Origin of the sequence: Pseudomonas sp. StFLB209, assembly GCF_000829415.1 — a bacterium.
GTDB lineage: Bacteria > Pseudomonadota > Gammaproteobacteria > Pseudomonadales > Pseudomonadaceae > Aquipseudomonas.
Genome location: NZ_AP014637.1, coordinates 2,674,296 through 2,730,895 on the forward strand (window position 1 = coordinate 2,674,296; position 56,600 = coordinate 2,730,895).

At 61.4% G+C, this 56,600-nt stretch carries 50 protein-coding genes and 4 pseudogenes (2 of these 54 cut by a window edge); 27 read left to right on the forward strand and 27 right to left on the reverse strand.

Annotated features, from left to right (window positions below; genetic code table 11):
* Positions 1 to 1,498, forward strand: partial view of an AsmA family protein gene (locus PSCI_RS12100; protein WP_045486894.1) — the 3' portion only. Its footprint begins 569 nt before the window's first position; only the last 1,498 of its 2,067 coding nucleotides appear in the window; the start codon falls outside the window, past its left edge; its stop codon occupies positions 1,496 to 1,498.
* A gap of 463 nt (positions 1,499 to 1,961) precedes the next feature.
* Here PSCI_RS12100 and PSCI_RS12105 read toward each other — a convergent pair whose 3' ends face one another.
* Positions 1,962 to 2,504, reverse strand: coding sequence for a ferritin-like domain-containing protein (locus tag PSCI_RS12105; protein WP_045486897.1), 543 nt, complete (start codon positions 2,502 to 2,504; stop codon positions 1,962 to 1,964).
* 196 nt (positions 2,505 to 2,700) lie between these two features.
* On the opposite strand from PSCI_RS12105, the gene PSCI_RS30150 reads away from it, so the two are divergent.
* The 3 genes and pseudogenes from PSCI_RS30150 (at position 2,701) to PSCI_RS30160 (ending at position 4,970) form a co-directional block, all read left to right on the forward strand.
* The gene (locus PSCI_RS30150; RefSeq protein WP_442963079.1) at positions 2,701 to 2,787 is read left to right on the forward strand and encodes a hypothetical protein; all 87 of its coding nucleotides are present in this window, start codon (positions 2,701 to 2,703) and stop codon (positions 2,785 to 2,787) included.
* 416 nt (positions 2,788 to 3,203) lie between these two features.
* Positions 3,204 to 4,115: pseudogene (locus PSCI_RS30155) on the forward strand (methyl-accepting chemotaxis protein); the annotation flags it as partial.
* 141 nt (positions 4,116 to 4,256) lie between these two features.
* Positions 4,257 to 4,970, forward strand: a complete 714-nt coding sequence (locus PSCI_RS30160; RefSeq protein WP_442965470.1) for a methyl-accepting chemotaxis protein — start codon at positions 4,257 to 4,259, stop codon at positions 4,968 to 4,970.
* 81 nt (positions 4,971 to 5,051) lie between these two features.
* On the opposite strand, the gene osmE is transcribed toward PSCI_RS30160, so the two are convergent.
* Positions 5,052 to 5,390, reverse strand: coding sequence for an osmotically-inducible lipoprotein OsmE (gene osmE, locus PSCI_RS12115; protein WP_045486901.1), 339 nt, complete (start codon positions 5,388 to 5,390; stop codon positions 5,052 to 5,054).
* Positions 5,391 to 5,560: 170 nt separating this feature from the next.
* Here osmE and PSCI_RS12120 point away from each other — a divergent pair, with 170 nt between their 5' ends.
* Positions 5,561 to 6,451, forward strand: coding sequence for an esterase/lipase family protein (locus PSCI_RS12120; protein ID WP_045486903.1), 891 nt, complete (start codon positions 5,561 to 5,563; stop codon positions 6,449 to 6,451).
* A gap of 177 nt (positions 6,452 to 6,628) precedes the next feature.
* Positions 6,629 to 7,639, forward strand: a complete 1,011-nt coding sequence (locus tag PSCI_RS12125; RefSeq protein ID WP_045486905.1) for an AI-2E family transporter — start codon at positions 6,629 to 6,631, stop codon at positions 7,637 to 7,639.
* A 90-nt stretch (positions 7,640 to 7,729) separates the two neighbouring features.
* On the opposite strand, the gene PSCI_RS12130 is transcribed toward PSCI_RS12125, so the two are convergent.
* The gene (locus PSCI_RS12130; RefSeq protein ID WP_045486907.1) at positions 7,730 to 8,995 is read right to left on the reverse strand and encodes an Hsp70 family protein; all 1,266 of its coding nucleotides are present in this window, start codon (positions 8,993 to 8,995) and stop codon (positions 7,730 to 7,732) included.
* A 142-nt stretch (positions 8,996 to 9,137) separates the two neighbouring features.
* Between PSCI_RS12130 and PSCI_RS12135 the strand changes: the two genes are divergently transcribed.
* A complete protein-coding gene (locus PSCI_RS12135) occupies positions 9,138 to 10,802 on the forward strand; it encodes a DUF4153 domain-containing protein (protein WP_045486909.1) in 1,665 nt (554 codons plus the stop codon).
* 144 nt (positions 10,803 to 10,946) lie between these two features.
* A complete protein-coding gene (gene cbpA, locus PSCI_RS12140) occupies positions 10,947 to 11,897 on the forward strand; it encodes a curved DNA-binding protein (protein ID WP_045486912.1) in 951 nt (316 codons plus the stop codon).
* A gap of 14 nt (positions 11,898 to 11,911) precedes the next feature.
* Here the strand turns inward: cbpA and PSCI_RS12145 are convergent, their stop codons facing one another.
* The 9 genes and pseudogenes from PSCI_RS12145 to PSCI_RS12180 all read right to left on the reverse strand — a co-directional run bounded on the left by PSCI_RS12145 (position 11,912) and on the right by PSCI_RS12180 (position 20,054).
* Positions 11,912 to 12,451, reverse strand: coding sequence for a GNAT family N-acetyltransferase (locus PSCI_RS12145; RefSeq protein WP_045486915.1), 540 nt, complete (start codon positions 12,449 to 12,451; stop codon positions 11,912 to 11,914).
* A 339-nt stretch (positions 12,452 to 12,790) separates the two neighbouring features.
* On the reverse strand, positions 12,791 to 14,170 hold the full coding sequence (locus PSCI_RS12150) for a PepSY-associated TM helix domain-containing protein (RefSeq protein ID WP_045486918.1): 1,380 nt from the start codon (positions 14,168 to 14,170) through the stop codon (positions 12,791 to 12,793).
* Positions 14,171 to 14,324: 154 nt separating this feature from the next.
* Positions 14,325 to 14,771 carry a DUF2946 domain-containing protein gene (locus tag PSCI_RS12155; RefSeq protein WP_084709945.1) on the reverse strand — a complete coding sequence of 149 codons (447 nt, stop codon included), beginning with the start codon at positions 14,769 to 14,771 and terminating at the stop codon, positions 14,325 to 14,327.
* Between the two features lie 13 nt (positions 14,772 to 14,784).
* Positions 14,785 to 15,246 (reverse strand): copper chaperone PCu(A)C, encoded by a 462-nt coding sequence (locus PSCI_RS12160; RefSeq protein WP_045486921.1) that lies wholly within the window; start codon positions 15,244 to 15,246, stop codon positions 14,785 to 14,787.
* Between the two features lie 39 nt (positions 15,247 to 15,285).
* Positions 15,286 to 15,663: a DUF2946 domain-containing protein gene (locus PSCI_RS12165; protein ID WP_045486924.1), complete on the reverse strand. Its 378-nt coding sequence runs from the start codon at positions 15,661 to 15,663 to the stop codon at positions 15,286 to 15,288.
* A 387-nt stretch (positions 15,664 to 16,050) separates the two neighbouring features.
* Positions 16,051 to 16,230: pseudogene (locus PSCI_RS30165) on the reverse strand (IS630 family transposase); the annotation flags it as partial.
* An 808-nt stretch (positions 16,231 to 17,038) separates the two neighbouring features.
* The gene (locus PSCI_RS12170; RefSeq protein WP_045486926.1) at positions 17,039 to 17,755 is read right to left on the reverse strand and encodes a cobalt-precorrin-6A reductase; all 717 of its coding nucleotides are present in this window, start codon (positions 17,753 to 17,755) and stop codon (positions 17,039 to 17,041) included.
* 8 nt (positions 17,756 to 17,763) lie between these two features.
* Positions 17,764 to 18,852: a cobalt-precorrin-5B (C(1))-methyltransferase gene (locus PSCI_RS12175; protein WP_045486929.1), complete on the reverse strand. Its 1,089-nt coding sequence runs from the start codon at positions 18,850 to 18,852 to the stop codon at positions 17,764 to 17,766.
* Positions 18,852 to 20,054 carry a bifunctional cobalt-precorrin-7 (C(5))-methyltransferase/cobalt-precorrin-6B (C(15))-methyltransferase gene (locus PSCI_RS12180; RefSeq protein WP_045486932.1) on the reverse strand — a complete coding sequence of 401 codons (1,203 nt, stop codon included), beginning with the start codon at positions 20,052 to 20,054 and terminating at the stop codon, positions 18,852 to 18,854. The genes PSCI_RS12175 and PSCI_RS12180 overlap by 1 nt, the downstream gene beginning before the upstream one ends.
* A 224-nt stretch (positions 20,055 to 20,278) precedes the next feature.
* On the opposite strand from PSCI_RS12180, the gene cobG reads away from it, so the two are divergent.
* The 8 genes and pseudogenes from cobG (at position 20,279) to PSCI_RS12215 (ending at position 27,175) form a co-directional block, all read left to right on the forward strand.
* Positions 20,279 to 21,613, forward strand: a complete 1,335-nt coding sequence (cobG, locus tag PSCI_RS12185) for a precorrin-3B synthase (RefSeq protein WP_231906408.1) — start codon at positions 20,279 to 20,281, stop codon at positions 21,611 to 21,613.
* The gene (locus PSCI_RS12190; protein WP_045486939.1) at positions 21,606 to 22,232 is read left to right on the forward strand and encodes a precorrin-8X methylmutase; all 627 of its coding nucleotides are present in this window, start codon (positions 21,606 to 21,608) and stop codon (positions 22,230 to 22,232) included. The genes cobG and PSCI_RS12190 overlap by 8 nt, the downstream gene beginning before the upstream one ends.
* Positions 22,232 to 22,963 carry a precorrin-2 C(20)-methyltransferase gene (locus tag PSCI_RS12195; RefSeq protein WP_045486942.1) on the forward strand — a complete coding sequence of 244 codons (732 nt, stop codon included), beginning with the start codon at positions 22,232 to 22,234 and terminating at the stop codon, positions 22,961 to 22,963. Before PSCI_RS12190 ends, PSCI_RS12195 begins: the two co-directional genes overlap by 1 nt.
* Positions 22,963 to 23,761: pseudogene (locus PSCI_RS30170) on the forward strand (precorrin-3B C(17)-methyltransferase); the annotation flags it as partial. The gene PSCI_RS12195 and the pseudogene PSCI_RS30170, both read left to right, overlap by 1 nt.
* Before the next feature lie 95 nt (positions 23,762 to 23,856).
* Positions 23,857 to 24,666, forward strand: a pseudogene (gene cobJ / locus PSCI_RS30175) (precorrin-3B C(17)-methyltransferase); the annotation flags it as partial.
* Positions 24,667 to 24,964: 298 nt separating this feature from the next.
* A complete protein-coding gene (locus PSCI_RS12205) occupies positions 24,965 to 25,852 on the forward strand; it encodes a hypothetical protein (RefSeq protein WP_144403239.1) in 888 nt (295 codons plus the stop codon).
* A 25-nt stretch (positions 25,853 to 25,877) separates the two neighbouring features.
* Positions 25,878 to 26,543 (forward strand): hypothetical protein, encoded by a 666-nt coding sequence (locus PSCI_RS12210; protein ID WP_045486950.1) that lies wholly within the window; start codon positions 25,878 to 25,880, stop codon positions 26,541 to 26,543.
* Positions 26,540 to 27,175 carry a hypothetical protein gene (locus PSCI_RS12215; protein ID WP_045486953.1) on the forward strand — a complete coding sequence of 212 codons (636 nt, stop codon included), beginning with the start codon at positions 26,540 to 26,542 and terminating at the stop codon, positions 27,173 to 27,175. The genes PSCI_RS12210 and PSCI_RS12215 overlap by 4 nt, the downstream gene beginning before the upstream one ends.
* Here PSCI_RS12215 and PSCI_RS12220 read toward each other — a convergent pair.
* The 15 genes from PSCI_RS12220 to PSCI_RS12290 all read right to left on the reverse strand — a co-directional run bounded on the left by PSCI_RS12220 (position 27,172) and on the right by PSCI_RS12290 (position 45,865).
* Positions 27,172 to 27,771: a MarC family protein gene (locus tag PSCI_RS12220; protein WP_045486955.1), complete on the reverse strand. Its 600-nt coding sequence runs from the start codon at positions 27,769 to 27,771 to the stop codon at positions 27,172 to 27,174. The genes PSCI_RS12215 and PSCI_RS12220 overlap by 4 nt on opposite strands.
* Before the next feature lie 42 nt (positions 27,772 to 27,813).
* Positions 27,814 to 30,606: a hybrid sensor histidine kinase/response regulator gene (locus PSCI_RS12225; RefSeq protein WP_045486958.1), complete on the reverse strand. Its 2,793-nt coding sequence runs from the start codon at positions 30,604 to 30,606 to the stop codon at positions 27,814 to 27,816.
* A gap of 96 nt (positions 30,607 to 30,702) precedes the next feature.
* The gene (purD, locus tag PSCI_RS12230; RefSeq protein ID WP_045486961.1) at positions 30,703 to 31,998 is read right to left on the reverse strand and encodes a phosphoribosylamine--glycine ligase; all 1,296 of its coding nucleotides are present in this window, start codon (positions 31,996 to 31,998) and stop codon (positions 30,703 to 30,705) included.
* 184 nt (positions 31,999 to 32,182) lie between these two features.
* Positions 32,183 to 33,787: a bifunctional phosphoribosylaminoimidazolecarboxamide formyltransferase/IMP cyclohydrolase gene (gene purH, locus PSCI_RS12235; RefSeq protein WP_045486964.1), complete on the reverse strand. Its 1,605-nt coding sequence runs from the start codon at positions 33,785 to 33,787 to the stop codon at positions 32,183 to 32,185.
* Between the two features lie 78 nt (positions 33,788 to 33,865).
* Positions 33,866 to 34,186 (reverse strand): DNA-binding transcriptional regulator Fis, encoded by a 321-nt coding sequence (gene fis, locus PSCI_RS12240; RefSeq protein ID WP_045486967.1) that lies wholly within the window; start codon positions 34,184 to 34,186, stop codon positions 33,866 to 33,868.
* Complete coding sequence (gene dusB / locus PSCI_RS12245; RefSeq protein ID WP_045486970.1) at positions 34,183 to 35,196, reverse strand: tRNA dihydrouridine synthase DusB; 1,014 nt, start codon at positions 35,194 to 35,196, stop codon at positions 34,183 to 34,185. Before dusB ends, fis begins: the two co-directional genes overlap by 4 nt.
* A gap of 314 nt (positions 35,197 to 35,510) precedes the next feature.
* Entirely contained in the window at positions 35,511 to 36,902 is a 1,392-nt protein-coding gene (locus PSCI_RS12250; protein WP_045486973.1) for a DUF3426 domain-containing protein, read from the reverse strand.
* Positions 36,903 to 36,926: 24 nt separating this feature from the next.
* On the reverse strand, positions 36,927 to 37,805 hold the full coding sequence (gene prmA / locus PSCI_RS12255; RefSeq protein ID WP_045486976.1) for a 50S ribosomal protein L11 methyltransferase: 879 nt from the start codon (positions 37,803 to 37,805) through the stop codon (positions 36,927 to 36,929).
* Positions 37,806 to 37,990: 185 nt separating this feature from the next.
* Entirely contained in the window at positions 37,991 to 39,337 is a 1,347-nt protein-coding gene (accC, locus tag PSCI_RS12260; protein WP_045486979.1) for an acetyl-CoA carboxylase biotin carboxylase subunit, read from the reverse strand.
* A 17-nt stretch (positions 39,338 to 39,354) separates the two neighbouring features.
* Positions 39,355 to 39,822 (reverse strand): acetyl-CoA carboxylase biotin carboxyl carrier protein, encoded by a 468-nt coding sequence (accB, locus tag PSCI_RS12265; protein ID WP_045486982.1) that lies wholly within the window; start codon positions 39,820 to 39,822, stop codon positions 39,355 to 39,357.
* A 62-nt stretch (positions 39,823 to 39,884) separates the two neighbouring features.
* Positions 39,885 to 40,337 carry a type II 3-dehydroquinate dehydratase gene (aroQ, locus tag PSCI_RS12270; protein ID WP_045486985.1) on the reverse strand — a complete coding sequence of 151 codons (453 nt, stop codon included), beginning with the start codon at positions 40,335 to 40,337 and terminating at the stop codon, positions 39,885 to 39,887.
* A gap of 126 nt (positions 40,338 to 40,463) precedes the next feature.
* The gene (locus tag PSCI_RS12275; RefSeq protein ID WP_045486988.1) at positions 40,464 to 42,251 is read right to left on the reverse strand and encodes a protein-disulfide reductase DsbD; all 1,788 of its coding nucleotides are present in this window, start codon (positions 42,249 to 42,251) and stop codon (positions 40,464 to 40,466) included.
* Positions 42,252 to 42,333: 82 nt separating this feature from the next.
* Entirely contained in the window at positions 42,334 to 43,989 is a 1,656-nt protein-coding gene (locus tag PSCI_RS12280) for a diguanylate cyclase (protein WP_045486991.1), read from the reverse strand.
* A 232-nt stretch (positions 43,990 to 44,221) separates the two neighbouring features.
* Positions 44,222 to 44,518: a cupin domain-containing protein gene (locus PSCI_RS12285; RefSeq protein ID WP_045486994.1), complete on the reverse strand. Its 297-nt coding sequence runs from the start codon at positions 44,516 to 44,518 to the stop codon at positions 44,222 to 44,224.
* Complete coding sequence (locus PSCI_RS12290; protein WP_045486997.1) at positions 44,519 to 45,865, reverse strand: aspartate aminotransferase family protein; 1,347 nt, start codon at positions 45,863 to 45,865, stop codon at positions 44,519 to 44,521. It lies immediately after the preceding gene.
* Between the two features lie 125 nt (positions 45,866 to 45,990).
* Between PSCI_RS12290 and PSCI_RS12295 the strand changes: the two genes are divergently transcribed.
* The 11 genes from PSCI_RS12295 to PSCI_RS12345 all read left to right on the forward strand — a co-directional run.
* Positions 45,991 to 46,902 (forward strand): LysR family transcriptional regulator, encoded by a 912-nt coding sequence (locus PSCI_RS12295; protein ID WP_045487000.1) that lies wholly within the window; start codon positions 45,991 to 45,993, stop codon positions 46,900 to 46,902.
* A gap of 219 nt (positions 46,903 to 47,121) precedes the next feature.
* Positions 47,122 to 47,964, forward strand: a complete 843-nt coding sequence (locus tag PSCI_RS12300; RefSeq protein ID WP_045487003.1) for a substrate-binding periplasmic protein — start codon at positions 47,122 to 47,124, stop codon at positions 47,962 to 47,964.
* 52 nt (positions 47,965 to 48,016) lie between these two features.
* On the forward strand, positions 48,017 to 48,841 hold the full coding sequence (locus PSCI_RS12305) for an amino acid ABC transporter ATP-binding protein (protein ID WP_084709948.1): 825 nt from the start codon (positions 48,017 to 48,019) through the stop codon (positions 48,839 to 48,841).
* Between the two features lie 11 nt (positions 48,842 to 48,852).
* Positions 48,853 to 49,524 carry an amino acid ABC transporter permease gene (locus PSCI_RS12310; protein WP_045487006.1) on the forward strand — a complete coding sequence of 224 codons (672 nt, stop codon included), beginning with the start codon at positions 48,853 to 48,855 and terminating at the stop codon, positions 49,522 to 49,524.
* A 10-nt stretch (positions 49,525 to 49,534) separates the two neighbouring features.
* Positions 49,535 to 50,200 carry an amino acid ABC transporter permease gene (locus tag PSCI_RS12315; protein WP_045487014.1) on the forward strand — a complete coding sequence of 222 codons (666 nt, stop codon included), beginning with the start codon at positions 49,535 to 49,537 and terminating at the stop codon, positions 50,198 to 50,200.
* A gap of 41 nt (positions 50,201 to 50,241) precedes the next feature.
* Positions 50,242 to 51,123 carry a dihydrodipicolinate synthase family protein gene (locus PSCI_RS12320; protein WP_045487017.1) on the forward strand — a complete coding sequence of 294 codons (882 nt, stop codon included), beginning with the start codon at positions 50,242 to 50,244 and terminating at the stop codon, positions 51,121 to 51,123.
* A 65-nt stretch (positions 51,124 to 51,188) separates the two neighbouring features.
* Positions 51,189 to 52,226 (forward strand): 4-hydroxyproline epimerase, encoded by a 1,038-nt coding sequence (locus tag PSCI_RS12325; RefSeq protein WP_045487020.1) that lies wholly within the window; start codon positions 51,189 to 51,191, stop codon positions 52,224 to 52,226.
* 2 nt (positions 52,227 to 52,228) lie between these two features.
* Positions 52,229 to 53,515 (forward strand): NAD(P)/FAD-dependent oxidoreductase, encoded by a 1,287-nt coding sequence (locus PSCI_RS12330; RefSeq protein WP_045487023.1) that lies wholly within the window; start codon positions 52,229 to 52,231, stop codon positions 53,513 to 53,515.
* Positions 53,512 to 54,993, forward strand: coding sequence for an aldehyde dehydrogenase family protein (locus PSCI_RS12335; protein WP_045487026.1), 1,482 nt, complete (start codon positions 53,512 to 53,514; stop codon positions 54,991 to 54,993). Before PSCI_RS12330 ends, PSCI_RS12335 begins: the two co-directional genes overlap by 4 nt.
* A gap of 146 nt (positions 54,994 to 55,139) precedes the next feature.
* On the forward strand, positions 55,140 to 56,168 hold the full coding sequence (locus PSCI_RS12340) for a proline racemase family protein (RefSeq protein ID WP_045487029.1): 1,029 nt from the start codon (positions 55,140 to 55,142) through the stop codon (positions 56,166 to 56,168).
* 49 nt (positions 56,169 to 56,217) lie between these two features.
* Positions 56,218 to 56,600: the 5' portion of a GntR family transcriptional regulator gene (locus PSCI_RS12345; RefSeq protein WP_045487032.1), read on the forward strand. It continues 322 nt past the right edge of the window; the window shows 383 of its 705 coding nt (coding positions 1-383); it begins with the start codon at positions 56,218 to 56,220; the stop codon falls past the right edge of the window.

Genomic DNA, 56,600 nt, shown 5'->3' on the forward strand with positions numbered 1-56,600 from the left:
ACCGATTCCGTTCAGTGACATTGTCGGCGGCAAAGAAGCACAGAAGGTGGCCGAGAAGGGCGCCAGGCCCCAGGACTATGCCTTTGCCATCGCCACCAAGGGTCAATACCGTGGCCTGCCGGTTGGCGGCAATGGCAAGGTTGGCGGGTTGCTGGCCCTCAAGGATGCCAGCCAGCCATTTCCGGTGCAGGCCGATGTAAAAATTGCCGATACCCATATCGTGGTCGCCGGCACCCTGACCGATCCGCAGAACTTCGGCGCCCTGGACCTGCGCCTGAAACTCTCCGGCGCGAGCCTGAGCAACCTGTACCCGCTGACCGGCGTGACCCTGCCCGATTCAGGGGCATACGCCACCGACGGTCGATTGATTGCCCGGCTCAAGGACCCGCAAGGTGCGAACTTCCGTTATGAAGACTTCAACGGCAAGATCGGTAACAGTGACATCCACGGTGACCTGGGCTTTGTCGCCAGCCAGCCACGGCCGAAACTGACCGGTAAGCTGGTGTCCAACCAGTTGCTGTTCACCGATCTGGCGCCGCTGATCGGTGCCGATTCCAATACCGAGCAGAAAAAGCGCGGCGGCGAGAGCAAGCAGCCGTCGGGTAAAGTGTTGCCGGTCGAGACATTTGCCACCGACCGCTGGCGCGCCATGGATGCCGATGTGGAGTTCACCGGCAAGCGCATCGTCCAGGCGCCGGAACTACCGCTGAGCGACCTGTACACCCATGTGCTGCTCGATGATGGTCAGTTGAGCCTGCAACCGCTGCGCTTTGGCGTGGCCGGCGGCAAGCTTGATGCCGATATTCGCCTTAACGGTCGCGTCCAGCCGCTGCAGGGGCGCGCCAAACTGTCGGCCCGGGGCTTTAAGCTCAAGCAGTTGTTCCCCACGTTCGAACCGATGAAAACCAGCTTCGGTGAGCTCAATGGTGACGCTGATATCAGCGGCCAGGGCAACTCGGTCGCGACCTTGTTGGGGACCGCCAATGGCCAACTGCGCATGTTGATCAACGATGGTGCGATCAGTCGCGGGCTGATGGAAATCGCCGGGCTCAATGTTGGCAACTATCTGGTTGGAGAGTTGTTCGGTGACAAGGAGGTGAAGATCAATTGCGCGGTCAGCGACTTCGGGATCAAGGACGGCCTGGCCAGCAGCCGGTTGTTTGTGTTCGATACCGAGAACGCGATCATTTACATCAATGGCACCGCCAATCTCAAGAGCGAGCAACTGGACCTGAAGATCAACCCTGAGTCGAAAGGCTTGCGGGTGTTTTCCCTGCGTTCACCGCTGTACGTCAACGGCACCTTTGCCAAACCCAATGCCGGCGTACAGACCGGCCCGTTGTTGCTGCGCGGCGCCGGCATGCTGGCGCTGGGTGTCGCCGCCGGCCCTGCCGCGAGCCTGCTGGCGCTGGTTGCCACCGGCGACAGCACCCCGGACCAATGCACCCCGATGCTGGAACAGATCAGGGCCGGCAAGTTACCCAAGGCGACCCGATAATCAGGGGTAAGCCCAATACTGTTCGATTAAGCCTCAAAAATCTCTATGGGAGATCGCCCGCCGCCTCGGCGCCGCGCTGTCGCGTAGCCAACACGCAACCCCGTAGGAGCAGCTTTAGCTGCGAAAGGCTTCGCAGCTAAAGCTGCTCCTACGGGAGGGCCTTGTAAATCAGCGATTTGTAATTTGTTTGATGAGAGCGAACTCTGCTCGCGAAGAGGTCGGTAAAGTCACGGCAGATGCAGTGTTTTTACTGGCCTCTTAGCTACCAGGGGAGCTCCCACAGAGGTATATAGCGACTAAAAGAACAGTCCTGGAGTTAGGCCCATTACTGCTCCCTCCGAAGCATAAAGTGCCTGATTGACCTTTGGCAGGCCTGGTCCAGTGGCTGGCCTGTGCCGGGCAGTGGAGCAGAATCAATAGCGAGTGGCCGAGGCGTCATGGATAGCGCCCCAGCCATCCACCTTCACAAATCAGCGAGAATGTCCGCCATGTCGTCGGCGTGTTCTTCTTCCTGGGCCAGAATGTCTTCGAAGATGCGCCGGGTGGTCGGGTCAGCTTCGCCGATGTACTGGATGATCTCCCGATAGCTGTCCACTGCGATGCGCTCGGCCACCAGGTCTTCGTAGACCATTTCCTTGAGCGTTGTGCCGGCCACGTACTGGGCGTGGGAATTCTTCGACAGCAGGTCCGGGTTGAACTCCGGCTCGCCGCCCAGTTGCACGATGCGCTCGGCGAGTTTATCGGCGTGTTCGGCTTCCTGTTGGGCGTGTTCGAGGAACTCTGCCGCCGCAACGCTGGCTTTAAGCCCCGAAGCCATGAAGTAGTGACGTTTGTAGCGCAGCACGCACACCAGTTCGGTGGCCAGCGACTCATTGAGCAGGCGCAGGATGGTATCGCGGTCGGCGCTGTAGCCTTCGGTGACCGCGCCGTTCTCGACGTTCTGGCGGGCACGCTGGCGCAGGCTGCTGACGTCAGACAGGGTATGGGCTGGGTTCAGGCTGTTCATCAGGTATCTCCTGGGCTAGTACGGTTGTGACGCTTCGCTCTGTTGCAGCCGGTGCGGCGAAGTCGTTACAGGTTGTGAGTAACAAGCGACAGGAAAAGTTTTATCGGAATTCAATCATTCATCCGGGTGTAAAAAACACGAAACGACTGCTGCACGTGGGGGTCACAACGAGGAGACCTTTCTATGGAGAGACACCATGCTCAAGTTCCTTGGCGGCACTGTCGGCATCATTTTTCTGATTGGTTTGATCGTGGTCATCGCGCTGTTCAAGCTGGTTTTCTGAGGTTTGAATGATTCAAGGCTGCACGATTGCTGCTGGGCTGCCAGCCAACTGACGTGCAGCCTCGCTTCGCGCCGTCCCCCCCGGTCCTGTTCGAAGCTGCTGATGCGTCCTTATTTATGCGCATAAAGCAATAATCACTCTGATTTTTGCATTGGAGCGATTGAAACCGCCCTGTCATTCTGCCAGCCCGTTCTGTTACGCCAGCACCCCCTGCACTGCGCGTCCCAGGCTGTCTGTCGGATTGAATAGGAGTACCGGGTATGTATCGCTGGCTGGCCAATCTGACTGTCGCCAAGAAACTGATGACAGGTTTCGGGCTGCTGCTGTTGATGAGTGTTCTGATTTTTTGCGCCGGCTGGAGCTCCATCAGCGCGTTGTCCGGGCGTATGGATCGTATGAGCGCTGTGAACAAGCTCATGGATGACCTGGCGACGATGCGCCTAGCCAGATCGGATTATTTGCAGAGTGAGGGCAATGCCGAAAAGGCCGGCACTCTGGAGAAAAGAATCAGCGCGACCGGGCAGACACTCAATGCCCTTGCCGGGCTGTACAGGCAGGCGTCGAATCAGGCGATTCTTGCTGAAATGGCACATTACCTGACGCAATACAGCGCCGGTCTTAATAACCTTAAAGCCAGTTATCAACAGATCGACGACTCACGCGCGATGCGGCGCAGTACCGGGGACAAGACCCTGGCACTGCTGGACAGCCTGGACGGTTATATCGGCAAGAATCAATTGAATGCCGAGCAACAGTACACGCTCTACCGAGCCGTCAAAGACCTGCAAATGCAGTTTCTGTATGCCCGGTTTGAAACGCGGGCCTACACCTACAGCAATAACCCGAACAGCTTTTCTGCATCGGTCGCGGCCGTCGACAAGACCTTGTCCAGTCTGGAGGTGTTGCGCCAGTCGCTGGATGACAGCGGTCAATCCGTTGCCTCAAGCTTGCACGATCTGGTTCTGGGTTATCGCGCCACGCTGGACGTTCATCAGGCGGCTTTGGTGCAGATCAGGACCCAAGTCGATGAAATCAAGAAGCAGGGTGATGCCATGCTGCAGCTCAGTCAGGGTCTGTATGCCAGTCAGATGCAGCTGCGTACCCAGGACACTCAAACCGCTGCCTGGACAATGGCGCTTAGCCTGGCGCTGGCGCTTGGCCTGGGGGTCTTTGGGGCCGTGCTGATCACCCGGCAGATTGCGCCGCCCCTGCGCGCCGCTCTGCAAAGCGTTCGGCGTATTGCCAGCGGTGATCTGACCGTGCAGCCTGCCTCGCGCCGTGAGGATGAAATCGGTCAGCTTGAGCAGGGGCTGGCCGACATGGTGACTCATTTGAGGCAACTGATCAGCCATATTGGCGATGGCGCGTCCATGATCGCCAGCTCAACGCAACAACTCTCGGCGATTACCCGGCAGACCAGCAGCGGCGCCAGTGAGCAGAAGCTTGAGACCGAGCAGGTTGCGACAGCGATGCATCAGATGAGCACCTCGGTCCAGGACGTGGCCCGCAGCGCAGTCGAAACGGCAAGCGCAGTGGACCAGGCTGCACAGGATGCCAACGGCGGCGCCACTATCGTCACCAAGGCCATAGAGCAGATCGAGAACCTGACCGGGGAGGTTCAGTTGACCAGCCAGGCGGTAAGCAGTCTGGCGCTGGAAAGTGGCCGTATCGGCGCCATGCTGGACGTCATCAAGTCGGTTGCCGAGCAGACCAACCTGCTGGCGTTGAACGCTGCCATTGAAGCGGCGCGGGCAGGCGAAGCCGGACGTGGTTTTGCCGTGGTGGCCGATGAGGTTCGCGCACTCGCCCAGCGGACACAGCAGTCGACCCAAGAGATAGAAGCACTGATTGCGGCGTTGAAGCAGGGCACCCAGCGCGCCGTACAGCGAATGGATGCCAGCCTGAAATTGACCACAGACAGCGTCGGGTTGGCCCGCGATGCCGGTCAGGCGTTGTCGAGCATTACCTCGAACATCATCGCCATCCAGGGCATGACCCGGCAGATTGCTGCCGCTGCCGAACAGCAGGGTGCGGTCGCCCAAGAGATCAGCCGCAGCGTGGTGAATGTGCGCAGCATTACCGAGCAGGCTTACACCGCGAGCGAGCAGACCAGCCAGGCGAGCATGGAGCTGGCCAGGCTGGGCCATACCCTGCAAGGCCATGTGCAGCGTTTTCAGGTCTGACGGGCGTTAGGTCGGTCACGACGCCAGAGAGCAAAAAGCCCGGTTTTTTAGTTACCGGGCTTTTGTCTATGTCGTTTAACGCTACATTGCCTTTTCGTTCTGCTCGCGCTGCTCACAGGTCATGAAACCCTTGTGTACCACCCTGCCATCACTGTTGAAACTCACGTGATACACCTGTTGGTGACCGTCTTTGGTCAGCACATAGTTATTACAGGTGCCAGGGTTGACCTTGCGCTGCACGGTGGTCGAAGGTTCGCCACCAATGGTCAGCACCTGCTGGCGGGTCATGCCGTTCTCGACCTGCTTGACCAGCGGCTGGTCGCGATAGGTCACGTAGTCCACCGGGTTTTGCACGGTGGTGCTGCCGCAGCCGGCCAGAGTTGCCAGAACACAGCTTGCTGCCAGGATTTGCTTGTACATCGCAGTCTCTCCGTATGACAGAGCCGATGCCGGCCCGGTACGATTTTGAACCGCAGCGGCGGCAGAGAGTTCGATGCATTTGGCCAGTATCGTTTGTTGGTCGTCTTTTGCTGCCTTGTCGGCAAACGCCGCTAGGCTGAACCCATCAAGGTTCAGGACAGGAGCGTCTCATGACACAAGACTACGCCACGCGTTATCCCCTGTTGTTGGTCCCCGGCCTGCTGGGATTTGTCAGGGTGCTGATCTACCCCTACTGGTTCGGGATCGTCAAACCTCTGGAGCGTGGTGGTGCCAAGGTCTTTCCGGTCATGGTTTCGGGGGTCAACTCCACGGAAATCCGCGGGGAACAACTGTTGTTGGTCATCGAGCAGATCATGCGCGAAACCGGCGCGACCAAGGTCAATCTGCTCGGCCATAGCCAGGGCGCGCTGACGGTCCGCTATGTGGCGGCCAAGCGCCCGGACCTGGTGGCCTCGGTCACCTCCGTGGCCGGCCCCAATCATGGTTCGGAACTGGCCGACTTTCTTGAGCGGCGGTTTCCGGTGGGCACGCCAGGCGGGCGTATCGTCAATGCGATCATCGGTTTGCTCGACGGGTTGATCCGGATCTTCGAAACCGGCTATCGCGGGCCGCGCTTGCCCACTGATATCAGTGCCTCGCACCAGTCGTTGACCACCACCGGCGTGGCCCTGTTCAACCGCGCGTATCCCCAAGGCTTGCCAGAGTCCTGGGGCGGGCAGGGCGCAGAGGTGGTCGATGGCGTGCGCTACTACTCCTGGTCGGGGATCATCAAGCCAGGGATCACCAATCGTGGGCTGAACCTGCTCGATGGCTCCAATATCGTCTGTCGCCTGTTTGCCCGGACCTTCACCAAAGAGCGCGGCCAGTGTGACGGCATGGTCGGGCGCTTCAGCTCGCATCTGGGGCGGGTGATCGGTGATGACTTTGCGCTGGATCACTTCGACAGCGTCAATCAGATGATCGGCCTGGTAGGGCGCGGGGCCCGGCCGGTGCAGCTGTTTCTGGAGCATGCCGCGCGGCTGAAAGCCGCCGGTCTCTAGCTTTCGCGCCCGCAAGAAATAATTTTCAGCCTGCGTCATTCGGTCGCGCCCCCGTCAAATCGGGGGCGCGCCGCTGATTGTTGCCAGTGTTGTCAGGCACGTTGCAGCGCGCTCACTGGTTCTCGCTCTGGAAGGCTGGCAGACTGCCCGCTTGTCCGTGCTGCCGTATGAGGCGCTATGCCAACGTTTTCTTCGCGTCAGATCTTCATCGCCAGTTGGCTCATCATGTTTGGCGGCCTGCTGTTCGTGCTGCCGTTTCGTTTGCTGCCAAGCCTGCTCTGCGGCCTGCTGGTGTTTGAGCTGGTCAACATGCTGACCCCGCGCTTGCAGCGCCTGATTGCCGGCGAGCGGGCGCGCTGGCTGGCGGTGGCGTTGCTTGGCACCCTGGTGGTGAGCCTGCTGGCTTTGTTGTTCGCCGGCGCGTTCAGCTTCATCCTGCACGAGGCGGAAAACCCTGGCGCCTCGCTGGACAAGTTCATGACCCTGATCGACCGCGCGCGCGGTCAGTTGCCGCCGTTCATCGAGTCCTACTTGCCGGCCAGTGCGGCCGAGTTCCGGGTCTCGCTGGTGGTCTGGCTGCAAAAGCACATTGGCGAGCTGCAACTGATCGGCAAGGGCGCCGCGCACATGTTCGTGACCATGCTCATTGGCATGGTATTGGGCGCGATCATTGCCTTGCAGCGCATCAGCGATGTCAGCAGCCGCAAGCCGCTGGCTGCCGCGCTGTTTGATCGTCTGCACCTGCTCAGCCAGGCGTTTCGCAACATTGTCTTTGCGCAGATCAAGATTTCGTTGCTCAACACCGCACTGACCTCGGTGTTTCTGGCCGTGGTGCTGCCGCTGTGGGGCATTCACCTGCCGCTGACCAAGACCCTGATCTTCATGACCTTCGTGCTGGGCCTGTTGCCGGTGGTGGGTAACCTGCTGTCCAACACGCTGATCTTCATCGTCGGCCTGTCGGTGTCGCTGTGGGTGGCGCTGGCGGCGCTGGGCTACCTGATCGTTATCCACAAGGTCGAGTACTTTCTCAACGCACGCATCGTCGGCGGCCAGATCAGTGCCAAGTCCTGGGAGCTGTTGCTGGCCATGCTGCTGTTCGAAGCCGCTTTCGGTTTGCCTGGCGTGGTGGCGGGGCCGGTGTACTACGCCTACCTCAAGAGCGAATTGAAGCAGGCGGGTCTGGTCTGAACGCAGCGACAAGCCGCAAGCTTTAAGCTAGAAGCTGGTCGAGGCTGGCTTTTCGCTTGAGGCTTACAGCTTGGGGCTTGCAACGGCTCCTCAGCCGTAACGCTTTTTGGCTTCGATCGCCAGGCCGCTGCCGATGCCGCCGAAGATATCGCCTTCAATGTGTCGGGCGTTGGGCAGCATCAGTGACACGCTGTTGCGCAGTGCCGGGATGCCGCTGGAACCGCCGGTGAAGAACACGGTGTTGACCTGCGCGACGCCGACCCCGGCCTTGTTCAGCAACTCAGTGACGCTGTTGCGCACTTGCTCCAGTTGCGACTCGATGGCCGACTCGAACAGCGGCCGGGTCAGGTCGACACTCAAGCCGGCCTCAATGCGTTGCATGGCCACATGGCGGCTTTCAGCCTGGCTCAGTTCGATCTTGCTGGCTTCCACTTCCATGGCCAGCCAGTGCCCGGCGCGCTGCTCGATCAGCTTGAACAGACGGTCGATGCCGTTGGCGTCTTCGATGTCGTAGCGCATGCTGCCCAGCGCCAGTTTCGATTTCTGTGAGTACACCGAGTTGATGGTGTGCCAGGTCGCCAGGTTAATGTGGTGGCTGGTCGGCATGAACGCACCGCTTTTCATCCGGCTGCCGTAGCCGAACAGCGGCATCACACCTTGCAGGCTCAGTTGCTTGTCGAAATCGGTACCGCCGATGTGTACGCCGCCGGTGGCCAGGATGTCGTCCTGGCGGTCGTCACGGCTGCGGCGCTCAGGCGCCAGGCGCACCAGCGAGAAGTCCGAGGTCCCGCCGCCGATGTCGACAATCAGCACCAGCTCTTCCTGGTCAATGCCCGACTCGTAGTCGAACGCTGCGGCAATCGGCTCGAACTGGAACGACACGTCTTTAAAGCCGATCTTGCGGGCGACGGCGGCCAGGGTGTCTTCGGCCTCCTGGTCGGCAGCGGCATCGTCATCGACAAAATGCACCGGGCGGCCCAGCACCACGTGCTCGAACTCCCGGCCGGCACTGCGTTCGGCGCGCTTTTTCAGCTCGCCGATAAACAACCCCAACAGGTCGGTAAACGGCATGGCGGTGCCCAGCACGCTGGTGTCGTGCTTGATCAGCTTGGAACCCAGCAGGCTCTTGAGCGAACGCATCAGGCGGCCTTCGTAGCCTTCCAGATACTCATGCAGGGCCAGGCGGCCAAACACCGGGCGGCGCTCTTCGATATTGAAGAACACCACTGACGGCAGGGTGATCTTGTCGTCTTCCAGGGCAATCAACGTTTCCATGCCGGGGCGCAGCCAGCCGACGGTGGAATTGGACGTGCCGAAGTCGATGCCGCAGGCACGGGCCGGGGATTGATCTGTCATGGAGAGTGCCTTCCAGAAAAAAACGGCCGCGCAGTGTATGTCAGTGCACCAGGAATGCGTAGTGCCATGTGCCGATTGGTTGCACGCCGGTGGCGCAGGTTTAAACTGCTGGGCTTTTCTCGATCAGGCATAAGGATGTGTGATGTCTCGGTTCATCAAGGGAACCCTGCCGCTTTATCTGCTGATAGGGCTGGTGCAAGGGCTGAGCATGCTCCTGGCGCTGGAGCTCAAGCAGCCTGCGCTGGGCGTGGCAGCCGCTGTACTGGGGATCAACCTGCAACTGCTCGGTGAGCGCTGGCACCAGCGTGTGCCACTGGCATGGACGGTGTTACTGGCGGCGACCATGGCGTTGATCACCGAGTGGGTCATGCACGCCTCTGCACAAAGCTCGCTGGCCTTCAGTTGGGGCGTTTGTGCGCTGGTCATCGGTTATGTCGCTACGGCCTTCATCGCCAGCGCCCCGGCCCGTCAGGGCTGGCGAGTGCCGTACCCGGCGTTGTTTCGGCATGCCTGGAACAACGCGTTCATCGTGCTGTTGGCTGTGGTGCTGAGCTGGCTGTTCTGGGGGCTACTGATGCTGTGCGCCAGCCTGTTCGAGATGATTGGCATTGTGGCGCTCAAGGACTGGATCAACCATCGATACGTTCTGCTGTTGGTCATGCCAGTGGTGTTTTCCGTCGGGATGCGCATGGGCTGCGAGAATGACAAGGTCATCGGCCTGTTGCGCGGCATCCTGTTAAGCCTGTGTCGTTTCCTGGCCCCGCTGGCGGCACTGATTGTCGTGCTGTTCTGCCTGAGCTTGCCGTTCACCGGCCTGGCATCGATCTGGAGCACCGGTTATGCCTCAAGGATCCTGCTGGGGCTGGTGGCAATCACGCTGTTTCTGGTCAATGGGGTGTTCCAGGATGGGCAGCAGCCTGCGGCCTATCCGTGCTGGCTGCGGCAGTTGATCAATCTCAGCCTGGTATGTCTGCCTGTGCTTACCGCGCTGGCCGGTTATTCGACCTGGCTGCGTCTGGACCAGTACGGCCTGTCGCCTTCGCGCTTTTTTGCCCTGTTGGTGGTGGCGTTTGCCGCGTTGTACAGCCTGGCGGCGATGTATGCCGTGTTGCGCTCGCCACAGGGCTGGCTGGGCAGCCTGCGCTGGAGCAACCCATGGCAGGCGTTGCTGGTCTGTGTGGTACTTCTACTGATTCATGGACCCGGCCTGAACCCGCAGGCATTGAGTGCAAGCAATCAGTTGCAGCGCTTGCTTGATGGTCGTACTCAGCCGGCTGAATTCGATGCCGCACATATGCATCGCAAGCTGGGCAAGCCAGGCCGCGAGACGTTCGAGTGGCTGCTGACCAACCTTGACCGGCTTGCGCAATTTTCTGCGCAGGACCGTGAGCTATTGCGTAACCGTCTTGAGGTCGAGCGCGACTACCGCAAGCGCGACAGCCTGCCGGTCGCAGCAGCCAACCGGGTCTGGATCGGTACGCCGGTGCCGGGCCATGAACAATTTGCCAACCCCAGGCTGGGCCTGCAAAGCTGCAACCAGCACCCGTGCGTGTTGTGGCCGGTAGACCTGGACGCTGACGGGCAGGCCGAAGTGGTGCTGTTCAGCGCCGATACCTCTTGGCTGGCATTTTTTCAGCGGCTCGAAGACGGCAATTGGGAGCGTGTCGGTTATCTGGAAGGTGATTATGGGCCTGATGACCTGCCTGAGCGGGTTCGCCAAGGCAAGTTCCGGCTGGTCCCGCCGCGCTATCAGGGGCTGGAAATCGATGGGCACAGGTTCTTTCCCAAAGAGCGCTTCTGGCCCTGAACAAAGTTGAAAATGAGTCGCGCAGAGTCATCCATAGCGCTCGTTTGCCGATACACTCTGCGACTTTGAGCGGTTGCGGATGTCACTTTCTGACAGGCAGGTTTCTGCGCAGCGGCCGGATTTTGAGTAACGGGTGAGTGTTCGATGGATTTCAAAGACTATTACAAGATACTTGGGGTCGAGCCGAGTGCCGATGACAAGGCCATCAAGGCCGCGTATCGCAAGCTGGCGCGCAAGTATCACCCTGACGTCAGCAAGGAAGCCGGGGCCGAAGACAAGTTCAAGGAGGCCAGTGAGGCCTACGAAGTGCTTGGCAGCCCGGACAAGCGTGCCGAGTACGATGAAATTCGCAAGTACGGGCGCCAGGGCAGGCCTTTCCAGGCGCCGCCTGGCTGGCAGAGCCGCAGTGGTGGTGCCGCGGGCGGTTTTGGCGGCGATACCACGGACTTTTCCGAGTTTTTCAGTTCGATCTTCGGTAACCGTGGCCAGCCGGGGGGCGGTCGTTCACGTACGCAGGGGCGCAAGGGCCAGGACGTTGATATGGAACTGGCGATCTTTCTGGAAGAGAGCCTGTCGGGCGAATCCAAGAAAGTCAGCTACCGGGTGCCGCAGCACAGCCCCAACGGTCAGCGCATGGCCGATATCACCAAGACCCTGAATGTGAAAATCCCCGCCGGGGTGGCCGATGGCGAGCGTATCCGACTCAAGGGCCAGGGTGCGCCGGGCATCGCCGGTGGCGAAAATGGCGACCTGTACCTGACCATTCGCCTGGCACCACATCCGCTGTTTGAGGTCGAGGGTCACGATCTGGTGATCCAGGTGCCGCTGGCGCCCTGGGAGCTGGCGTTGGGGACCAAGGTGGCGGTGCCGACCCTGACCGGCCGGATCAACCTGACCATCCGCCCCGACAGCCAGAACGGCCAGCGCCTGCGGGTCAAGGGGAATGGCCTGCAGGACAAGCAGGGCCAGCGCGGCGACCTGTTTGCGCAGTTGAAGGTGGTCATGCCCAGCCAGAACGATGAAGCCAGCCGCGCTTTGTGGCAGAAACTGGCCGACAAGTCGGGCTTTGATCCGCGCAGCGGCTGGGGACGCTAACAGCCTGCCAGGCGTTAACGTGGCGGGGCTTGCGAGGCTGGCGCCGGCAGCCCCGGCGACAGGTCCAGCTGCATGAAGGTCAGGTCCAGCCAGCGTCCGCCTTTAGTGCCTACCTGAGGCATTTGCCCGGTCACGCTAAAACCCAGGCGCTCGTGCAGGGTGATGGAGGCGACATTACCGCTTTCGATGGCGGCCACCATGATGTGTTTGTCACAGGCGCGGGCACGCTCGATCAGGGCGTTCATCAGTTGCGGTCCCAGACCTCGGCCGCGCTGATCGTGGCGAATGTACACCGAGTGTTCGACGGTATGCCGGAAGCCCTCGAACGGACGCCAGTCGCCAAACGATGAATACCCCAGCACCTGCTCATGTTCGTCAACCGCAACCAGAATCGGATAGGCCTGCGCCTGACGTGCAGCGAACCAGCTCTGACGGTTGGCCAGGTCCACGGGCTGTTCGTTCCAGATGGCGGTGGTGTTCAGTACCGCGTCGTTATAAATGGCAAGAATGCCGGGCAGGTCGGCAGGGGTTGCATCGCGAATCAGGGGCATCATCAGAGTCTCCAGTCAGCCGTCAGTCTGGAGCGCGGTGGCGGCAGGACGCAAGAGGGCGACGCGTAAAAGCCACGAGATCGAAGCAGGAGTGAGGTTTGCGGGAGGGACGCGGGACCCGAAGCGTGTCGAGTGAGGAATTCATCACAAAACCGCTCGCCGGTTTCGGGCCCCGCCCCAGCAATTTAAGCTTCTGCCGGGGATTTGGCAAAGCGCGTAACAACTATTCGATCAAATGCGCTGTTTTTTTGTCAGTGCGGTTCGTACACAGGTCGATAGCGATTAATTCTGGCTGTACAAGCATGCTCCCTGACGGGACCATGCTTATCCTGTGAGGCGTGTTCAGGCGCGTTGCAGCGCCTGACGCCTCACCACCAGACTGTCTATCACCCACATCACCAGCATCGAGATGCCTACCAGCGGGAATATCACGCCGAGGGCCAGCATGACCCCGGTGGCGGTTTTCCAGCGCGGCAGTTCATGCTTGAGCGGCGGTACGCCCAACCCGCCTTCTGGCCTGCGCTTCCACCAGATCACCAGGCCGCTGACCGAGCCGAGCAGGATCATCAGGCACACCAGCAACATCAGCAGTTGGTTGGGCCAGCCGAAGAACTTGCCTTCATGCAGCATCACGCTGGTTTCCGTGGCCTTGGAGACCAGGCTGTAATGCTCCCAGCCGACATTGGCCAGCACCTTGCCGCTGTACTGGTCGATGTGCAGCGTGGCGTCGTTGCGCGGGTCGTCGGCAAACACGGCAATGGTGAACACGCCTTCAGCGGTACGGGGGGCGGTGATGCTGTAGCCGGGTTCGACGCCGTGCTCGGTGGCGATGTCTACAACGTCCTGCAGGCTGACCTGCGGCGCTGCCGGACCGCTGGACGGGCCGTGATGGTGCATGTGCTCGGCATGTTCGCCGCTGGGCTTTTCAGTCGAGACAGGCAACGGCGTGTTTTCCAGCGCCCAGGGTACGGTCTGCGCGTTGGCGGTGTTCAGCTCGCCCGCCAGCCGGGTGGATTGCGGTACATCGGTCCACATCGCGGCCGGGAAGCTGTTCCACAGCTCAGCGTATTGCTTGCCCCAAAATCCGGTCCAGGTCATGCCGCTGAGCAGCATGAACAACAACAACAGCGAACCCCAGAAACCGGTTACCGCATGCAGATCGCGCCACAGCACCCGGCCGCGGCGCGACAGCCGTGGCCAGAGCACGCCGGCCGGGTTTTTGCCTCTGGGCCACCACAGGTATAGCCCCGAGACCACCAGAACGATGCCCCAGCCTGCGGCCAGCTCGATCAGCCGGTCACCCAGGGTGCCGATCATCAGTTCGCCGTGTAGCGCGCGGGCAATTGATTGCAGGTTGTTCTGCGCATCCTGTACGCCGAGGATATTACCGGTGTACGGATTGATGAACACGTTCTGCCCACGGCCTTCGTAGGTCAGCACGAACTGCGCACTGCTTTGGGCATCCACTGGCGGGAAATACTTGCTGATCGAAGCGCCGGGCCAGCCCATCAGCACATGATGCTGCTGCAGGTCGGCACTGATGCGTTGCTGGCCGGCTTCGACATGCAGCATGTCGTGGTACATCAGGTTGTCCAGTTGCGGCTTGTACAGGTAAATGATCCCGGTGATGGCCAGCAGGATCATGAACGGCGCAACGAACAGCCCGGCATAGAAGTGCCAGCGCCAGGCCAGGTTGTAGAAGTTGGGATTACTGGTTTTCATGGCTGTCGCTCACGGTCGTAACGCGGATGCCAGGTGATGAGATAACGCACGGAGCAGGAACAAGCGCGCCTGCGGGCGTGGAGGTAGAACCGTTCATGGTGCTTTCCGTATAGCAATCAGGATCGCGCAGCTCTTAAAGCTGCGGGTTAAAAGATCAAGACAGCATCAATAACGGCGGCGCCCGGCTCAGGGCATGCAGAAATACCGTGCGGCGGGCGTGGCCGTCGCGGGTCAGGGCAGCGTAGTAGTCGGCGGGTTTGGGCGGTGTGGCAAGTACCAGGCTGAGCATCTGCGGCAGGGCCGGGCAGCCGAACAGCAGGGTGCAATAACCGCACTTGGCCCACAGCGCATGGTCCATGGCGGCAGCGTCCTGCGAGGCCGCATGGGCGGCATGCCGGTCGCCGTGGCTGGCGTGGTCCATCGACAACATGCCGCTGTGTTGCGCCGCAGGCATGGGCATACCGGCGTGATGCTCCATCGGCATCGACTGAGAAATCAGTGGGCCGATAAAGATCATCAACATGGCAAACAGGGCAAGCCACGAACCTCGTGGCTGGCGAGGCAGTGCCCGGTTGGCGCGACAGGTGCGCAAGGCGCTCACGGCAGACGCTTACTCAATGGCTGTGTTCAGGGGCCTGCTTTTGTACCACGACCTGCACCGGTAATGCTCCGGCTTTCTCGAAGTGCAGGGTCAGCGCAAAGCGTTGGCCCTCGACCAATTGCGAGCGGTCTTTGATGTCCAGCAGCATCACGTGATAGCCCATGGGCGAAAAGCTCACCTGGCCGCCGGCGGGCACCTCGACGCTGGGCACCTGGCGCATCTTCATCAGGCCATCGACCTGCACATGCTGATGCAACTGCGCCTGGCCGGCAATCGGGGTGTCGACTGACAGCAGGCGGTCGGCGCTGGCGCCTTGGTTATCAATGGTGAAATAGGCCGCAACGCTGGGCGCGTTGGGTGGCAGTTGCATTGACCACGGGTGGTCGACCAACAGGCTGCCGGCCTTGTATTCATGGGCATGGGCAAACACGGCAGGCAACAACAACGCGGCCAGCAGCAGGGTTTTCTTGAGCATGTAAATCTCCGGTCAGTCAGTCGATACGGATGGTTATCTTCAAACTTCAGGAGAGGCGCGCGGGTTGGCCGTCGGCCATTGCAGGCGTGGCGAAATGGGTGCTGCCACCCGATAGACCGGCAGGCGCAGTGCTGGCAGCCCGCTGAACAACCCCGTTGGCAGCCCGCCCGCCAGCATCACCAGCAGCGAAGCGCTGTAGCACAGGCAATGCTGCATACCGGCATGCGGGTCTTGCTGCGCCTGACCCTCGCCGCTGGGCGCCTGCGCCGCCAGTTGCACATTGGCCCCACAGAAGCCGCCCCACAGCAACCCGGCATCGACCCCGCGCTGCGCACTCGGCGCAAGCGGCATGGCCAGCAGGCTGAACAGCACTGCAAAGCAGGCGATCCAGGCTGATGTTGTCCGGGGCTGGGACATGGCGGGTACCTGTTTGGGACAAGACTTCAGAACACCTCTAACTACTCCCGCTGGCCGGGCTTCTTCGACGCTAGGTGCGCCGTCGCTGCGTTAAAAGCCGGCTGGTGCGCCAACCCGACGGATCGCCGAGTGGTCAGCTGCTCATTTGAAACTCTCAAGCGCTGCGGTCGTGCCTGCTTTATGGGACGGCCATCTGCCGTGCCTGAGCTTGGTAAAGCCATTTCGCAAGTAGCCTAGAGGTGCGTCTAGACGCGTCATTTAGCCTGAACGCGAGATGAAAGTAAAAGCGTCAGGTTTTACTGGACGGGGCGCAGTAGCCTGAATGCGATAATGGGCTCATTCATCCAGGGAGCGTTATCCAACGTAATACCAATACTGTTCAATTAGGCGCTTTATGCTTCCAGTGGGAGCGACCTTGGCGTCATCGGGTTTACTCTTCAGAACCTGATCAACCACCTTCTGCACTTGTTCATCACCGATTGTGCGCGGGTGGCCGGAACGATGTTCATCGTGCAGGCCAATCAATCCCTATTTCGACAAGCCCGTGCGCGACCGCGAGACCACGTCCGGTCGCTGATAAGCCCCTATAAAAGCGCAGCGCTCACGAGTTGATTTCAGATGAGCATAGGCCAGATTCCATTGGCACTTGTGGACCACCACTTTAGGGCGACGGGATGCTTGGTCAGGACTGTTGCCCGGTATAGCACAGGTTCGGGCGTTGAAAGCGGCCAAGCGTTTGGCGAAAGTGGCAGTGGAGTCCAACCGGTTAGGCTATGAAGAAGGGCGCGTGTCAGCATTGATGTGTTGCAGGTGCAAAGTAGCCATGTCAGGCCCACCACGAGCTCGCTCGCGCTCGTTATGATGCGGTTCTGGCACAACTGGAACTCAAAGCGGGCGTCGGCATTCTGCATGAGCTTGCTGATATCAATGTTTTGCTGGCCTCCCTAATGACTGCAATTAACGGAATTCAATCCACCCTATCCAAGGTAGTCAACATGATGGAAGGCACTTCTGACACCGCTTCCAATCGCTTTTTGAAATTCTATAAAGTGTTTTTTCCGGATTGCTGATCGCCTCAATCTTGATGACGAGCTATTCGGTGCTTGGTGCACAATTTCCGAGGCGGGCAAAACATTGCGCAGTGGATTGATCTTTGCCGTATTGCTATGGGGCGGCTTCAATGTGCACGGGCTTTAGGCGTGGTTTAAGTCGCCAGTGTAGGCAATCGGATCAACCGGGTGTTTGGCTGCGCCGCTGCTGGCATCATGCAAACATCCAGTACGTCAGGCGTGGGCACTTCAGGATGCCTCAAAAAACATTGGCGTGCTTAGCGCCGACAGGTGCCCAGCCAGCAGGTAGTGTTTAAAGGCGCTCCTCAGATTGTGAGTGCTTTAATTACCTGGGCGACACTCCCCAACTCCCGATCCACCGCCGGCAACTCAGGCCGTTTGAGTACCAGCACCGGTATCCGGCGCTCGCGAGCCACCTGCAGTTTGGGCTCGGTGGACTGGCTGCCGCTGTTTTTGCTGATCAGCACATCGATGCCGCGTCGTTCGAATAGCTGGCGTTCCTCTTCCAACTGAAACGGGCCGCGAGCGGCGATGATTTCGCAGCGATCATTGCCAGGCACGCTGTCCAGTGCGCGCAGGGTCCAGAACTGCTGCTCGGGGATTTCGTGCAGATGCTGTAACGGCTCGCGGCCCAGAGTGAACAGCGGTCGCTTGAAGGGCGCCAGGGCGCGTATCAGTTCGTGCCAGTCGGCGACTTCACGCCAGTCGTCGCCCGGCCCGGCTTGCCAGGCCGGGCGGCGCAAGGCCCAGCAAGGGATGCCGGTCAGCTGGGCGGCGGCTGCGGCGTTGCGGCTCATCTGGGCGGCGTAGGGGTGGGTGGCATCGAGCAGCAGGCTGATGCCCTGGTCGCGAATGAACTGGGCCAGCCCTTCGGCACCGCCATAGCCGCCGACCCGTAGCTGGCAGGTCAGGTCATTGGGCACCCGGCCGACACCGGCCAGGCTGTAGATATGCGCCGGCCCCAGAGTGCGGGCGATGGCCAGGGCCTCGGCGACGCCGCCGAGCAGCAGGATGCGTTTCATGGGGGTCCTTATTGTGCGTGGCCGGCGATGCCGCCTTGCCGATCAATGGCGAAGACTTCCACCTCGACGCTGGCCGGCACCACACTACGGGCGAAGGTCAGGGCATGGCGGCATACGGTATCGCCCAGCGGTACGGCGGCGGCGCTGCACATGGCCAGGGCCTGCTGGCTGGTGTTGGCTGCGATGATGCGCTGTTGCAGATCGGTGTCGGCGCCCACATCGGCCGCCCAGCGCGCCAGTTGTGGCAGGTCGATGCTCGAATGGCGACTGTGCAGGTCCATGTGCCCGGCGGCCAGTTTGCTGATCTTGCCGAAGCCGCCGCACAGGCTCAATTTATCCACAGGCACTTTGCGCAGGTGCTTGAGCACGGCGCCGACAAAATCGCCCATTTCGATCAGGGCGATGTCCGGGATGCCGTAGACCCGGCGCATGGTGTCTTCGCTGGCGTTGCCGGTGCAGGCGGCGATGTGCTGATAGCCGTTGGTGGTGGCGACATCGATGCCCTGCTGGATCGAGGCGATATAGGCCGCGCAGGAGAACGGCCGGACGATGCCGCTGGTGCCGAGAATCGACAGCCCGCCGAGAATGCCCAGGCGCGGGTTCATGGTTTTCAGGGCCAGCTGTTCACCGCCCTGGACCGCAATAGTGACTTCGAAGCCGCCGTTGTAGCCCTGCTCGTCAGCCAGCCGCTGCAAGTGCTCGGTCATCATCCGCCGCGGCACCGGATTGATGGCCGGCTCACCCACCGCCAGCACCAGCCCCGGTCGGGTCACGGTGCCCACGCCTGGGCCTGCGATAAAGCGCACGCCTGGCTCGCTGAGCAACTTCACGTGTGCGAACAGCAAGGCGCCGTGAGTCACGTCCGGGTCGTCACCGGCATCCTTGATCGTACCGGCCTGGGCACCGTCTTCCAGCAGGCGGCAGAACTCCAGGCGCAGCTGCACCTGTTTGCCTTTTGGCAAGGTGATCTCAACCGCATCACAGGCTTGCCCGCCCAGCAGCAGGCGCGCCGCCGCCAGGCTGGTGGCCGTGGCGCAGCTGCCAGTGGTCAGGCCGCTGCGCAGGGGCGCGGGTTGTTCAGCGGTTTCTTCGCGCATCAGGGTTTGACCAGGTCCAGCAGGGTGATCGGCAGCGCCTGGCGCCAGGTGTCGAACTCACCCAGTGGCTTGGCCTGGGCGACGTGCAGGCGGGTCAGTTCACCGCCATGGCGTTCGCGCCAGTTCAGCAGCGCCATCTCGCTTTGCAAGGTCACGGCATTGGCCACCAGCCGCCCGCCGGGGCGCAGGTGCTCCCAGCAAGTCTCCAGCACGCCGGGGCGGGTCACGCCGCCGCCAATGAAAATCGCGTCCGGGCGCTCCAGGCCGGCCAGTGCGTCGGGGGCTGTACCGCGCACCAGTTGCAGGCCGGGTACACCGAGATTGTCGCGGTTGGTCTCGATCAACTGCTGGCGCCCCTCATCGGCCTCGATGGCGATGGCGCGGCAGGTCGGGTGGGCGCGCATCCACTCTATGCCGATCGAGCCGCAGCCGGCGCCGACATCCCAAAGCAACTGGCCGGGTACCGGTGCCAGGTGGGCGAGGGTCACCGCGCGTACATCGCGTTTGGTGAGTTGGCCGTCATGCAGGTAAGCCTGATCCGGCAGCCCGGCCAGCGGGCTGAGGCGCAAGGTGTCGGCGGCGATGCGGCAATCGATGGCGACCAGATTAAGGGCGGCAATGTCCGGGTTTTGCCATTCGTTGGCGATGCCATCGACTCGACGCTCGGCCGGGCCGCCCAGATGCTCCAGCACGCTGATCTGGCTGGGGCCGAAGCCGCGTTCGCGCAGCAGTGCAGCCAGCGCGGCAGGGCTGCTGCCGTCGTTGCTCAACACCAGCAGGCGCAGGCCATGATGCAGGTGCGCATTGAGCGCCGTCAGCGGCCGGGCGACCACCGACAGGGTGACAACATCCTGCAGCGCCCAGCCCATCCGTGCGGCGGCCAGTGAGTAGGAAGACGGCGCCGGCAGCACGGTCATTGCGCTTTTATCCACAACCCGCGACAGGCTGACCCCCACGCCATACAGCATCGGGTCGCCGCTGGCCAACACGCACACCGGCTGGCCACGGCGCTCCAGCACCGCGTTGAGCGAGAAGGGGCTGGGCCAGGGCTGCCGGGCGGCACCGATGCACGGCGGCAGCAACGCCAGTTGCCGGGTACTGCCGAACACCTCGGTGGCATTGAGCAGCGCATGCCGGGCATTGCGGCCCAGGCCCTTGTAGCCGTCTTCACCGATTCCCACGACGGTCAGCCAGGGTGACATCTGAATACCTCGATTCGAACTTCCGACAGAGCGCCTTATGAAGCCTGTCGCCAAAGCAGGCATAATAGCGCGCCTGACAGGCACATTGCCCGTCATGGCTTCTGGCAGCGCCTGGCACTGCGTTCGTTCGCGAGCAGGGCTCCCTCCCACAAGTCTGTGGGAGGCGGCTCTGCCGGCGAATGCAGCGCTGCCAGCCACTTGTATACACGCACATCGGTGAATCCTTGAACGAGCCGCAGTCCGCTCGCCCTTGCTTCGTTACGCCTCGTCCCTCGGCTTGTCCGGGGTTGTTGCGTATCGTCGCCGCGCGCGATGGTGGGATCTGCCGGATAAAGCTGGCCGGCGGGGTGCTCAGTGCCGCCCAGGCGCAGGCCGTGGCCTCAGCGGCGCAGACTTATGCACAGGGCGTGATCGAGGTCACCAACCGCGCCAACCTGCAGATTCGCGGCATTGGCGCTGAGCATCAGGCGCTGATCGGCGAACTGCTGGGCGCCGGTCTCGGACCGGCCAACCCGGCCAGTGACGATGTGCGCAACCTGATGCTCAGCCCCAGTGCCGGGCTCGACCCGCAGATGCTCTGCGACACCCGGCCACTGGCAGCGCAGATTCTCGCCTCGCTGGAAAATATGCCACACCTGCACGCCCTGTCGCCCAAGTTCGCCGTTTCGCTGGACGGCGGCGAAGGACTGGCCATGCTGGAGCATCCCCATGACCTGTGGCTGTCGGCGCTGCGCCTCGACGGCCAGGTCTGGCTCGGTTTTGGGCTGGCGGGTTGCCCGGCGCACGATGCGCCGCTGGCGGCTGTGGCGCTGGAGCACGGTCATGCTCTGGTGATCGCGGTACTGGAGCTGTTTCTTGACCTGGCCCGGCCGGAGCAGGCGCGCATGCGTCACCTTCTGCAGGATGTTCCAGCGGCTGAGTTACTGGGCCAGCTACAGGCGCGCTTGCCGGTGCAATGGCGCCAGGTCAGCGGCTGGCAGCGTCCGACTCGCGAGGCGTACCGGCATCTGGGGATTTATCCACAGTTGCAGGATGGCGTGGTCGCGGTCGGCGCCGCCCCTGCGCTTGGACGGCTTGATTCATGCTTGCTCGGCGCCGTGGCGCAGCTGGCTGCACGGCTGGGCGATGGCAGCCTGCACCTGACCCCCTGGCAGAGTCTGTTGCTGCCCAATGTGCCTGCCAGCAATGCCGTGCCGGTGCTCGAGGCCTTGCAGGGGCTCGGCTTGACCGTTAGCGCCGAGCAGCCGTTGGCGCGGCTGATGGCGTGCATCGGCTCGCAGGGCTGCGCCAAAGGCCTGGCCGATACCAAGGGCGACGCGCTGGCCCTGGCTGCGCAGTTGCCTGCCGATACCGCCTTGCACCTGACCGGCTGCCAGCGCTCCTGCGCCGCCGCCCATGTGGCGCCGCTGACGCTGTTGGCGGTGGCGCCGGGGCACTACGATCTTTATCAGCGCAATGCGCAGCACCCGGGGTTCGGTGTGCTGCGGGCGCGCAATCTCACTATTGAAGCCGTCGGCGCACTGTTGGCCGCCGACACACGGAGCACCCTGCATGATTGATTACATCCGCGATGGTCAGGAGATTTATCGCAACTCCTTCGCGATCATCCGCGCTGAAGCGCGGCTGGAGACCATTCCCGCCGACCTGGAAAAGCTCGCTGTGCGAGTGATTCATGCCTGCGGCATGGTCGATGTGGTCGAAGACCTGCGCTTCTCGCCAGGTGCAGGTGCGGCGGGCCGCAAGGCACTGGCCGCCGGTGCGCCGATTCTGTGCGATGCGCGGATGGTGTCCGAGGGCATCACCCGTGCGCGGCTGCCAGCCAATAACCCGATCATCTGCACATTGCACGACGAAGGTGTACCGGAGCTGGCCAAAGCGCTGGGCAATACCCGTTCGGCCGTGGCTCTGGAGCACTGGCGCGAACACCTGGAGGGCAGTGTAGTGGTGATCGGCAACGCGCCGACCGCATTGTTCTACCTGCTGGAAATGCTCGACGCCGGGGCTCCGAAGCCGGCGCTGATCATTGGTTTTCCGGTGGGCTTCGTAGGTGCTGCCGAGTCCAAGGACATGTTGGCGGCCGACAGCCGCGGCGTGCCGTATGTGATTGTCAAAGGCCGGCGCGGTGGCAGCGCCATGGCGGTGGCGGCGGTCAATGCCCTGGCCACGGAGGTCGAATGATGCAGCAGCGTGGCCGTCTGATCGGGCTGGGCGTAGGCCCCGGCGATCCTGAGCTGATTACCGTCAAAGCGCTGCGCCTGCTGCGCGAGTCGCCGGTGGTGGCGTATTTCGTGGCCAAGGGCAAGAAAGGCAACGCCTTCGGCATCATCGAGGCGCACCTGCAAGAAGCGCAAACCTTATTGCCGCTGGTCTACCCGGTAACCACCGAAGCGCTGCCGGCCCCCCTGTCTTATGAGCAGGTGATCAGCGATTTCTACGACCAGGCCAGTGTCGAGGTGGCGGCGCATCTGGACGCCGGTCGTGACGTGGCGGTGATCTGTGAGGGGGACCCGTTCTTCTACGGCTCTTACATGTACCTGCACGATCGGCTGGCCGAGCGTTATGTGGCTGAAGTGATTCCCGGCGTTTGCTCGATGCTCGGCGGCGCCTCGGTGCTGGGCGTGCCGCTGGTGTATCGCAACCAGAGCCTGTCGGTACTGTCCGGCGTGCTGCCCCATGAAGAGCTCAAGCGCAAGCTGGGCGATGCCGATGCGGCGGTGATCATGAAACTGGGGCGCAATTTTCCCAAGGTGCGTCAGGTGCTGGTAGAACTGGGGCTGGCCGGGCGGGCGCTGTATGTCGAGCGCGCGACCATGGCCAACCAGAAGATCGTGGCACTGGATGACGTCGACCCGATGTCGTCGCCGTACTTCTCGCTGATCATCGTACCGGGCGAAAGGTGGCAAGGCTGATGACCCAGACACCTCCAGCGATTGTCATCCTCGGCAATGGCAGCTTGGCCACGGCGCAGCGCATCCAGCAGGTGTTCCCCGGCGCGTTGATCCATGGCCTCGACGGCCGGGTGCAGGGGGCGGACCGGCTGTATGCCGAGTTTGGTGCCACCCTGCGCGAGCTGTACCGACAAGGCTCGCCAATCATTGCCCTGTGCGCGGCGGGCATCGTGATCCGCACCCTGGCGCCGCTGCTGCTGGAGAAGGGCGCCGAGCCGCCGGTATTGGCGGTGGCCGAGGACGGCAGCGCCGTGGTGCCGCTGCTCGGTGGCCTGGCCGGGGTCAATGGCCTGGCCCGGGAAATCGCTGCTGCGCTGGCGGTGGCACCGGCCATCACCACCAGTGGCGAACTGCGCTTTGGCACCTGCCTGCTCAATCCACCGGCCGGCTATGCCCTGGCGGATCTGGAGCAGGGCAAGCGCTTTGTCTCTGATTTGCTGGCCGGGCAAAGCGTGCGTGTCGAGGGGCAGGCGCCGTGGCTCGATAAGGTGCCGTTGCCCCATGATGCGCAGGCGGCCCGGAGCATCCATGTCAGCCACTTGCAACGTGAAGCCGCAGCCGACGAGTTGCTGATTTATCCGCGCAACGTGCTGGTGGCGGTCGAGCGGGTGTCCGAACAGCTGGCAAGCGAAGTGAACCAGGCGCTGAGCGCCGCCGCAATTGCTGCGCCGGCTTTGGCGTGCCTGCTCGCCGATGACGCACAAATGGCCAATCCATTGCTGCATCAGGCGGCCGCCGAGCTGAAGGTCGCGGTGCGCTACGTGACCGGCGCCTCGAATGCCGAGCGTCTGAAATTGAGCGGGGTTAGCCTGCACAGCGCAGCGCAGGCCGGGCTGTTGATCGGCATCGGCGCCGAGCCACTGAATGTAGAGCGCATCGGGCGTGGTCGTGGCCGGCTGGCAGTTATCGGCCTGGGCCCCGGTGCCCGCGAGCTGATGGTCCCGGCGGTGCAGGCCGAACTGGCCCGCGCCAACGATGTGCTGGGTTATGAAACCTACGTGCGCATGGCCGGGCCTTTTCGCGACGATCAAGTGCTGCACAACACCGATAACCGCGAAGAAATGCAGCGTGCTCGCCACGCCTTCGAACTGGCTGCCCAGGGGCGGTCGGTGGTGGTGGTTTCGTCCGGTGACCCTGGGGTGTTCGCCATGGCCGCTGCAGTGCTCGAAGCCTTGCACGAAGTCGTCGACGATCCGGCCCGCGCTGACTGGCGGGGCGTGGAGCTGGAAATCCTGCCCGGCGTATCGGCCAGCCTGGCCACCGCGGCGCAGGCCGGCGCGCCGCTGGGGCATGACTTCTGCGTGATGTCGCTGTCGGACAACCTCAAGCCCTGGTCGATCATCGAGCAGCGCCTGGAGCTGGCGTCCCAGGCTGATCTGGTGCTGGCCTTCTACAACCCGATCTCCCGCTCGCGACCTTGGCAACTGGGCCGCGCGCTGGAGATCGTGCGTCAGCATCGCAGTGCGCAGACCCCGGTCACCCTGGGCCGCGACATTGGCCGGCCGGGGCAGAGCCTGCGGGTCGTGAGCCTGGGCGAACTGACCCCCGAGATGGTCGATATGCGCACCATGGTGCTGGTCGGCTCGTCGACCACCTGCACCTTCCCTCGGGCCGATGGCGGGCAGTGGGTGTATACGCCGCGTTGGTATGGCAGCAAACCCTGAATCAATGGTAACGAGCCGTCGTCTGGTAGGCGCGGCTCGTAGGAAAGCTCATCTTTAAATGGGTGGCCTGCAGGCGGGAGAGTTGTAGGGGGTTGTAATTTTTCTAAATATTAGTTTTGTAAGATTTTTCTCTTTCTTTGCTAAGTGTTTTGTAATGTGTTGTTTTTGTTGATTAATGTTCTGTGGATAAAAAAGACGCCTTTGTCGTGTTGTCTGTTTGTTAAATCGCTTTTTAGTGTTTTGTTTTCGGATGCTGGCTCATTGAGAGGATGGAGTATTTATAACGGCTGGTGCTACCTTGTTGTTGTCCGAGAGGGCATTTAACTACAAGGAACTAAAAGGATTAGACGTTATGGAAAACTTTAATGAGCTGTCGCTGCAGAGTGTTCAAGCGTTTATTGCCAACTGTGAGCTGGGGCAGTGCGAAGCACCGTCGAGCACTGCACACGGGGCGATGTCGGCCGCGCTGAGGATGGCCGTCGATGGCGGTAATGAGGTTGCACAGCACCTTGTTGAAGGGGCTGGCAGCGGTGCAGTAGTTGAAGGCGGCCTGATGGTCTTCACGCCAGGAACCAGCGCAGAGGTTCGCAAGGATGTACTGGATTGTTTGTTGTTAGCGACCCTGGTTGCCAATAACGCTCATGATATCGAAACCGAAAACAAGGATTGGTTCGGGGCTTTTAATTACGTTCTGCTCAATCTGGGCTGGCCGGTTCACGATATGGGCTACCGTGATTATCAGTCTGGCGGTGCCAGCCTGAGCATGGACAAACTGATTCTGGAAATGCTCGCCTCGGCGATTGCTACGGCAGCCTTGCCTGGGGCTGCTGGTGCAAAGTTGCTGGAGGTTGCCACCCAGTTGATTCAGGGGTTTTCCAGTCAGCCAGGGCCACTCAAGTTATTCGAGCAAAAGAGCAAATCACAACAAGGCGCCAACTTTCGGGTCGGCACTTGCCATGAGGCGCAAGACGGTGAGGTCTATATCACGCTGGCCACCGTCAACTTCAGAATCAAGCGCAACATGACGTCGGTCCTGGGCTTTCGCTGGAGCGACGGTGAAGCGCAGATCTATGGTGCGAATCGTGGCCTGGTCTTCAATCGCCGGCACTATGAGCGTGTCAAAGGCGATGTAGAGGACAAACTGGGCAAGGGCGCCCGTGCCAACATCGCGGCATTCGAGATCTGACAGCCAGATTGGCTGGGGGCGGCTCATGGAACTGCAAAACCACAGTTTGATGGTCAGTGCGGGATGCCTGTTGTTTTTCGGCAATCATCGGTCTGACACGGATGTCATTGACGCTGCGCTGTATACGCAACTGTTTGCTTCGAAAAAACATTCCAGGCTGACTGATCATGAGCGTTGGAAAAAGGCTTGGCTGGAGGCTGCGATTTACCTGGGATGGGATTATCAGGGCAGTCTTAATTTCGTAGAGCCGGCCCCCTGCCAGGAGTCTGCCACTTTCTGGGACTGGGCCAAGGCGTTACGCCCGGCCTTTGTCAGCGAGGCGCTCGTTGAGGGTGGCGAGAAGGCATTGCAACAGTGCTCATTGCAGCAGGCCGCCTTCACGGTATTTGCCAACCAGGTGCTGGACCCCGGTGCGACCGCCCAGGCGATGCAGGTGGGGCTGCTGGACAGGGATAAAAGCTTGACCCTGTTGCAGTTGCACTTTGAGTGCCGTAGCCCGTTGAGTCGCGACAGTCTGTTCGGACCCTGGAGCCCGGCTCAGGTAAAGGGCAACATCCGATTCAGCTTTCATCGGCTGTTGTTGTCCAGCGAGGCTTTATACCGGGAACGTCGTGAAGCGCTTTTTCGCAAGCTTGATGACCGCCGGGCCGGGCTTGTCTTGCCGGTACTGAGCCTGGGCAGTAAAGCGTGAGTGCGCCTGACTTTGTCTGCCGTCTGGGTGACATAGACAGCCTGCTCGCGTTCTTTCCCGGTGTGGCACAGCCACATCGGGAGGATATCCAGGACGCCCTGCTGTATGCCCAGCAACGTGCTGGCCATCTGTACGACTTTCAGAGCCAGTGGCACAGCTGGATTCACGCTTACCGGCAGCATCTGGAAGGCTTGGGGTTCGTCCCCCGTGGGGTGGTGGCCGGCGACTCTCTGGTGATCGGCACAGTGGCAGACCTTGACCGGGCAAGTTTCAGAATCGCTAATCCACAGGTCATGCAGCGCCTCGCAGAGCTGGTGCGTGACTCATTCACCAGGCTGGAGGTGATCGAGGCGGCGCAAGCGTTCTTCGAAGGCCGTGGCCTTTCTGGAGTTCGGTTGGGCAGTTTTCAGATAATGCCCTGTGTAAGTACCGCGAACCGTGACTTGTCGGCCTTGCTGTGCAGTTTACGGCTGAATGTCGACGAGTATGCCGCCAGCGGCCGACGCCTGATCCTGCACTTCAAGGGCGCTGCCTATCACTTCCAGCCGGAGCGTTTCGCGCCGCGGCGCGAGGGGGTGTGCACTTATCTGCTCGGCAAGAGCCGCGCTTTCATCACTCGTGTCGAGCTTTAGGTGACGACCAGATAACCACGTATCCCGGTAAAAATGATCTGTGCAGCCAGGGCGCAGACGAACAGGCCCATCAGGCGGCTGACAATCTGCAGGCCCTGCTCACCGAGCAGGCGCTCGATACGGTTGGCCATGAACAGCACCAGACCCACGGTAAAGCTGGCCAGGGCAATGCTCAGCACGGCTGAGATCTTGTCGTTCCAGTGCGGCTGGCTGACGCCCATCACTAGCAGTGCACCGATGGTGCCGGGCCCGACCGTGATGGGGATGGTCAACGGCACGATGCTCACGTCCTGCTGGATATTATCGGTCTGCACCGCCGACTTGCCTTGCGCCATGCCCAGCGCGGAAATGAACAGCACCGTGCCAGCGCCGATCCGGAACGCATCGACGGTGATGCCGAACACATCGAAGATCACCCGGCCGAACAGGTAGAGCAGCACGCTGGACACCAGGGTCGCCAGCGCCACCTTCCAGGCCAGGCGCTTCTGCTCTTTGCGCGAGTGGCCACGGGTCAGGCTGATGAAGCAGGACAGGACGAAAAATGGGCTGTAGAGCACTAACATTTTCAGGTAAACGCTGGACAGCACATGAAGCATGGCGGGCGCTCAGGCAGGGAGAATGTGCTCAGTCTATCAGGGTCAGTTCTGCTGGTAGACCTTCTCTTCAGTCGTCTTGGCCCGGGTGCGATCGCGCTGTGCCAGCCAGTACTCGACCAGCTCGCGCAATTGCGAAAGCTCCACGGGTTTGGCCATATGGCCGTCCATGCCAGCCTGGCGGGCGCGATCCTTGTGTTCGGTGAGAATGTGTGCGGTAAGGGCCACGATGGGCGTGCGCACCCGCTGGTTGCCCATTTCCCAGGCGCGCAGTTGCTCGGTCGCCGAGAAACCATCAAGCACCGGCATTTCGCAGTCCATCAGCACCAGGTCGTAGCGCTGGGCTTTCATGGCGCGCAAGGCTTCTTCGCCGTTGCTGGCAGTGTCGGGCTTGAGGTTGAGCTTGCCCAGCATACCGCGGATGACCTTGGTGGAGATGTTGTTGTCCTCGGCCACCAGAATGCGGAAGTCACCCGGTACGTCGATGGGCGCGGCCGCCAACGGCAGTGCTGACGGTGCGACATACGCGGTTCCCTTGCTGCGCTGGGTCAACTCATCGGCGAGGGTGGTCTTGAGGGTATAACCGGCCACCGGTTTGGCCAATATGCGTTTGATCCCGGCATTACGGGCAATGATTTTGCTCGGCGCGTTGCTGATGCCGGTGAGCATGATCAGCAGAATGTCGTGGTTGAGGCTCGGGTCTTCCTTGATCTTGGTCGCCAACTGCATGCCGGTCATGCCGGGCATGTTCTGGTCGAGCAGGACCACGTCAAAGTAGTCACGCAGGTGCGCCTTGGTGCGCAGCATGGCCAGGGCTTCCTTGCCGGACGCCACGGCACTGACGTTAAGGCCCCACGCCGAGCACTGTTGCACCAGCACTTTACGGCAGGTGTCGTTGTCATCGACCACCAGTACCCGGGCGTCTTTGAGCGGCCCGTCCAGGTCCAGGGTGGGCTGCTCAAGCAGGTGCGCCGGCAACGGCAGGCACAGCCACAGGGTATTGCCTTGACCGGTGCTGTTCTGGATGCCGAATTCGCCATCCATCAGGATGATCAGTTGGCGGGCGATGACCAGCCCCAGATGGCCGCCCAGTTTGCTGGAGGCCAGGAAGTTTTTGCTGTGCAGTTCAGTGTGCAACAGGGCATCGCGTTCTTCGCCCGACAACGGCTCGCCGGTATCCTGCACGGCAATGCGCAGGCGCGGCTTGCCGCCACGATTGTCGAGTGCCGCGACCAGCAGAATTTCGCCGCCCTCGGTTTTCTTCAGGGCGTTTTCCAGCAGGCTCAGCAAGGTCTGGCGCAGGCGCGTCGGGTCACCGCTGATCACTCTTGGCACCTGGGACTGGACCAGGCTGATCAACTCGACATTCTGTTGTTCTGCCTTTGCCCGAAAGATGTTCAGGCAATCTTCGATCAAGGCACTGATGTCGAACTGTACGTCGTCCAGTTCGATCTGCCCGGACTCCAGCTTGGTGATGTCGAGGATCTCGTTGATCAGCGTCAGCAGCTCATTGCCGGCGCTGTGAATGGTCTGTACATAGTCGCGCTGCTTGACCGAGAGCGGTGTGCCAAGCAGCAGCTCGGTCATGCCCAGCACGCCATTCATGGGGGTGCGAATCTCGTGGCTGATCTTGGCCAGGAATTCGGCTTTGGCGTTGATCTCGGCGGTGCTGGCCGCCTCGTCGCGGCTGATGCTGAACTTGCTCTCGACGATGTTGCGCTGACGTTCTCCAAGGGCAGTGTTCATCAGCAGGCCGCTGACGCAGAACACCGCAAGGAGGGTGAGAATCAGCCACTGCGGTGGTATCAGGCTCAGCCACAACAGTCCGGGCAGGACCACCATGTAACCTAGGTTGAAGATGATCATCGAGAACATGAACAGGCGTGCAGGCCGATAACCCTTGATCCAGTGCAGCACTGAAATGCCGAGGATGCTCACCGTGGTCAGGGCTACCAGCACGAAGGTCACCAGGTTGATTGACAGGTCGTCGACCAGTAACACCAACAGGGTGCCGATGACCATCAAGCTGCCGTCGATCAGCAGCAGGCGATCAACAGCTCTGGACTTGCGATGGGCAAAAAAGCAGTAGGTGTACATCAACCCGGTGACGGCCGCCAGCAGCAACGCCACGTGAGCGCCGGGGGTCTGTGGCAGGTGCCAGTCATCGAACAGGTCTAGCAGGTTCAATAGCAATAGCGCACTGAGCGCCAGCAAGGTTTCGCAGGCGGCCAGCCACAAGTTGGTACGGGAACGGGTGTGGCTGTAGCGGGCCAGATTCTGCAGGATCAACATGGCCAGCAAACCGAACACCAGGCCGAACAGGAACGGCTCGCGCTCGTCGGCGGCGCTTTCGATGGCGGGCTGCAGAGTGATATTGGGGCGCATCTGCTGGCTGGAGACCATGCGCAGGTACAGGTCCAGAGGGGTCTGGGCTTGTGGTACCGGCAACAGAAAGTCATTGGCGGGCAGGCGCTGGTTCTGTTTGGCAATCAGATTGCCGGTGCGCAGCAGATCGATCTGCCTGTCGCCCTGGAATACGTATAGATCGGCACTGGCCAGATCAGGCGCAAAGATGCGCAGCAGTTGTTCGTGGGGCTCGGGTGTCAGACGGTAATGCAACCAGACGGCACCGTCACGTTTGGCGGCGGTGATACTGTCGAGCTCGCGTGGGCTGAACTGGTTCTGCTGATGCGCCGCGCGCACCTCGGCAATTGAAAGGTGGCCCTTTTCATCGAGTAAAGTCGACCAGCCTGTAGTTGCAGCGGCATGGGCCGACAGCATGAAAAACAGGGTCAGCAGGCTTGCGGTTGAAGCTATGGCGATCCTGAGCCAGCGCACGACGTAATCCTTCCCTGTGTGAATGCCTGAATACATGCGCGGTATTGCTGCGACCAGTACAACCGGCCGGCCCGGTCAGGGGCCGGCCTGGTGGCCTTATTGCTGGCCTTCACCACGCTCACGGGCAATGGCACGATAGCCAATGTCCTTGCGATAGAAACAACCTTGCCAATCAATCTTCGCTGCCAGAGCATAGGCGTTTTGCTGAGCGCTGCTGACACTTTCTCCCAGCGCTGTGGCACACAGCACACGACCACCACTGGTCACGATACGGCCATCCTTGAGCGCGGTACCGGCGTGGAACACTTTGCCTGGCAGGCTGGCTGCTGCGTCCAGACCCTCGATTGCGGCGCCTTTGGCGTAATCGCCCGGGTAGCCGCCGGCGGCCAGGACGATGCCAAGGCTCGGGCGCGGGTCCCACTGCGCTTCGATCTTGTCCAGAGCTTGCGCTAAAGCGGCCTCGATCAGCAAGACCAGGCTCGATTGCAGGCGCAGCATGACCGGCTGGGTTTCGGGGTCGCCAAAGCGGCAGTTGAACTCGATGACCTTCGGGTTACCGGCCTTGTCGATCATCAAACCAGCATAGAGGAAACCGGTGTAGACGTTGCCTTCTTCAGCCATACCGCGGACGGTCGGCCAGATGACCTGGTCCATGACCCGCTGGTGGACGTCGGCGGTGACCACCGGAGCGGGGGAGTAAGCGCCCATGCCGCCGGTGTTCGGGCCGCTGTCGCCGTCGCCAACACGCTTGTGGTCCTGGCTGGTGGCCATGGGCAGCACATTCTTGCCGTCAACCATGACGATGAAGCTGGCTTCTTCGCCATCGAGGAACTCCTCGATCACGACCCGCGAGCCGGCATCGCCAAACGCATTGCCAGCCAGCATGTCGCGCACGGCTGCTTCGGCTTCTGCCAGGGTCATGGCAACGATCACGCCCTTGCCGGCAGCCAGGCCATCGGCCTTGATCACAATCGGTGCGCCTTTTTCCTGCAGGTAGGCCAGGGCCGGCTCGATCTCGGTGAAGTTCTGATAGTCCGCAGTCGGGATCTTGTGGCGGGCCAGGAAGTCCTTGGTGAACGCTTTGGAGCCTTCGAGCTGGGCTGCGCCTGCGGTCGGGCCGAAGCAGTCCAGGCCACGGCTGCGGAACAGGTCCACGACACCGGCTACCAGTGGTACTTCAGGGCCGACGATGGTCAGGCTGACATTCTTCTCGGCGAAGTCGGCCAGTTGTTCCAGAGCCAGCACGTCGATGGCGACGTTCTCGCACTTGGCTTCTGTGGCAGTGCCGGCGTTGCCCGGTGCCACGAAAACCTTCTCTACGCGAGGATCCTGAGCGACTTTCCAGGCCAGGGCGTGTTCACGGCCACCGCTACCAATGATCAAAACATTCATTTCAAAAACCTCGATGACGCAAATTCTGGGGTGTAACGCGATCATGCATTACGAGGTCGCAATGGCGTAGGTGGATGCAAGGCGGATGGGGCTGGACCGAGCGCAGTTGCCTTATGGCAATGAGCATCGGGGCAGCCCCGTCCAACGCAGCAGACGCCTGCGCCAGTGCGGCCGTTTTTATAACTCAGTGACGGAAGTGGCGCATGCCGGTGAACACCATCGCGATTCCGGCCTCATCCGCGGCAGCAATCACTTCTGCGTCGCGCATCGAACCACCTGGCTGGATCACCGCGGTGATGCCGGCCTTGGCGGCGTTGTCGATACCGTCGCGGAACGGGAAGAAGGCGTCCGAGGCCATGACTGCACCGGCGACCTGCAGGCCGGCGTGTTCGGCCTTGATGGCGGCGATGCGCGCGGAGTTGACGCGGCTCATCTGGCCGGCGCCGACACCGATAGTCTGGCGGTTCTTGGCGTAGACGATGGCGTTGGACTTGACGAACTTGGCCACTTTCCAGGCGAAGATCAGGTCATGCACTTCCTGCTCGCTTGGCGCGCGCTGGGTCACGACTTTGAGGTCGGCCTGAGTAATCATGCCGATGTCGCGGCTCTGTACCAGCAGGCCGCCATTGACGCGCTTGTAATCCCAGCCGGCTTGACGCTCGCCCCACTGGCCGCAGGTCAGCAGGCGCACGTTGGCTTTGGCGGCGACCACGGCCTGAGCTTCGGCGCTGACGCTCGGGGCGATGATGACTTCGACGAACTGACGCTCGACGATGGCTTTTGCCGTTTCAGCGTCCAGCTCGCGGTTGAAGGCGATGATGCCGCCAAATGCCGATTCGGTATCCGTGGCGTAGGCCAGGTCGTAGGCTTTGCGGATGCCGCCTTCGTCGTCAGGGCTGACGGCCACGCCGCACGGGTTGGCATGCTTGACGATGACGCAGGCTGGCTTGACGAAGCTCTTGACGCACTCAAGCGCAGCGTCAGTGTCGGCCACGTTGTTGAACGACAGCTCCTTACCCTGCAGCTGGGTGGCGGTGGCGATACCGACTTCGGCAGGTTTTGCTTCAACGTAGAACGCCGCGCTCTGGTGCGGGTTCTCGCCGTAGCGCATTTCCTGGGCCTTGATGAACTGGGTGTTGAAGGTGCGCGGGAACTGGCCACGGCCTTCGGTGCTCAGGGTTTCGGCGCTCTGGTCGATGCCGCCCAGATAGTTGGCGATCATCCCGTCGTAGGCGGCCGTGTGTTCGAACGCCTTGAGCATCAGGTCAAAGCGCTGAGCGTAGGTCAGACCGCCGGACTTGAGGTTTTCCAGAACGCTGGCGTAATCGCTGGCGTTGACCACGATGGCCACGTCTTTGTGGTTCTTGGCTGCGGAGCGGACCATGGTCGGGCCGCCGATGTCGATGTTCTCGATGGCGGTCGGCAGGTCACAGCCTGGTTTGGCAACGGTGGCTTCGAACGGGTAGAGGTTAACCGCCACCAGGTCGATCGGCTTGATGCCGTGTTCGCCCATGATGCCGTCGTCGGTGCCGCGACGACCGAGGATGCCGCCGTGGATCTTCGGATGCAGGGTCTTGACCCGGCCGTCCATCATTTCCGGGAAGCCGGTGTAGTCGGCCACTTCAACCGCCGCAACGCCGTTGTCGCGCAGCAGTTTGAAGGTTCCGCCAGTGGACAGGATCTCCACGCCCAGGGCTTCGAGCTCGCGGGCGAATTCGAGGATTCCGGTTTTGTCGGAAACGCTGATCAAAGCGCGGCGGATCGGCAGGCGGGTGGTCTGGTCGGTCATCTCGATTTCCATCAAAGCTAAAGGTAATCAGCAAAAAAGGCGACCGGTGGGTGGGTCGCCTTGGTTGGTCTGCAATGCTTACAGCAAGTCGTACTGCTTGAGTTTCTTGCGCAAGGTGCCGCGATTGAGGCCCAGAACTTCAGAGGCTTTGGTCTGGTTACCCTTGACGTAATTCATGACGCTTTCGAGCAATGGTGCCTCGACTTCGGACAACACCAGGTTGTACACGTCAGTGACGTTGGCGCCTTCGAGGTGGGCGAAATAATTGTGCAGCGCCTTCTCGACACTGCCGCGCAGGGTCTGGCCCTCTTCGCTCGGCGTGTTCAGGTGCTGTTTCAAATTGACATTGTCGCTCACGGGTGTTGTTCCACTCACTAAAGTCTCGGTCATCATCGTCATGCGGCCACCTCTTCTTCATTTTCGTTATCCGGGCCCTGACAGCCTTGGCTGAAGAACTCCCGGATGTTGGCGCATTGTTGTTGCGTATCGTCCAAACGATTGAAGTGGGCGCGAAACTCCCTGGCGCCCGGCAAGGTTGCGAGATACCAGCCGACATGCTTGCGCGCGATGCGCACGCCCATTACATCGCCGTAAAACGCGTGCAGGGCGGTCAGGTGCTCCAGCAGGATCTGCTCCACTTCAACCAGCGAAGGGGCGGGCAGGATCATGCCGGTGCGCAGGTAATGCTCTATCTCGCGGAAAATCCACGGGCGCCCTTGAGCGGCCCGGCCAATCAACAAACCATCGGCGCCGGTCGCTTGCAGCACATACCGGGCCTTTTCGGGTGAATCTATGTCGCCGTTGGCAAACACCGGGATCGACACCGCCTGCTTGATCGCGGCGATGGTGTCGTACTCGGCTTCGCCGGTGTAGAGGTCCGCACGGGTCCGCCCGTGAACTGCCAGGGCCTGGATACCTGCCTGCTCGGCAATCTTCGCGACAGTCAGGCCGTTCTTGTTGTCACGGTCCCAGCCGGTGCGGATCTTCAGGGTGACCGGCACATCGACTGCGGCCACCACGGCGTGCAGGATCTCGGTCACCAGTTGTTCGTCTTTGAGCAGCGCTGAACCTGCTGCCTTGTTACATACCTTCTTGGCCGGACAACCCATGTTGATGTCGATGATCTGGGCGCCCAGTTCGACATTGGCACGGGCCGCACTGGCCAGCATCTGCGGATCACCACCGGCGATCTGCACCGAGCGCGGCTCGGGATCACCTTCGTGGATCATGCGCAGGCGCGATTTGCGGCTGTTCCACAGGCTCATGTCACTGGTGACCATTTCCGAAACCACCAGCCCGGCGCCCATCTGGCGACACAACTGACGGAAAGGCTGGTCGGTGACGCCCGCCATCGGAGCGAGAATCAAGCCGTTCTGCAATGTATATGGGCCGATGCGTACCACCGACATAGCGTTACCTATAAAGGGGCCGAATCATCCACAGGCCGCATGATTACCGTTGCACACGGTCTGCAACGGTTCGCCCGTCCAACTGCTTGCACAGCGGCCAGACCGAACCGGGAGTTTGAAAAAGGGTTGGCATGATACCCGCTCTCGATGACTGGATAAAGGCTGAATTGGATAAAATCTGAACAGCTCGATGCTTATCACTAATCGTTCGGTTTTTCAGGTTTTACCAACGAACAGCAGCGATCATGCAGGCAACTGTTCGTTACGCCAGGGCGGCGTCCGATTGCCCCGGACCGCGGTACTGGCCGCAGAGGCTATTCCGGGGAGCGAAAATTGAGGCTGTAGTTCACGGCTTTGGCGCCTGGATCGAGGATGTCCAGTGCAATGTGGATCGGCGTCTGGGGTGGCATCTCTTCCTTGCCGGCCATTTCGCCTGACAGATATTCGCCGGGTTTGAAGCGACGACTGGCGATCAACTGACCGCTGGTATCGGCAAAGCGCAGCTCCAGCAGCGGAAAGGGTTGGGAAAAGGATGCACGGTTATAAATGATCGCATCGACCACCAGCGCGCCCTGAAACTCCGGGTGGCTGCGTACCACCAGGTTGCTGCTCTTGAGCTGGTTGATGTCGACCTTCGATGGCACCTTGCAGCCCAGTTGCGGGCACAACTGCTGGAACCAGGGGCGATACTGATCCTGGCGGGCCAGATGATCGAAGTGATACCAGATGTACTGCCCGGCCAGGCCACTGAGCGCCAGGGTAATCAGGGTTATCCATAACAGACGCCGGCCCCAGCGCGGCTTGGGACGCTGCCAGTCGAGCTGCAGCGGGTCGTCGGTCAGGTCCACCAGTGGTTTGTCACGCAGGGCAGGTTCGCTGCGGCCACGCGGATCATGATCATGATCGTCATCGTCCGGTGCCGGCTCGTCTTCGTCGTCGAGCGCCGAAAGGCGGGCGCTATGCCCCGGCGGCTGCTTGCGCAGCTCCAGTGCAGTGAAATCCGGTCCCTTGTCTTCGTCCGCGATGCTGTTCAGTGACAGCGAGGGCTCGGTACGGGTTTCGCTGGCGGCAGCGGGTTCAATGATGGGTTGGTCCGGTTCATCCGGCTCAGGTTCTGGCTCCCTGGCGCGGATGACTTCGGCATGTACTTCGGGCAATTGCTCGACATCGTCATTGGCCAGGCTGGCGATCCACTCGCCGGCTTCGCCTGGTGCTGCGTCGCGTCGTGCGCTGAGGTTTGCTTGCGGGGCGCGTGCATCGACAGTGGCAACCGACTCGGCCAGCTGGATCTCACGTTGCTCCAGGCGTGCCAGCTCTTCGTCCAGGTCCAGGCTGTCCAGGTCCAGTTCGCTGACATGCCAGTAGTCTTCGCCGGGTGCGGCGTTGATGGCCGGCGGTACAGGTTCGGCAACCACTGGCACGGCAGCGGGCGGCTCTGCGGCCAAGGGCGCCGGCTCAAGCGGCGCTTGCGGTGCCGGTTCAGTGACGGCCTCAGGCTCCGGCAGCGCTGCCGGCTCTGCGGGGGCGGGCAGAGGGGCGAGCGCGGTGCGCTGCTGATGGCTCTGCTCCAGCAATTGTTTGGCGGCGTTGAATACCTGCAGGCATGACCCGCAACGCACCACGCCGCGCGCTACGCTCAGCTGCGCATGGTTGACTTTGAAGCTGGTCTGGCAGTGCGGACACTGGGTGACGAAACTGTCGGTCATGCGGCGCTCCGGCTCAGGCAGCGATCAGCGGCGACGGCCGGTGATGCGTACCCAGCCATCACGGTCGGCGATCGGGTCAAGGTCGAAGGTGTCGGCATAGGCTGCCGCCACTTCTTCGCCCTGTTCGGCCAGGATGCCTGACAGCGCCAGGCGACCGCCCGGCTTGACCAGGCTGGCCAGTTGCGGCGCCAGAGACACCAGCGGGCCGGCCAGGATATTGGCGACCAGCACGTCGGCAGGCTCGGCCGGCAAAGCCTCGGGCAGGTACAGCGGCAGGCGTTCGGCAGCAATGCCGTTGCGTCCGGCGTTGTCGCGCGAAGCCTCCAGGGCCTGAACGTCGATGTCAGTACCGACCGCCAGCTCTGCGCCCAGCAGCAGGGCGGCGATGGCCAGAATGCCCGAGCCGCAGCCAAAATCCAGTACCGTGCAGCCGTTCAGGTCCTGGCCGTCAAGCCATTCCAGGCACAGGCCGGTAGTCGGGTGGGTGCCGGTGCCGAAGGCCAGGCCCGGATCGAGCAGCAGGTTTACGGCGTCCGGTTGCGGTGCGGCATGCCAGCTCGGCACGATCCACAGGCGCTGGCCAAACTGCATGGGTTTGAAGTCATCCATCCAGCTGCGTTCCCAGTCCTGATCCTCGATCACTTCGGCGCTGTGTTCGGGCAGCTCGGCATCGGTCAGCAGGCGCAGGTGGGCCAACGCGATATCGGCATCGGTGTCGGCCTCGAACAGCGCCAGCAGGTGGGTGTGGGTCCACAGCGGCGTGGTGTTGAGTTCAGGCTCGAAGATCGGCTGGTCTTCCGCGTCCATGAACGTGACCGAGACCGCGCCGACTTCAAGCAGGGCGTTCTCGTAGGTCTCGGCTTGTTCCGGGCTGATGGCGAGGCGGACTTGCAGCCATGGCATGGCGGTGTACCTATGAAAATGACAGGAAAGCCGCGCAGTTTACTTCAGGTCTGCGTCAAAAGCTTGTGAAGGGTTTGCTCGGCAAACTGTCCGGATGTCGCAGTGCTATCCGATCGCTGGCTGAAAACGCACAGACCCCGCCGAGGCGGGGTCTGTAGATCTGTCGCATCACGCTGTACAGAGAATTACTTCTCGCTGGCCAGCTTGTGTTCCAGATAGTGGATGTTGACGCCGCCTTTGCAGAAGCCTGCATCACGGGTCAGATCACGGTGCAGCGGGATGTTGGTCTTGATGCCATCGACCACGATCTCGTCCAGCGCGTTGCGCATACGGGCCATGGCCTCGTCGCGGGTGGCGCCCCAGGTGATCAGCTTGCCGATCAGCGAGTCGTAGTTGGCCGGGACCTTGTAGCCGCTGTACAGGTGCGAGTCGACACGCACACCGTTGCCGCCTGGCGCATGGAAGTGCTTGACCAGGCCCGGGCTCGGGATGAACGTGCGGGCGTCTTCAGCGTTGATCCGGCACTCCAGTGCGTGACCGTTGATGACGACGTCATCCTGGGTGTACGAGAGTTTGTTGCCGGCGGCGATGCTGAGCATCTCCTTGACGATGTCGATACCGGTGACCATTTCCGAAACCGGGTGTTCGACCTGTACGCGGGTGTTCATCTCGATGAAGTAGAACCGACCGTTCTCGTACAGGAATTCGAACGTGCCCGCCCCGCGGTAGCCGATTTCGATACATGCACGTACGCAGCGATCGAACACTTCCTGGCGAGCCTGCTCGTCGATGCCCGGTGCCGGCGCTTCTTCGAGTACTTTCTGGTGGCGGCGTTGCAGCGAGCAGTCGCGGTCACCCAGATGGATTGCGTTGCCCTGGCCATCGGACAGTACCTGAACTTCCACGTGACGCGGGTTGGTCAGGAACTTCTCGAGGTACACCATCGGGTTGCCGAACGCGGCACCGGCTTCGGTACGGGTCAGCTTGGCCGAGGAAATCAGGTCCTCTTCCTTGTGCACCACGCGCATGCCGCGACCACCACCGCCACCGGCGGCCTTGATGATCACCGGGTAGCCAACCTCGCGGGCGATGGCCAGTGCGGTCTCTTCGTCTTCAGGCAGCGGGCCGTCAGAGCCGGGTACGGTCGGTACGCCGCTCTTGATCATCGCGTCCTTGGCCGAAACCTTGTCGCCCATCAGGCGAATGGTGTCGGCTTTCGGGCCGATGAAGGCAAAACCGGATTTTTCGACCTGCTCGGCGAAGTCGGCGTTTTCTGCCAGGAAACCGTAGCCAGGGTGGATCGCCGTGGCGCCGGTCACTTCCGCCGCCGAGATGATCGCCGGAATGTTCAGGTACGACTGGGTAGCGATGGCCGGACCGATACAGACAGTTTCGTCCGCCAGGCCCAGGTGCATCAGCTCACGGTCGGCCGTGGAGTGCACAGCGACGGTCTTGATGCCCAGTTCCTTACAGGCACGCAAGATGCGCAAGGCGATTTCGCCGCGGTTGGCGATCAGGACTTTTTCCAGCATCGCAGGGTCTCCCTGGTTCAAACGATGGTGAACAGCGGCTGGTCGAACTCAACCGGCTGGCCGTTCTCTACCAGGATGGACTCGATCACGCCGCTGGTTTCGGCTTCGATGTGGTTCATCATTTTCATCGCTTCGACGATGCACAGGGTGTCGCCCTTCTTGACGGTCTGACCCACTTCAACGAATGCAGGCGAGGTCGGCGAAGGCGTGCGGTAGAAGGTGCCGACCATTGGCGACTTGACGGCGTTACCGTTGAGCTTGGGCGCAGCAGGTGCAGCGTCGGCGGCAGGTGCGGCAGGTGCGGCGGCCGGGGCCGGTGCAGCGGCGACCGGGGCGGCAACCGGAGCTGGCGCGTAGTACGGCTGGGCTGGAGTCTTGCTGTGACGGCTGATCCGTACGGATTCTTCGCCTTCACGGATTTCCAGTTCGTCGATACCGGACTCTTCCAGCAGTTCGATCAGTTTCTTGACTTTACGGATATCCATTAATCATCAACTCCCAAAGGGTCTGTAGGGTGCAATTCGGCAGCCGGTTCAGGCCGTGCCGGTCAAGGCTTGGCGTTCTTGGCCAAATGTTCCAGGGCGGCTTCCAGGGCCATGCGGTATCCGCTGGCGCCCAGGCCGCAGATCACTCCTACCGCAACATCGGAGAAGTAGGAGTGATGACGGAAAGGTTCGCGTTTATGCACGTTCGATAAATGCACTTCGATGAATGGGATGCTCACTCCCATGATCGCGTCACGTATTGCCACGCTAGTGTGCGTGAACGCTGCCGGATTGATGACGATGAAGTCCACCCCCTCATCGCGGGCAGCGTGAATGCGATCGATCAATTCATACTCGGCGTTGCTTTGCAGGTACATCAGGTGATGGCCGGCATCGCGGGCGCGCTGCTCCAGGTCCTGGTTGATCTGCGCCAGGGTGGTGGTGCCATACACACCGGGTTCACGGGTGCCGAGCAGATTCAGGTTCGGGCCATGCAGGACCAGCAGGGTCGCCATCGTCGATTCCTTTTTATTCACGAGCGTTTTTGTGCCGCGACTATGCCGCAAGGGTCAAGATCTGTCCAGTTAACAACAGTAGTCAACACGATAAGCGATAATCGCGCAAAATTTGTGACCCGGATGTTAGATCTGGTCATTTGCCCCGTTTAACCGCTCGATCAGGCCGTTGGCATCGATTTCGCCGACAACTCGCACATTTTTCAGCTCTTCGCCGCTTTTATCGAAAAATAGCAGCGCTGGCGGGCCAAACAGCTTGTAGCGGTCGAGCAGCGCGCGTTGCTCGGCGTTGCTCTCGGTCATGTCGAAACGCACCCGGCTAAAAGCCGACAGACGGGCAACCACTTGCGGGTCGGGCAGCACTTCATGCTCGATGACCTTGCAACTGATGCACCAGTCGGCGTACCAGTCCAGGACCAGTGGCTGCCCGGCATTGCGCGCCGCTTCCAGCGCCGCCTCCAGCTCGCCGGTGGTGCGGATGGTCTGCCACTGGCTTTCGCCGGTCACGCTGGCGACACTCATGGCTACCGCCTGGGGCCTGCCCAGTGGACGCAACGGATCGGTTTCGCCCTTGAGTGCGCCGTACCAGCACGCCAGAGCGTAGACCAGTAAAAACAGACCGAGTAGTTGCGCAAGGGTCTGGCGGGTGGTTTTTTCGCTGAAATTGAGGGTGCCCATAAACAGCGCAACGCCGGCCGCCAGCAGGCCGATCAGCAGCAGGGTGATCTCGCCGGGCAATACCCGGCTCAGCAGGCCGATGGCCAGGCCCAGCAGCAATACGCCAATGGCGTTCTTTACCGTTTCAAGCCACGGGCCGCTTTTCGGCAGCCAGGTGGCACCGCCGGTGCCGACCACAATCAGTGGCAAGCCCATGCCCAGCCCCAGCGCGAACAGCTTCAGGGCGCCACCGATGGCATCGCCGCTGGCGCTTATATAGAGCAACGCACCGGCCAGCGGCGCAGACACGCAAGGCGAAACCAGCAGGCTGGACAACACGCCCAGTACCGCCGCACCCCACAACGACCCGCCCTGGGTTTTACCGGCGATGCGATCGAGCCTTGAACTGAGCGCATCCGGCAGACGCAGTTGAAAGGCGCCGAACATGGCCAGCGCGAACACCACGAAAAACAGCGCGAACGGCACCAGCACCCAGGCCGATTGCAGGCGGGCCTGCAGGTTGAGGCTGGCGCCGAACACGCCCATCAGTGCGCCCAGCAGCGCAAAACAGGCCGCCATGGGCAGCACATAGGCCAGCGACAGGCTCAAGCCCCGCAACCCGCCGACCTGACCGCGCATCACCACGCCAGACAGAATCGGCAGCATCGGCAGTACGCACGGGGTAAAGGTCAGGCCGATGCCGGCCAGCAGAAACAGCGCCAGTTCTTTCCAGCTCCAGGGCTGTACCGCTGCGCTACCTGTGGCACTGGCCGTTGCATCAGCCACATTGCCGATGTCCAGCCGTTCGGTTTCCGGTGGGTAGCACAGGCCGTGGTCGGCGCAGCCCTGATAAGTGACGGCCAGGGTGAACGGGCGCTGCTCATCGGGGTTGCGCGGCAACTCGATATCGACGATGCCGTGATAGACCTCCACGTCGCCGAAGTACTCGTCATGCTTCTGTTCACCGGCGGGCAGGCGCGCTTCGCCCAGGCCGGCATCGGCCGGCTCGCTGCGGAACTGGAAGCGATGGCGATACAGGTAATAGCCGTCAGCCGCCACCAGGCGCAGCTTGACCGCCTGCGGTGTGGTTTCGATCAGGCTCAGCTGGAAAGCCTGGCGGACCGGCAGAAATTGCTTGCTGTTATCCAGGGTCGAGCTGCCCAGCGTTGCCGAGGGGCGGCTGTCCAGTAGGCCGGAAGCCTGAGCCTGGACGGGAAGGGTGAGCAGCAACAGCATGATCAGTAGCAGGCGGCGCATGGCAACCTCAAATCGCGGCAAAGGTGCGCATGATAACCAAGCGCGCCGGATTGTGCTGGAGAGCGGTTTGTAAGAGCGGGTTTCAGGCCTCGATGGCCGGCCATTCAAGTGCGTGGTTTGCTGTATTCAAGGCTGACTGGACCTGATTGCGCCCGGACTTCTTGGCGCGGTACAGCGCACTGTCGGCCAAAGCGGCCAGGGTCTGGCTATCGTCTTGCGGATGCAGGCTGACCACTCCGGCGCTAAAGGTACAGGCCAGGTCCAGTGGTTGGGCGGGGTAATGCACTTCGGCAAAGCCCTGACGGATCCTGTCCAGCACCTTATGGGCGTTGTAGAGGTCGGTGTCGGGCATGACGATGGCGAACTCTTCGCCACCATAACGGCCGATCAGATCAGTCTTGCGCAGCCGTTGCTTGAGAAACAGCGCCAGGCTTTTGATCACCCGGTCGCCCATGGGGTGGCCGTGGCTGTCATTGACCCTTTTGAAGTGGTCGATATCCAGCATCGCGAAGCACAGCGGCTTATTGTCGCGGCGGGCCTGAAAGCAGCAGTCTTCAAGGCACTGGAGGATATGCGTGTGGTTAAACAGCCCGGTCAGGCTGTCGCGGATCATGCGTGCCTTCAGGTGCCGGGCCCGGTTGACGCGGTTGCGCACCGTGGTCACCAGATGCCTGGGCTTGATCGGTTTGGTCAGGAAGTCATCGCCTGCTTCGCTCAGCGCATCAAGCTGTTTATCCAGATCGTCCTCGGCCGACAGGTAGATGATCGGTACGCCGACATAACGATCATTGTGACGAATGACCTTGGCCAGCTCCCGCCCCGTGCAGCCTGGCATGTACATATCGAGGATGATCAGGTCTGGCTGAAACTGCGCCAGCTCGCTCATGGCCTGGATCGGGTCCAGCAAGATCCGGGTGACGATGCCTGCGCTATTGAGTGCCTGCTCGGTGTAGAGGGCCTGCGAGCGCGAATCGTCGATGATCAACACCTTGTACGGCTCATAGCCATCGGCGCGGGTCAGGGTTTCGATCTTTTCCAGCAGAATCGAGGCGTCCAGTGAGCCGGTCAGGAACTCATCGCCACCGGCGCGCACCGCCGCCAGGCGGGTGGGGGTATCAGCTTCGTCACGACTGAAAAACAGCAGCGGCGCTCTGACGGGCAGAGTGTGCTGCAAGTCTGTCGCCAGCTTCAGGCCTGCGCCGGGGGAGGAAAAATCAACATCCATGATAATGGCCGCCGGCTGGCGCTGTTGCAGTGCCGTGTGCAGGCTGGCCACGTTATCCAGCGCCAGCGCTGCGCACCCGAAGAACTCCAGTTGCCGGGCCAGTTGTTCACTGTCTTCGCGGTGACGCAAGGCAATATAAACAGGCGTGCGCAGAGGTGGCAGGGTGGTCTGCTGCAGCCGGTCTCCATGACGCAGGCCGGTTTGCGAAAGTTGCTGCATCAGCAGGCTGATTTCACTGATCAACTCGCTGTTAAGCCGGCCCTGGTTGGCTTGCAGGCTGGCGACCAGATCACCAAGCTGCTGCGCCAGACGCAAATGCTCGGTCTGCCCGAAGCGTTCCGCACTGCGTAACAGATCCCGAGCCGCTTCCTTGAGCTCATCCAGATCAGTCGGCGTCCACTCGCCTTTATGCAGGCGTTGCCAAATCTCAAGGATCTGCCGCACCTGAAGCACGACCCGCTGGGCAAAATAAAGCTTGAGACGCTCGCGACTGGGATCAGATGCTTCGGTCATTGGCGGGCTGCTGGAGAGGCGGCTAAAGGAGGGTTGATGGCGCTATGCTAGCACCGTCATCTTTGCCGTGGTGTGCCGCAGGTCACCAAACCGTCAAAAAGGCGCACACTTTTTTATGACGATTTATTTACCGCTGACGACCGTTCGTCGGAAGGGGCGTCAGCTTCAGGCGCAGAACGTCTTCGTGCCTGAAGCTTTGATCAATCTGGCAGCGCTGGCTGCCAGTTGGCTATTAACGCTGCGGTTTGAGTTCGGTCTCGACGAATACCACTTCATGGTCACTGGCGTTGATCACATTGTGTTCAACACCGGCTTTGCGAAAGTAGCTCTGCCCAGCTCCCAAGGGCGCGTATTTATCGCCCTCTGGGGTTTCTAGCAGCAAGGTGCCGCTGGTCAGCGGCACCACCACATAGTCATAACCATGGCGATGCAAGCCAGTCTCGGCACCCGGCGCGAAGCGCCACTCGGTGATGGTCACCTGCTCGTTATCGACCTGTACCTTCGGCACGGCCTGTGGACGCAGGCTCACTTACTTGATGCCCTGTAAAGCCTGACCAACGGCATCGAACATCCGGTCCAGATCCTGCGGCTGGGCGTTGAAGGTCGGGCCGAACTGCAGGGTATCGCCGCCAAAGCGTACATAAAAGCCGGCTTTCCACAGCGCCATGCCCGCTTCGAACGGACGTACGATCGGGTCGCCGTCGCGGGGGGCCAGTTGCAGGGCGCCCGCCAGCCCGCAGTTGCGGATGTCGATCACATGTTGCGCGCCTTTAAGGCCATGGATGGCGTTCTCGAAGTGCGGTGCCAGTTCGGCGGATTGCTGCACCAGGTTTTCCTTTTCCAGCAGCTCCAGCGAAGCGATACCGGCCGCGCAGGCCACCGGGTGCGCCGAGTAAGTGTAGCCATGGGAGAATTCGACCGCGTGCTCGGGCAGGTTCTGGCTCATGAAAGTGTTGTAGATCTCGCTGCTGGCGACGACTGCGCCCATCGGGATGGCTCCGTTGGTCACCTGCTTGGCGATGTTCATGATGTCCGGGGTGACACCGAAGTACTCGGCGCCGGTCCATTTACCCATGCGGCCAAAGGCCGTGATCACTTCGTCAAAGATCAGCAGGATATTGTGCTGGTCACAGATCTCGCGCAGACGCTTGAGGTAGCCCACCGGCGGCACGATAACACCGGCCGAGCCGGACATCGGCTCGACGATGACCGCCGCGATGTTCGAGGCGTCATGCAGTTCGATCAGTTTCAGCAGTTCATTGGCCAGCTCGACACCGCCGGTTTCAGCCGCGCCTTTGGTAAAGGCCAGATGCGGCTGCAAGGTGTGCGGCAGGTGATCGACGTCCATGAACTGGCCGAACATCTTACGGTTGCCGCCTATCCCGCCCAGTGAGGTGCCGGCGATGTTCACGCCGTGATAGCCGCGGGCGCGGCCGATCAGTTTGGTTTTCTGTGCCTGGCCTTTCAGGCGCCAGTAGGCACGCGCCAGTTTCACCGAGGTGTCGGCGCTCTCGGAGCCGGAGCCGGTGAAGAACACATGATCCAGGCCGGCCGGGGTCAGACTGGTGATTTTCTCTGCCAGCTTGAATGACAGCGGGTGGCCGTACTGGAAGGCCGGTGAGTAATCCAGGGTGCCCAACTGTTTGGCTACCGCTTCCTGGATTTCCTTGCGCGAGTGACCCGCGCCGCAGGTCCACAAACCTGACAGGCCGTCATAGATGCGCCGGCCCTGGTCATCAATCAGCCAGCTACCTTCTGCCCCGACAATCAGGCGCGGGTCGCGCTTGAAGTTGCGGTTGGCCGAAAACGGCATCCAGTGGGCGTCCAGCTTGAGCTGACTGGCCAGCGAAGGGGGTTGCTGCAGAGCCTGATTCATGAGGTGAACCCTGTTGTTATGAGGGGTTATGGATGACGACAGCTTGTGCCTGCGCAATGGGTGAGTTAAATCTATATCTTCTAAAGTTAAGTTATTGAATGGCTCACCTATGAGGCGTGAATCCCATGGCGCGTAAACCGCCGCTCAGCCAGGTGAGTGATTTCGACCTGCGCCTGCTGCGGCTTTTCAAAACCGTAGTCGAGTGCGGCAGTTTTTCCGCAGCCGAAGGGGCATTGGGCATCAGCCGCTCGGCGATCAGCTTGCACATGAGTGATCTGGAAAAGCGCCTGGGCATGCGGCTTTGCCAGCGCGGCCGGGCCGGTTTTGCCCTGACCGATGAGGGCCGTGAGGTACTGCGCGCCAGCGACACGCTGCTGGCGGCCATCGAAGGCTTTCGCAGTGAAGTGAACCTGATGCACCGGCAACTGCGCGGTGACCTGAACATCGGTATCGTCAACAATCTGGTCACCCAGCCGAAGATGCGTATCACCCGGGCACTCAAGGCCGTGCGCAGTGAGGGCGCCGGGGTGCGCATCAATCTGAGCATGAGCACCCCGGGCGAGATCGAACGCGGCCTGCTCGACGGCCGTCTGCATGTCGGCGCCATCCCGCTGATCGCCCCCTTGTCGGGGCTCGATTACACCTGGCTCTACGAAGAACGTTCCAACCTGTATTGCAGCCATGACCATCCGTTGTTCGCCCGCGCCGCCTTGGTGAGCAACGAAGAACTGCAGGATTTCGATGCCGTGGTGCCCAGCTACCGGATGACCGCCGAGGCCATCGGCCTGCATCAGTTGCTCAACTGTGTGGCTTCGGCCAGTGACCGCGAAGGCATCGCGTTTCTGATCCTGACCGGTAGCTACATCGGCTATTTGCCTGACCATTACGCGGCAGTGTGGGTCGAGAAGGGGCTAATGGCAGCACTGTGCCCGGAGCGATTGTTCTTCGAGACCCGACTGGCGATTGCCACCCGCAAGGGGCGCCGCCAGAACCTGGTGCTGGACCACTTTCTCGAGGCGTTGCAGCACTCGCACTGAGCGGCGCATTTCCCATTTAGCGACCTCTGACCCGAGCCGGCCATGTGCCGGCTCGGGTGTTTTCGTGTGGGCGTAAAAAATCACGTGAGCTGTTGACACGAACTTTTACGTGGTCCTAATCTGTATGCAGCGCTGAGCACAGTTGGAAATACAATTAAATATGCAGCGCTGATCGGCTAACTCTTCTGCCTAAAACAACAATGTTACGGAGAGATTCAAATGGCTCGGTTATTCCCTCGCGTTATCCGCAATGCTCTGATCGGTGCGACTGCCATCGGAGCCTTGCTGTCTCAGGTCCCTGCCCAGGCGGCCGAGACCCAGATCTGGAAAGACATCCAGAAAGCCGGTGTGCTGCGCTGCGGGGCTGCCGTGGCAGCGCCTTATGTGATGCGCGATGCGCGCTCCGGGGAATACAGCGGTTATTTCGTCGACCTGTGCCGTGACTTCGGCGAGAAGGTGCTGAAGGTCAAGGTCGAGTTCGTCGACACCAATTGGGACAACCTGGTCGCTGGCCTGCAGGGCGGCAAATGGGACCTGGCCATGGCCCTGAACCAGACGCCGGAACGCGCCCTGGCAGTGGGTTTTTCGGTACCGGCCACCGACTATCAGATCTCATTGCTGGTCAACAAGGACAACCCCAAGTTCAACGGTGCCGGTCAGACGGTGGCCGACTATGACAAAGAAGGTGTGACCTTCGCGGTCATGTCCGGCACAGCCCAGGACAAGGCGATCTCCGCGGTGGTCAAGCACGGCAAGGTCATGCGCTTGCCGGGCATGGATGAAGCCCGCCTGGCAGTGATGTCCAAACGGGCTGATGTGATGGTAGATGCCAGCGACACCAACCGCCTGTTCGCCGTGGCCAACCCCGGCTGGACCAGGGAAGTGCTGCCAAAGCCTGCCATGGCCAAGCAGGGGGTCTCTTTCGGGGTGCGCCGCGACATCGCTCCGGCCGACCTGCAAGTGCTGAACATCTACCTCACCCAACGCCGTGACACCGGTGAAATCGACGCCTTGGTCGACAAGGCTTCGCAACAGGCCAACGCCGAAAAACCCGCTCAGTAAATCCTGCCGACGCCAGAGCGCGCAGCCCGGCTGCGCGCTCCAGGAGACTCACATGACAGCTTCCACTCTGGCGGCCATGCCGCCACGGTCCCCGCTCGCCCGCGAAAACGCCAGCGATGCTTTCATTCAACTGCGTGCGGTGTGCAAGTCCTATGGCGAGAGCCTGGTGGTCATGGACCACATGGACCTTGATATGCGTGCCGATGACCGGCTGGTGATCATCGGCCCGAGTGGTAGCGGCAAGAGCTCTTTGCTGCGGGTCATGATGGGGCTGGAAAGTATTCAGGCCGGCACCATCAGTTTTCAGGGCAAGCCGTATATCGACGGCAACGTGCGGCGCGGCAACGGCAAACCCACCGATGCCAGCCTGCAGACTCAGGTCGGCATGGTGTTTCAGCACTACACCCTGTTCCCGCACCTGTCGATTCTCGGCAACCTGATTCTGGCCCCGGTGAAAGTGCATGGCCTGTCGAAAGCCGAGGCCACCGAAAAGGCCCGCCTGCTGCTGGCCCGACTGGGTCTGGAAAGCAAGTTGCACGCCTATCCGAGCCAGTTGTCTGGCGGCCAGAAGCAGCGCGTGGCGATCGCCCGGGCCTTGATGCTCGAACCCAGGCTGATGCTGTTCGATGAAGTGACTTCGGCGCTGGACCCGGAAATGGTCATCGAAGTGCAGAACGTGATGCTGCAACTGGCTGACCAGAGGATGGCGATGATCATCGTCACCCACGACATGCATTTCGCCCGTGATATCGCCAGCCGCGTGGTGTTTTGCGCCAACGGCAAGGTAGTCGAGCAAGGGCCGCCGGCGCAGCTCTTCACTCAGCCCAAAGAACCCCGGACCCGGGAATTCCTGGAAAAAGTCCTGCATCTGGACTGAGGGCTCAGACCATGAACTATCAATTCGACTTCCATTTTCTCAACGGCAACTTCGGTGTGCTGTGGGAGGGGCTGAAGGTCACTCTGCAACTGGCGCTGGTGTCCAACATCATCGGGGTAGTGCTGGGTTTCGTGCTGTGTCTGCTGGCCATGAGCCGCTGGTTTTTCATTCGCTGGCCGGCGCAGTTGTTCATCGAATTTTTCCGCTGCACCCCGGCACTGCTGCAGATCGTCTGGTTCTTCTACTGCGTGCCGATGCTGTTTGACGTGTTCATCGATCCGGTGGCCATGGGCTTTCTGGCCTTGGGTCTGAACCTCACTGCATTTAACGCCGAGGCCTATCGCGCCGGTGTCCAGGCGGTGCCCCGTGAACATCTGGATGCCTGTGTGGCGCTGGGCCTGCGCCCTTGGCAGCAGACGCTGTACGTGATCCTGCCGCAGTCGTTGCGCAGTGCCTTGCCGGTGTTGATCACCAATGGCATCGGCACTTTGCAGCAGAGCGCCCTGGTCGCCATCGTTGCGGTCTCGGACCTGATGTACGTGGGCAAGAGCCTGGCCACCGAGGCCTATCGGCCGCTGGAAACCTACACCTTGATCGCCCTGATCTATTTCGCCCTGTCGCTGCCGATTGCCCAGTTGGTGCAATACATCGAGCGTCGTCAGGACACTGCGGCTGCGCGCTGAGGAGACCGCCATGAGTCTGGATTTTACTGTCGTCTTCTCCTACTGGCAGGTGCTGCTCAAAGGCTTGGCGCTGACCCTGGCCTTCACTGTGAGCTGCGCGCTGATCGGCAGCCTGCTCGGCTTTGCCCTGAGCCTGCTGCGCGGCAGCCGCTCGCGTCTGCTGACGTTGCCGACCACACTGTTTGTCGAGTTTTTTCGCGGTACGCCGTTGCTGATCCAGCTGTTCTGGATCTTCTTCTGCCTGCCGGTGATTTTCGGCATTGACGTGCCGCCGTATATCTCGGTGCTGACGTCCCTGACCTTATATATGGCGGCGATCACCTGCGAGACCTTCCGTGGCGCGCTCAAATCCATCGCCGGTGAGCAGCACGATGCCTGCGTCGCGCTGGGCCTGACCTCCAAGGTCAAAGTGCTCTACGTGATCTTCCCCCAGGCGCTGCTGCGCTCGGTACCGCCCTTGCTGTCGAACGTGGTCAGCCTGTTCAAGGAGAGTGCGCTGATCTCTTCGGTAGGCGTCGCTGACCTGATGTTCGTCGGCCAGAACATTTCCAACAGCACCGCCCGGCCGGTCGAGTTTCTCTCGGCGGTGGCGGTTATCTACTTCCTCGTGGCTTTCCCGCTGACCCGTCTGGTCGGTGTGGTCGAGGCGCGCATGTTGCGCCGCTATGCGTACTGACCCAACCCCTGCTAACTCCAACCCAAACCGGGAGAAATTCCATGCTTGAACTCAAAGGTATTGTGCCCGCCGTCGTGACCCCGTTCGATGACGATGGCAAGGTCAACCACGACACCCTGGCCGCGATCATCGAGCACCAGCTCAAGGCCGGCGTCACCGGCTTTGTGCCGCTGGGCTCCACGGGTGAGTACTACGCGCTGAGCAACCCCGAACGCCGTGAAGTGCTGGCCACCTTCAAAGCCGTGGTTGGCAACCGTGCCACCCTGATCGCCGGTGCCAACGGCTCGAGCACCCGCGAAGTGCTGGAGCAGGTGCAGCAGACTGTGGATGCCGGCTACACCAACCTGCTGATCGCGCCACCGTACTACGCGCTGCCATCTCAGGAAGAGCTACTGAGTCATTACCAGACCATTCTGGATGCGTTCCCGCAAATCAATCTGGTGCTCTACAACTACCCGGTACGCACCAACGTTGAAGTCGGCTTCAGTGTGCTGGACGGTCTCAAAGACCACCCACAGGTTATCGCGATCAAGGAAAGCAGCGGCAACCTGCTGCGTGCCATCGAAATCGGTGAGAACTACAAGGGCAAGCTGCAACTGTCTTGTGGCTCCGACGACCAGGCGCTGGACTTCTTCATCTGGGGCGCCACCAGCTGGATTTGTGGCCCGGCCAACATCTTCCCGGAGAAGGTCGTGGAGTTTTACAACAAGTTCAACACGGGCGACCTGGAGGGCGCGAAGAGCGTGATGCGCAGCCTGTTCCCGCTGATGGCCAACCTGGAAAGCAGCAAATTCGTGCAGAAGGTCAAGTACGGTACTGAACTGGCAGGCTTCAAGGCCGGTAACGCCCGTGCGCCGTTGCTGCCGCTGACTGACGACGAGAAAGTCGAACTGCGCAAACTGTACGAGGCTTTACAGCGTTGATTCATTCGCCGTATCGGCCACCACGCCAGACCGATACGGCATCATTGATCATTGAGTAGATAAACATGACTCGACACGCATTCACCTGTATCGAAGGTCACACCGAAGGCATGCCGGTGCGCATGGTCATCAGCGGCGCGCCCCAATTGCGTGGGGCGACCATGAGCGAACGCCGCGAGCACTTCATGGCCGAACACGACTGGGTTCGTCGCACCCTGATGCTTGAGCCTCGCGGCCACTCGCACATGTCCGGCACGCTCTTCTATCCGCCGGTGCGTGACGACAGTGACTTCAGCCTGCTGTTTATCGAAACCTCAGGCTGCCTGCCGATGTGCGGGCACGCGACCCTGGGCTCGATCACCTTCGCCCTTGAGGCCGGGTTGATCAGCCCAAGGACTGCGGGCCGCGTTGTGGTTGACGTACCGGCCGGGCAGATCCATGCCAGCTACTGTCAGAAGGGTGCCAAGGTGACGTCGGTGCGTTTCACCAACGTGCCGGGCTTTCTGCTGCACCGGGATGTCGAGCTGGATTTCCCGCCGCTGGGCAGGCTCAGGTTTGATATCGCCTATGGCGGCAACTTTTATCCGATCATCGAAGTGCAGGACAACTACCCGGGCTGCGAGCATTTCACCCCGCAACAGTTGCTGGAGTGGGGCTGTGAGTTCCAGGCGCTGGTCAATCGCGAGCTGGACGTGGTGCATCCCGAGAACCCCAGTATCCGTGGCGTCAAGCACTGCATGTGGACGGGTAAGCCGCTGTCATCGGACTCTGATGGACGTGCAGTGGTGATTGCCGGCACCAGCCTGATCGACCGTTCCCCGTGCGGCACCGGCAGTTCAGCCCGCGTCGCCCAGCGTTTTGCCCGTGGGCTGCTGGCTGCCGACGGTGCTTATCGGCATGAGAGCCTGATCGGCAGCTATTTCGTGGGTCGCGTCGAGCAGCAACTGCGACTGGAAACCGGTCTGGACGCGGTGCGCCCGAGTATCGAAGGTCGGGCGTGGATCACCGGACGCAGCTCATTCGATATCGATGACACCCAACCCTGGTGGGATGGTTTTGCTCTGCAAGACTACTCCGCTATCGCCCAAGGCCAAGAGGCTTGAACATGAACACCGCAGCAGCTCCCTCAACTCAGCAAAAGGCCGTGGTCATCGGCGGTGGCATCGTCGGCGTCTGCTGCGCGCTGTCGCTGCAACGCGAAGGCTTTGCCGTGACCCTGATCGACCCCGCTGCGCCGGGTGACAGCACCGCCAAATGGAGCTGCGGGCAGATGGCGGTCAGTGAAGTCATCCCGCTATCGAAACCCGGCATCCTGAAAAAGATCCCCGGCTGGCTGCTCGACCAGAAAGGCCCGCTGGCCCTGCGGCCTTCGGCGCTGCCGGGCATCCTGCCGTGGTTCGTGCGTTTTCTCGCGTGTGCCCGGCACAAGAAAATCGTGGAAATCGCCCAAGACATGGCGACCCTGACTGAACAGGTTTACACCGACTACGCGCCGCTGCTCGATAAATGCGCTGACAAGACCCTGCTGGGCGAGCGGCCGATCATTGAGGTGTTCGATTCGCCGGCGGGTATCGAGCATGAAAAACCCCACCTGGAGCTGCGTCATTCGCTGGGCTTCAAGTCCGAAGTGCTGGACGCCGCAGCCATTGCCGATCTGGAACCGGCGCTGGCCGGCAAATTCCGCTATGGCCTGCTGTTCCCGGACTGGCGCGCGGTGAGCGATACCAAGGGCTTCATTGCCGCGCTGACCCAGAGCTTTATCGACCAGGGTGGCGTGCGCGTACGCGACCAGGTCAAGTTCATCGACGAGTTTTCCGGCCGTGCCACCGGGGTGACCCTCGACAGCGGTGAGCGGCTGGCTGCCGACCATGTGGTGGTGGCGGCGGGTGCCGGATCGCGGCGCTTCTTCAGCCAGTTGGGTTTGAACATCCCGCTGGAAGGCATTGCCGGTTATCAGGCGCTACTGCCGCAACCGCAAGTGCAGATTCGCCACTCAATCATCTACGCCGACGGCGGCTTCTGCTTTGCGCCAATGACCCGTGGCCTGCAGATCGGCGGCACCATCGAATTCGCTGCTGCCGGTTCAGAGCCGAACTTCAAGCGCGCTGAAATCATTCTGGAGAAGGCTCGCCGGGTACTGCCGCAACTGCGTACCGAGAATCTCGAATTCGGCGTCGGCTACCGGCCGTTTTTGCCAGACACCAAGCCGGTTATCGACCGTGCTAGCCGTCTGGGCAACGTTTACCTCGCTTTCGGCCATGGCCAGCTCGGCCTGACCCTGGGCGCGACCACCGGGCGGCTGATCGCCGATCTGGCCAGCGGCCGCACGCCGGCCCAGAACCTCGCTCCCTTCAGCGCCCGGCGCTTTGCACTTTTTGGAGAGACCGCATGAAAACCTACGACCAGTTGTACATCGATGGCCAATGGGTCCGCCCCAAGCGCGGCGGCCTGTTCGATACCATCGACCCGAGCAATGAAGCGGTGATCACCCAAGTGGCGGCGGCGACTGCCGAAGACGTCGATCTGGCGGTCAAGGCGGCGCGCCGTGCCTTCGATGAAGGTCCATGGCCCAACCTCAAGGGCCGCGAGCGGGCGGCGGTACTGCGCGGCATCGCCAATGGCATTCGCGAGCGCCAGGAGCGTCTGGCCGAGCTGGAAGTGCGCGATAACGGCAAGCCGTTGCCAGAAGCGTTGTGGGATATCGGTGATACCGCTGGCTGTTTCGACTTCTATGCCGAGCTGGCCGAAGGCCTGGATGAGCAGCGCGAGCAGCCGATCACCTTGGCCGATGACCGTTTTACCTCTCTGGCGCGCAAAGAACCGGTGGGGGTGGCCGGGGCGATCATCCCGTGGAACTTCCCGATGCTGATGGCCGCCTGGAAAGTGGCCCCGGCGCTGGCCGCAGGCTGCACCATGGTGCTCAAACCTTCAGAGCTGACCCCGCTGACCGCCCTGGAACTGGCCGACATCGCCCATCAGGCCGGTCTGCCTGAGGGCGTGCTCAACGTAGTTACCGGTCTGGGCCCGGACGCTGGCGCGCCGTTGTCCGAACATCCTGGCATCGACAAGCTGGCATTCACCGGCAGCGTGCCGACCGGCAGCCGGATCATGCAGGCCGCTGCCAAAGACATCAAAAACATCAGCCTGGAGCTGGGTGGCAAGTCGCCGTTTATCATCTTTGACGACGCCGATATCGATGCAGCGGTCGAGTGGATCATGTTCGGTATCTTCTGGAACCAGGGCGAAGTCTGCTCGGCCACCTCGCGAGTGTTGGTCCAGCGTGATCTGTATGAGCCGCTGCTCAAGCGGCTGGTGCAAGTGACTGAGGAACTGAAAATCGGCAACGGCCTGGAAGAGGGCGTGTTGCTCGGGCCACTGGTCAACCGGGGGCAGTACGACAAGGTGCTGGCGGCCATCGCCAGGGGCCAGGAAGAGGGCGCGAAGCTGCTGACCGGCGGTACTCGCCCGACGCATCTCGACAAGGGCTACTTTTTGGCCCCGGCGATCTTTGCCGATGTACCTGAAGACAGCTGGATCTGGAACGAGGAAATCTTCGGTCCGGTGGTGTGCATCCGTGCCTTCGACGACGAAGCAGAAGCGCTGCGCAGTGCCAACGACTCACGGTTTGGTCTGGGGGCGGCGGTGATGTCCAAAGACCTGCCACGTGCCGAGCGCGTGGCGCGCAAACTGCGCGCCGGCATCGTCTGGATCAACTGCTCGCAGCCAACCTTCACCGAAGCGCCGTGGGGCGGCTACAAGCAGAGCGGGATTGGTCGCGAGCTGGGTGAGTGGGGGTTGAACAATTATCTGGAAACCAAGCAGATCACCCGCTACGACAGCGAACAGCCGTGGGGCTGGTACATCAAATAATGCCTTGACCCATCTTTGCAGGATCGAGCTTGCTCGCGAAAGGGGCGGGCCAGGCGCACATTTTCAGCGCCTGATCGATAGCCTTCGCGACCAAGGTCGCTCCTACAGTCGACCAGACCCACAGGATTTATCGGAAAGGGGGCGCCATGCGCTGGAAGAAAACGCTGCAGATTGTTGATGTGCATTGCGAAGGCGAGATCGGCAAGGTCATCACCGGCGGGGTGCTGGGCATCCCCGGTGAGACCATGCTCGACAAGATGAACTACATCAACCAGGTCGACGACAGCCTGCGCCGCCTGGTGATTTTTGAGCCACGTGGTTGCCTGCAGATGTCAGTCAACCTGCTGTTGCCACCGACCCGGCCCGAGGCCCATGCCGGCTTTATTGTGTTGCAGGCCGACAAGGCCCACCCGATGTCGGGCAGCAACTGCATCTGTGTGGTCACTGCGCTGCTGGAACTGGGCATGGTGCCGATGCAGGAGCCGCAAACCACGGTGGTGCTCGACACCCCGGCGGGTCTGGTCACTGCGCGGGCGCAGTGTGAAGACGGACGTTGCCTGAGCGTATCACTGGACATGGTGCCGGCCTTCGTCGAGCAACTGGATGTGCTCATCGACACTGAGCAGTTTGGCCCGATCAAGGCCGATATCGCTTTTGGTGGCGTGTATTACGCACTGATCGATGTCGAGCAGACCGGCCTGTCCATCGCTCCGGAACACGCCCGGGAGCTGGCCGCAGCCGGCGTGGCGTTGCGTGAGGTGATCAACCGCCAGGTCCGCGTGAGTCATCCTTTGATTCCTGCGCTCAATGACGTGGCTTATGTGATGTTCCGCAATCGCCTGAACGCCAGCACCTACCAGACCTGCACCACCTTGCCGCCGGGGCGGGTCGACCGCTCGCCGTGTGGCACCGGCAGTTCGGCCAACCTGGCGACCCTGGCAGCGCGCAAGCTGGTCGAAATCGGTGATCAGCTGACCTCGCGTTCGACCATCAATGGCGAGTTCAAGATCCAGTTGCTGGGCCGCACTGAAGTCGGTGGGCGCCCGGCAGTGCTGCCCAGGGTCACCGGCCGCGCCTGGGTCTACGGCATCCAGCAACTGGGCGTCGACCCGGATGATCCGCTGGCTGCAGGCTTCATGCTCAGTGACACCTGGGGGCCTGCGTTTCCCGCTTGACGTACCGCAGGCGGCCAGGGAGGCCGCCCGAAATCTTGAGGCCGATGCCATGAGCGAAATAACCACAACAACATCCGCCGCTCGCCGTCACGGTGGCCGGCAGCTCTATGATGAACTCCGCCTGCAGATTCTCACGCTGCGTCTCAAACCGGGTACGCCGCTGGACGAAGTGTCGCTGGCCGCGCAATTTGGTGTGTCGCGCTCGCCGGTGCGTGATGCGTTGGCGCGGCTGGTCAGTGAAGGCCTGGTGACCATCCTGGCGAACCGTACCGCGCTGGTCACGCCATTCGAGATCAATGAATTTCCCAAGTACATCGCCGCCATCGACCTGACTCAGCGGGCCGTGACCCGGCTGGCAGCGCTCAACCGCAGCGAGGCTGACCTGCAACGGATCTGCCAGGCCAATATCGACTACATCCAGGCACTGGACAG

What these genes read in the sequence shown, in the direction of transcription:
- PSCI_RS12105 (WP_045486897.1), bottom strand. Translation starts at nt 2,504, where the DNA reads ATGAACAGCCTGAACCCAGCCCATACCCTGTCTGACGTCAGCAGCCTG.
- PSCI_RS30150 (WP_442963079.1), top strand. Translation starts at nt 2,701, where the DNA reads ATGCTCAAGTTCCTTGGCGGCACTGTCGGCATCATTTTTCTGATTGGT.
- PSCI_RS30160 (WP_442965470.1), top strand. Translation starts at nt 4,257, where the DNA reads ATGCATCAGATGAGCACCTCGGTCCAGGACGTGGCCCGCAGCGCAGTC.
- osmE (WP_045486901.1), bottom strand. Translation starts at nt 5,390, where the DNA reads ATGTACAAGCAAATCCTGGCAGCAAGCTGTGTTCTGGCAACTCTGGCC.
- PSCI_RS12120 (WP_045486903.1), top strand. Translation starts at nt 5,561, where the DNA reads ATGACACAAGACTACGCCACGCGTTATCCCCTGTTGTTGGTCCCCGGC.
- PSCI_RS12125 (WP_045486905.1), top strand. Translation starts at nt 6,629, where the DNA reads ATGCCAACGTTTTCTTCGCGTCAGATCTTCATCGCCAGTTGGCTCATC.
- PSCI_RS12130 (WP_045486907.1), bottom strand. Translation starts at nt 8,995, where the DNA reads ATGACAGATCAATCCCCGGCCCGTGCCTGCGGCATCGACTTCGGCACG.
- PSCI_RS12135 (WP_045486909.1), top strand. Translation starts at nt 9,138, where the DNA reads ATGTCTCGGTTCATCAAGGGAACCCTGCCGCTTTATCTGCTGATAGGG.
- cbpA (WP_045486912.1), top strand. Translation starts at nt 10,947, where the DNA reads ATGGATTTCAAAGACTATTACAAGATACTTGGGGTCGAGCCGAGTGCC.
- PSCI_RS12145 (WP_045486915.1), bottom strand. Translation starts at nt 12,451, where the DNA reads ATGATGCCCCTGATTCGCGATGCAACCCCTGCCGACCTGCCCGGCATT.
- PSCI_RS12150 (WP_045486918.1), bottom strand. Translation starts at nt 14,170, where the DNA reads ATGAAAACCAGTAATCCCAACTTCTACAACCTGGCCTGGCGCTGGCAC.
- PSCI_RS12160 (WP_045486921.1), bottom strand. Translation starts at nt 15,246, where the DNA reads ATGCTCAAGAAAACCCTGCTGCTGGCCGCGTTGTTGTTGCCTGCCGTG.
- PSCI_RS12165 (WP_045486924.1), bottom strand. Translation starts at nt 15,663, where the DNA reads ATGTCCCAGCCCCGGACAACATCAGCCTGGATCGCCTGCTTTGCAGTG.
- PSCI_RS12170 (WP_045486926.1), bottom strand. Translation starts at nt 17,755, where the DNA reads ATGAAACGCATCCTGCTGCTCGGCGGCGTCGCCGAGGCCCTGGCCATC.
- PSCI_RS12175 (WP_045486929.1), bottom strand. Translation starts at nt 18,852, where the DNA reads ATGCGCGAAGAAACCGCTGAACAACCCGCGCCCCTGCGCAGCGGCCTG.
- PSCI_RS12180 (WP_045486932.1), bottom strand. Translation starts at nt 20,054, where the DNA reads ATGTCACCCTGGCTGACCGTCGTGGGAATCGGTGAAGACGGCTACAAG.
- PSCI_RS12190 (WP_045486939.1), top strand. Translation starts at nt 21,606, where the DNA reads ATGATTGATTACATCCGCGATGGTCAGGAGATTTATCGCAACTCCTTC.
- PSCI_RS12195 (WP_045486942.1), top strand. Translation starts at nt 22,232, where the DNA reads ATGCAGCAGCGTGGCCGTCTGATCGGGCTGGGCGTAGGCCCCGGCGAT.
- PSCI_RS12210 (WP_045486950.1), top strand. Translation starts at nt 25,878, where the DNA reads ATGGAACTGCAAAACCACAGTTTGATGGTCAGTGCGGGATGCCTGTTG.
- PSCI_RS12220 (WP_045486955.1), bottom strand. Translation starts at nt 27,771, where the DNA reads ATGCTTCATGTGCTGTCCAGCGTTTACCTGAAAATGTTAGTGCTCTAC.
- purD (WP_045486961.1), bottom strand. Translation starts at nt 31,998, where the DNA reads ATGAATGTTTTGATCATTGGTAGCGGTGGCCGTGAACACGCCCTGGCC.
- purH (WP_045486964.1), bottom strand. Translation starts at nt 33,787, where the DNA reads ATGACCGACCAGACCACCCGCCTGCCGATCCGCCGCGCTTTGATCAGC.
- fis (WP_045486967.1), bottom strand. Translation starts at nt 34,186, where the DNA reads ATGACGATGATGACCGAGACTTTAGTGAGTGGAACAACACCCGTGAGC.
- dusB (WP_045486970.1), bottom strand. Translation starts at nt 35,196, where the DNA reads ATGTCGGTGGTACGCATCGGCCCATATACATTGCAGAACGGCTTGATT.
- PSCI_RS12250 (WP_045486973.1), bottom strand. Translation starts at nt 36,902, where the DNA reads ATGACCGACAGTTTCGTCACCCAGTGTCCGCACTGCCAGACCAGCTTC.
- prmA (WP_045486976.1), bottom strand. Translation starts at nt 37,805, where the DNA reads ATGCCATGGCTGCAAGTCCGCCTCGCCATCAGCCCGGAACAAGCCGAG.
- accC (WP_045486979.1), bottom strand. Translation starts at nt 39,337, where the DNA reads ATGCTGGAAAAAGTCCTGATCGCCAACCGCGGCGAAATCGCCTTGCGC.
- accB (WP_045486982.1), bottom strand. Translation starts at nt 39,822, where the DNA reads ATGGATATCCGTAAAGTCAAGAAACTGATCGAACTGCTGGAAGAGTCC.
- aroQ (WP_045486985.1), bottom strand. Translation starts at nt 40,337, where the DNA reads ATGGCGACCCTGCTGGTCCTGCATGGCCCGAACCTGAATCTGCTCGGC.
- PSCI_RS12275 (WP_045486988.1), bottom strand. Translation starts at nt 42,251, where the DNA reads ATGCGCCGCCTGCTACTGATCATGCTGTTGCTGCTCACCCTTCCCGTC.
- PSCI_RS12280 (WP_045486991.1), bottom strand. Translation starts at nt 43,989, where the DNA reads ATGACCGAAGCATCTGATCCCAGTCGCGAGCGTCTCAAGCTTTATTTT.
- PSCI_RS12290 (WP_045486997.1), bottom strand. Translation starts at nt 45,865, where the DNA reads ATGAATCAGGCTCTGCAGCAACCCCCTTCGCTGGCCAGTCAGCTCAAG.
- PSCI_RS12295 (WP_045487000.1), top strand. Translation starts at nt 45,991, where the DNA reads ATGGCGCGTAAACCGCCGCTCAGCCAGGTGAGTGATTTCGACCTGCGC.
- PSCI_RS12300 (WP_045487003.1), top strand. Translation starts at nt 47,122, where the DNA reads ATGGCTCGGTTATTCCCTCGCGTTATCCGCAATGCTCTGATCGGTGCG.
- PSCI_RS12305 (WP_084709948.1), top strand. Translation starts at nt 48,017, where the DNA reads ATGACAGCTTCCACTCTGGCGGCCATGCCGCCACGGTCCCCGCTCGCC.
- PSCI_RS12310 (WP_045487006.1), top strand. Translation starts at nt 48,853, where the DNA reads ATGAACTATCAATTCGACTTCCATTTTCTCAACGGCAACTTCGGTGTG.
- PSCI_RS12315 (WP_045487014.1), top strand. Translation starts at nt 49,535, where the DNA reads ATGAGTCTGGATTTTACTGTCGTCTTCTCCTACTGGCAGGTGCTGCTC.
- PSCI_RS12320 (WP_045487017.1), top strand. Translation starts at nt 50,242, where the DNA reads ATGCTTGAACTCAAAGGTATTGTGCCCGCCGTCGTGACCCCGTTCGAT.
- PSCI_RS12325 (WP_045487020.1), top strand. Translation starts at nt 51,189, where the DNA reads ATGACTCGACACGCATTCACCTGTATCGAAGGTCACACCGAAGGCATG.
- PSCI_RS12330 (WP_045487023.1), top strand. Translation starts at nt 52,229, where the DNA reads ATGAACACCGCAGCAGCTCCCTCAACTCAGCAAAAGGCCGTGGTCATC.
- PSCI_RS12335 (WP_045487026.1), top strand. Translation starts at nt 53,512, where the DNA reads ATGAAAACCTACGACCAGTTGTACATCGATGGCCAATGGGTCCGCCCC.
- PSCI_RS12340 (WP_045487029.1), top strand. Translation starts at nt 55,140, where the DNA reads ATGCGCTGGAAGAAAACGCTGCAGATTGTTGATGTGCATTGCGAAGGC.